This window comes from Agathobaculum ammoniilyticum (assembly GCF_025567315.1).
GTDB classification, from domain to species: Bacteria; Bacillota; Clostridia; order Oscillospirales; family Butyricicoccaceae; genus Agathobaculum; species Agathobaculum ammoniilyticum.
In genome coordinates this window covers 21,093-72,029 of record NZ_JAOQJE010000004.1, presented here as the reverse complement: position 1 = coordinate 72,029, position 50,937 = coordinate 21,093, and the positions used below count along the sequence as shown (strand labels likewise).

The following is a 50,937-nucleotide window of genomic DNA, read 5'->3' as shown; positions in this document are numbered from 1 at the left end:
GAGTTTGCGGACAAGTTCAACCGCTTCTTTTGCCCGTTCTTCTCCGCATACAGGGGTAAAATTACAGAGGATGCCAAAGCATACTGCGTTTATGTCCAGCTTCTCAATGTCCATCAGGTGTCCTCCCCTTTATTCATACCATAAAGCGCAGCGTTTACAAAGCCGGAAACCTCGCCAGGGTCAAACACCTGTTTGCATTCAGGGCAAACAGGCCACATGCCTTGCCGGTATTTGCGGGTAATGTCCTGCACCCCACGCAACCGAATGATTTTCCGTTCTTCTTCCCTCCAGAATTTCAGCCGTTCTTTCTCCCGAGCTGTGTCCTTTGCGATTTGCTCCCACCGCTGGGCAATTTCGAACAGCACTGCCCATGGGTCTAAGATTGCGCCGCACTCTTCACAGGAAACAATGTGATTTGTTTCGTCTATGACGTAGGTAGGATTTTTGCACTGGCATATTTTCTGACGGTTTCGCTCGATAATCGCGGGAAAAATATTGATAATTTTCTGTTCATTATCTTCTATCATTCGGCGACCTCCTTTCCCTCCGTCGGGCATATACCGCCCCACTGTTCGGCCATAGCACGGGCGATGCCTGGAAATGTTTTTGCACGTAGTTTTGGATCCCGTTTTGACCTCAGTAAATACCTGTCTTTTAATGTAGGGGCTCTTCTTGCTGATGTGCTGCCCACCCACAATCCTTCCGGAATAACAATATCCGTTGCCATCAACGGCGGTAATCCCTTCAGCCAGAGACATGTTCGTTTTCTCCATGCATGTCCGAACATATACGGCTCTATTATCTGCGAATACGGCGGCAGCCCATATCTTTTCAGGGGTACGGGGTTCTCCACTGCGATCTTGGAACAATCCGCATTAAGGAAAGCGAGGAAAAATTCTTTTGCAACTCTTCCTTTTGCGTCTCTGTCCTCGTCTTTTATCGTGTGGTCTGCGGCATACAGACGCACTGCTCCGGCCGCTGTCAAATAAGTACAGGGCGGGAAAGCCAGAATCATATCCCACTGCATTTTCAGCAGTTCCAGCGCATCGCATTGGAGATGCCACTCCGGATGCCCGCCGCTGCACGGCTCAATATCGCAGCTGTACGCCTCATGCCCCAGCGCCCGAAACGCCTTGCAGACCTCCTGCGATTCTTCGCAGGCTACCAGTACTTTCATGCCTCTCCCTCTGGCGGGCGGCGGTAGTAATCTTCGTTTACTTTCGACCGAATGCACCATGCGCACGGCGGATAGTCGTCATTTTTGATGTAATAGCATCCCTCGCACGTCAACGGCTCGTTCGGCGGGGTGGTTTCGGCCAAACTCGCTATCTCTTCAAATGATTTTGAGTAATCCGGCTTTTCCAGCGTGTATCCGGCGGCGAATATTTCTATCAGTTGCTCCACTGTAAAGCCTGTTATGATCTGGAGTTTTGTGTAAAGCTCATCAAGCGCTCTCGCTCGATTTACCCACTCGTTCGGCGGGGTGAGGGTGGGCGCTTGAACCACTCTCTGCATCACCCGCCGCAGAACCGATTTTTCCGTCTCGTCCTCGGTGTCGTTGTACCAGGACACGAGATCATTGTTTAGTGTATATGCATCAATCGGTCTTGCCATCTTTCAGCCCCTCCCTGTTTTCGGCGGCAGTGCGGCAGACCACCACGGGCTGCGGCATAACTTTCGGTAGCCAACCACAACGGCCGTTACAATCCTTTGGACAGGCGATGCAGCACGCGTAAGGCTCATCGCAGCACTGCGCTGCTCCGCATACGCCGTATTTGCTCAGCCCCGTCACGCACACATGGCTGTTTACATTGACCTGCGGCGGCTCGGCCGCCGCCTGCTCCATCCCCTGCGCCAGCTCCCGCAGCGGCGCGCCCTCTGGATTGCCGAACAGCAGTTCCTGCGGATCAATGCCGATCTGCTCAGCAAGGGCAAACGTATCAGCCAGGTCCAGCGCTCGATACGCAAATGGATCATCTGTAAAAACCCAACCGACGCGATAGCAGAGCGGCTCGTCCAGCTCGTTCGGCGCCGTGACGCCGTACTGCGCCAGCATTGCACGCATATGCTGCCGCACCGCAGCCAGCGGCGACGCCTCAAACGCGTCGATCTCACGCTCGTGCTCCTCCTGCCGCGCCTCGGCCTCGGCATGCGCGCGGTTCGCCTTGCTTACTTTGCCGCATACCCACTCGCAGCTCTCAGACCGCTCGCAGTCGTGACAGCAGCCAGGGCATTCGCCGCGCTTTACCGCCGCCGCGCGTTTATCCGTGCTCACACATGGTTCAGGGGATCTCTCGGCCGGACAGGTCAGCGGGGCGAAGCCCGCTGCGTCTGCCTTTTTGTGCGCCCTGACCTTTTTTGCGTCGAGGCGCCACAATCTGTCCTGATATACCCCGCGCAGTTGTTCCTGCAGTCGCTCGTCGCAGCCCTGCAGCTCATACGCCACAGCCTCGTTGATGTGCGCCTTTTTGTAGTCAGCTTTCCAGGCAGCGATCAGGTGGTTATCAATCGCCTTTGCCCGCGCAAGCGCGGCCTCACTCACCTGCAGCACGCCCGCGACATATTCCCGCAGTTTGCCGGGCAGTTCCACCACCCCGCGCTGTTTGAGATCAACCAGCGCCGCCTCGATCTCCCTTGCCGCGCCTGCGACCTCGCTGCCGGTCAGGCCCGCGCCGCCGCGCGCCATTGTATTGGTCCAGTGCAGGATCAGCGTGCGCCGCGACGGGTCGAGGTCTGCGGCCAGCACGATGCAGGGCGCGGTTTTGCGGCCCAGCAGGGCCAGCGCATTCCGGCGGCGATGCCCTGCAATCAGCAGATACCGCTCGCCATTTGCCTGCACGACCAGCGGCTGCTGCAGGCCGACCACCTGGATGCTCTCTGCCAGCTCGTCAATGTTCCGCTGGTCGTAGCGGTTATCCTCATTCTCATCAATCGCGGCCAGCGGGATGTCATGCACCTGCATGGGGTTCGAATCGGACACCGCCGCGCCCAGCAGCGCGCCTACGTCAAGCCGTTTCGCCATCGTCCACACCTCCCAGGTACTCCCGCACCCATGCGCGGTAATCCCGTGCCGCGCCCGAGGTGGGCGACCATTGGCAGATCGGCTCGCCTCCCAAAACCGACTTATCTACCGGCCGCGACAGCCGGATATGGCTGTTAAACACACGCTGCCCGCTGTTTTTCCGCAGCCAGTCCTCCACCCCGATTATGTCCGGATCGTTGTACCACATGGTCAGCAGCACGCCCGCGATCCGCACCGACGGGCTGACGCGCCGCACGCTTTCTACCTGCCGCGTCAGCTCGGCCATGCCGTCGATCTCAAAGCCGCCCGGCTTGAGCGGGATCACAATATCCGTGCTCGCCGCGATCGCTGAGATGGACGCGAGCGAGAACGCGGGCGGGCAGTCTATAATGATATAATCATATGCGTCGTCCTCGATCACCGCGTCGCGCAGATCGGTGAGCGCACGCAGCGCACGCTCGCGCGGCGTCCCGCCATGCACGTCGTCCGGCAGGCTGCCGTCGAGGTCGAGCGCCGCCAGCGACATGTCCGCGGGGATCACATCCAGCCCGCGGTAAATCGTGTGCTGGATCAGGTCTGTGTAACAGGCCGCCATGCCCTCAAACAGGTCCGCGAGGCTGCCTGGCTCGGCCGGTATCCGGTAAAATTTCGACGCGTTGCCCTGATGGTCCGCGTCGATCAGCAGCACCCGCCCGCCGTATTCGGTCGCCAGGATCGCCGCCAGATTCACGGCGGTAACGGTCTTGCCGACGCCGCCTTTCAGATTGACAACGGAAATTGTTTTCATTCCCCGAACGCCTCCTCAGACCATTCCTGTATTTTGCCTTGTTGTATGGCGCGTCCGATAATATCAAGCAATTCGTCGCCCGCCCCTTTTTCGGTCGATTCATATGCCTCATAGATGCGTGCAAGTATGGACAGCACCTCGGTCAGCATATTTACCCCTTGCCCGTATATTTCCAACGCTACTGTACCATCGTTGACTTCCACTCTGATCATTTCATTTGTCCTTTCTTCGGTGCATTCCCGCGAACTTCTCGACGATCTCCGCCGCGATGCCGAGCGCGCGGGCGGTGCGCAGGTAGTCCCCTGCAAATTCCGGCTCGCATACCCTGCTCATTGCCAGCACGCGGCGGCGCTCAAAGCGCAGGATTTTGATTACTTCACGCAGGTTCATCGTCGTCCTCCTCCGGCGCGTCCGCGATCATGCGGGCGCAGCTCGGGCAGGTGTTCCAGCCGTTTTCATGCGGTCCGGCCGCCTCAAACCGCGCGATATGCCCGCATTCCCCGCACTGGTAAACATTGTGCTCCCTGTCAATCAGCCTGTACTGCACCGGCCCGAGATCGCCGTCCAGATACGATGCCGCCACACGCGGCGAATCGCATACATCCTCGTAGTCCTTGAGCTTGCACAGCGGGCCGTACAGTGCCTGCGGCACCTCGCCCCATTCTACGCCCTTAACGCCCCATACCCCGTCTGGGGTTTTCCATGTCAGTCGTCCCATTTTGCTCCTCCGTTTCCTATGCGCTTTCTATTTCCTGCTGCCCGCGGTGGCTTTTCTCCACGCGCGCCACATGGCGCGCGGCGGCGAGCTGCCCGTCCATATACTCGGCAAAAAGCTGGTGCTGGCCGTCAAACGACAGCGAAAACTCGCCCAGCCGCCCCTCTTTGTTTTTCAGCACACGCAGTTTGCGGTCGTCCGCAGGCGCGTCCTCGTCCGGATCGAGATACAGCGCCAGCACTGCGTCCGCGTCCTGCTCGATCTGGCCGGATTCGCGCAGGTCGGTCAGCGTGGGCGCGGCATCCGCGCGGCTGGCCGCGGCGCGGGAAAACTGGCTGAGCGCCACAACCAGGATGCCGTGCTCCTGCGCCATCGTGTGCAGGTCGAGCGAAATATTGGTCACCTGCTCGAACCGGTCGCGCCCGCGCCCGCGCAGCTCCTGCAGGTAATCGATGAACACGATCCGCTGCCGCCGCGCCAGCGCGGTGGTCAGGATATCCTGCACGCCCCAGCCCGGCGCATGGACCAGCTCCAGATCGGTCGCGGTGACCTCCTTTTTCCACGTCGCCGCCCGCTGCCATTCCTCGTCGGTCATTTCGCGCCGGTTGATGCGCGCAAAATCGATGATGCAGCGGTTCGCCACCAGGCGGTTGGTCAGCTTTGCGGGGCTGGTCTCCAGACTGTAAAAGCCGACCCGCTCCTGCTGCCCCATGTGCGCCGCCATCTGCAGCGCCAGCGCGGTTTTGCCCGCCGAGGGCCGCCCCGCCAGCACCACAAAATCCCCGTGATCCGAGTACAGCCGCCGGTCCAGCTTGTCCAGCCCGTAGCTGATAAATTTCCGCTTTTCCCCCTGCTCGGTGAAAAACTGCAGCAGCGCCTGGTCCATCGTCACGACCCGCGTCCGGTTTTTCTCGCTGAGTATTTCGCCCGCCTGCCCGATCAGCTCGCGCGCCTGCGTGCTTGTCCGCACCCCTGCAAGCTGCTCTGCGAGCGCCCGCAGCCGCCGCACCCGCGTCTGCTCCTGCATAGCGGCTATATACGTTTTCCAGCCGAACGCCGTCGGCGTGATATCCATGCACTGCAGCAGCAGGTTGTTATACTCCGCGCCGCAGACGCCGCGAATGGTTACCGCGTCCACCGGCCGTCCCGCCGTAAACAACCGCACCGCCGCCTGATACACCGTGCGCAGCTCGGGGATGCTGAAATCCTCCGCCCGTGTCAGGCTGATCAGCTCGCCCACGATCGACGGGTCCACCAGCAGGCAGCCGATCACGCTGTATTCCGCGTCCAGCGTTGCCTTTTCTACCATTGCTCGTATCCTCCGTTCTGACGGTGCGGTGCAGGCGCGGCGCTGCCGCCGTACTTGCCCTCCAGCACCTTGACCAGGTTATTTTCGCTCATGAGCCAGTCGAAATCTGCCCGCCAGCCCCGGTCGTTGCTGCCCGTGCAAAAGCTGCTTGCCTGCGCGCGGTAAAATACATCGATCAGCTGCTCGGACGTATAGCCGGTTGCGTAAAGACGGCGCACCGCTTTCGCCCGTTTCTCCGTCAGCTTGACCGCCTGCGGCATACCGGTGCAGATCGTGTTATACCGCTCCATCAGTTCCAGCGGTTTGATATTTCCGTCCGGCTTTTCCTCTTCTTCTTTTAACTGTGTATTTAACTGTTCCTTATACATTTCACCGTTTGGTGCCAAGTCGTCACCGTTTGGGGACGGGGTGCTGTCACCGTTTGGGGACAGCTCGCGACAAAACGGGGAAATGGGCAATTTACTCTCATCGAGCGAATAAAACAGCGTCCGGTCATGGCTGTCTCGGTTGTAATTTGCCGTCAGCACGACCCCGGTGTCTTTCAGTTTTTTGACGATGCGCTCGATCTGCCGCTTGCTCCACCAGGGAAACAGCCTTTCCATTGCACGGATGCTGTTATATGTCCAGTACCGGCCGTCATGGAAATGGCGGTCGTTGGCTTCGTTTTTTGCGATCCAAAATTGAAGCATGGCGATAAAGACCGCCTCATCCACGCCATACATGGCAGCGATCCGGCCGTCGAAATGATAAGTCATCCTTTACCGCCCCCTCCCCCTGTCAGCACGCGCAGCGCCTGCACGATCGCAGCGGCGCGCGTAAGCAGAGCCTCCAGCTCGGCCAGCGCTGCATTTGCGTCCGGCAACGCAGGCGGCTCCGCTTTATCCGCTGTGGCCTCGGAGGCATGCGGAGACAGGGCCGGACTGCTCCGGTCCTTATCCCCCGCGCGCGGCGGCAGACGGCCCGCCGCGACCAGGTTGTCGATTTTGCGGCGGGTACGCTCGACCGTTGCACCGACTGCATCGGCAAGCTGCACATAATCGCGGGTCCCCTCTGTCCATAGCTCAATCAGCCGCGCGGTCTGCTCGGCCGTCCAGCGCTCCCTTTTTCCCTCCCGTCCGTGCGGGACAGAGGCGGGAGCCGCCGCTTGCACAGCGCGCCGCGCTGTCAGTCGTTCGGCCAGCAGGGCCTCGGTGACTTTCACCGCCGCCCCCTCCTCTCCAGCGCACGGCCGAGCAGCCGGTCCATACAAATCCCGAGCGCCAGATACAGGCACCCTATCCCCAGCATCATCAACAGCCAATTTGTAACCATCGTTTATTCCTCCGTTTCCCCTGCGCCGCCTCTTGACAGCGCAGGGTTTTTGTTTTATCCTGTAAGTAGCTTTTATTTCTTTGCGCTCAGTCGCGGTTGCCGCCGCCCTGGGCGCTTTCCTTTTGCTGCTTTGCCAATTCAGCCCGCATAAATATGTTCGCAGCCACCTCTTTCATGCGGTCAACACACCTCTGGTGTTCTTCTGCGTTGGACTTGGGTACCGTATTCTCGTCGTCATAGATCCGGCACACTGCCTTACGGCCGCTGGCGAGCGTGAACGCCTGCTCCATAACCAGCCTGCGGTTTTTGCTTTCCATAGGCACACCTCCTCGGGGTATTGTATTCATCAGTGCTTGTTCATCTTTCCACCTGCGTTTCCCCCGCTATTGAGGCCATCTCTGCCAGATACGCACGGCGCAGCATGCGCCGCTGTATCGCCTGATAGCGTGGGTATTCCGCATCATCGATTTTCCGGTCCAACGCGATCCGCGCCAGATCATGCGCGTCGCGCCGCTCCTGCTCGTAGTCCTCGGCCTCCAGCCCTACCTCCAGCGCAAGCTGCTGCAGCTCAACGTTGCTTTCCGGCCTGTGCCATACGCAGCCCAGCGGGCAGCGGTTGCAATAGTACCCCCGCAGCCAGGGCGCGCGGTAGGCCGCCGCCATCTGCGCCGCCTTTTCCGGTGACGGCTCACGACTGGCCTGCTCAATGTCCTGCAGGCAGCGCACCGACCAGCCTAACCGCTCCGCTGCGGCTTCCTGCGTCAAACCCGCACCCTCACGGGCAGTTTGGTAAATATTCTGGTAGTTTTGCATCGTGGTGCTTCCCTCCTTTTCGTGGTATAATGCAAGGCATAAAGTCACCCCGCCTTATTTTCAAAACCGCCGAAGTCGGGCGGCGTTTCCAGCCGGAGACGGATATAGTCCACCAGCGCGATCGTCTGCAGGTGCGTCAGCCCCGCGGTTCTCGCCTGCTCCAGCAACGCGCCCGCAGCAGATGCTATCTTGTCGCGCCCTGCCGCGTCCAGCAGCGCATTGCGTTCTGCGTGGGATAGCTCCAGTTTCATGCCGCGCACCTGCCTCTCCAGAAAGAGAGTTCCTCCTCCATGAGATCTGGTTTATCCGTGATCAAAGACACCATTTTCAACATAACCAGCGCTTCTTCATCAGGTATATTCTCAAGAATATCGGCTATTCCCTGCATGATTTCAAACATATCTTTCGAGGGATATGTGTCCCCGCCAAACCGTTCGACTATCTCCATCTCGACTGCTCTCTCTGCGATTTCCCAGCCGCACAGCAGGTCATAAAGGTCGTACATTTCCTTGGGATGCGCGTAGCAAACGCCCAGCGCGTATTCTTTCATTGCACTCATAATTCCTATCCTTTCTTTTCCAGCAGATATGCGAGGATATCAGGCAGGACCGCTAAAGACTGCGGTTCTCGGTTTTTCATCGTTTCGATGGTAAATTGATGTAATTCGTCGATAAGTTGTTTCTTCTGCGTGTCAGATAGCAACGGCCTGTAATAATACTCCATTTTGTATGGGGGTGTTAGAATATTTCCGTACTCAAGCTTGCTTACACGCTCCTCCAGTTCGTTGATTCGTCGCATTTACCCCGCCTCCTTTTCCGGCTCGGCTGCATACAGGTCATCGATAGTACAGCCGAACACATACGCGAGTCGTTTTGCCTTTTCAAGAGAGGGTGTAACAACGCCACGTTCCCACTGACTAATTGCTGTCTGATTTACATTCACCCTCTCCGCTAACTCTGCTTGTGAAATCCCCAAGCTCTTTCTTTTTTCTTTGATGCAAAGCATATTCCCCCTCCTTTCTGTAGTAGTTTTCTACTGTACGCACACTATAACATTAGTTTTCTATTTTGTCAAGCAGTTTTCTACTATTTTTTTGCAAGTATTGATTTTTAGTAGTATTACTGTTAATATTGATACATCAGGACAAGGAGGCCACCCCGTGAATCGAATAAAAGAATTGCGGCAAAATGCCAAATTGTCGCAAAAAGAGTTGGCAGATCTAATTGGTGTTAATCAAACGGCAGTAAGCCAATGGGAACGTGGTATTACCTCGCCAAAATATTCTCAAGTTCAGAATTTATGCGAGGTGTTTGATGTTTCAGACGCCTATTTGTTAGGTATGATCAATAAAAAAAAGCCGCTCACCTCTGAGGTGAGCGACCTAACGCAGAAGCAGATTAAGATTTTGGAAATGATGGATCAGATGACACCGGAACAGCAAGACGAGATGATTCGGCAGGCAGAATACCAATTATGGATGCAGCAACACAGAAAAGGCGATCAATAGTCTCTGAATCAGCTACTCGCATTATTTCCAGCATGCGCTGTTGTTGTAGTGTCATTAGATCGCCCTCCCAAAATCGAACAACCGTTTGTATTTAGAATAATACACCGTATCTTGTTCGATTGCAAGAGGGGTTTCAATATATTGTATTATTTTCACAAATTTTAGGTGTCCAATTTGGACATTGAAAAAAATAGTCAGGGGGATAACTACAATGGATTTTATTGATCAGGTAAAGCAGTTTTCTAAGCGTGTTGATTCTCTCAAAGATGCAGTTGCTACTGAGGAGGCCACAAAAACCTCTCTGATCATGCCATTCTTTTCTATGTTGGGATATGATATTTTCAATCCACAAGAATTTGTCCCTGAATACACAGCGGATGTCGGCATTAAAAAAGGCGAAAAAGTAGACTATGCAATTATTATGAATGCTGAGCCTGTTATTTTGATTGAGTGCAAGTCTGCGTCTGAAAATTTAGAAAAGCACGATTCACAGTTGTTCCGCTATTTTGGTACGACTTCGGCTAAATTCGCTATTCTTACAAATGGCATTATTTATCGTTTTTATACTGACCTTGAAGATGCCAACCGTATGGATGAAACTCCGTTTCTCGAAGTCAATATGCTGGATGTAAAGGATAATCAAGTCCCTGAGTTAAAAAAGTTCTGCAAATCAGTATTTGATATCGATACTATTTTTGATACTGCATCTCGTCTTAAATACGCGAATGAATTTCGTGGTATCCTTAATGCCCAGCTTGATTCCCCATCAGATGATTTTGTTCGTCTGTTCTTACAGGATGTTTACGCTGGGCCTAAGACGCAGGCCGTTATTGAAAAGTTCCGGCCTATCGTAAAAAAATCTCTCAATGATTTCATTAGTGAAATGCTGAACGAAAAACTAAAGACCGCGCTCGGTTCCTCTGAACTCAGCCTCCCCGCCGAGCAGCAAAAGGACCATGACATGGAAAATACTGAAGATGCTCCCGTGGTAAAAAAGCCTGCTATTGTGACCACTGAGGAAGAACTTGAGGCATATTTTATTGTCAAAAATATGTTGAGTGACATTGTTTCCCATACTGATATCACCTATAAAGATACAGAATCGTATATCAATATTCTTTACAAGGGTAATACCCGTAAATGGATTTGCCGTTTACGTCTGACGGATAATCAGAAAACGTTGATTATCCCTGACGAAAGCAAAAAGGATATCAAATATCCCATGCAAGATATTTATGATCTAAATAACTATAAGGAGCAACTGTCAGAAGTCTTAAACCGCTACCTATAAGGAAGTACGCTATTACATATTCTCCATCCCAAGGAGGCCTCCCCATGACCAACGAAGAAAAGATTTTATCCCTGCTCGAAAAGCTCGACAACCGTGTGGATCAGCTTGACGCGCGTCAGGCACGCACCGAGACATTGCTCGAAAAGCATAGTGAAATGCTCGAAAAGCACGGCGAAATGCTTGACAGGCTCGACCGCCGTATGGACCAGCTCGACGAGCGGCAGACAAAAACCGAGATCATACTGGAAAACACCCTCGTCCCCCGCCTTGATGCGCTGGCCGAGGGACAGAAAGCGCTGATGGAAGCCCTCGCGCCGAAGTCCCGCGTGGAAGCGCTGGAGGAAGAAGTCGACCTGCTCAAAACCGTCGTCCGCTCGCTGTCCCGCGATATGGCCGAACTGAAAAAAGCGCAGTAACCCCATGCAGACCATAACCGAACACTGTTCCGTCGTGGTCTGCTGTTTTTTTAACCACCTAAACCGAACAAATGTTTCTTTTCTTTTTATTTTCCGTTTTCCATATACTGAAATCAGGTGATTCTATGGCATATTTAATCTATCTGCGCAAATCACGCATGGACATGGAAGCTGAAGCCCGCGGCGAGGGCGAAACGCTTGCCCGCCACCGTACCGCCCTGCTCGCGCTGGCGCGGCGTATGGGATTGGAGATCGGCGCAATATATGAGGAAATCGTCTCCGGTGAAACCATTGCCGCCCGTCCACAGATGCAGCGTCTGCTCTCCGAGGTCGAGGCTGGACAGTGGGAGGGCGTGCTGGTCATGGAAGTTGAGCGTCTCGCCCGCGGCGACAGCATCGACCAGGGCATTGTCTCGCAGGCGTTCAAATACTCCGGCACCAAGATTATCACCCCCGCCAAAACCTACGATCCGGCAAACGAGTTTGACGAGGAATATTTCGAGTTCGGACTGTTCATGTCCCGCCGCGAGTATAAGACGATCAAGCGCCGCATGGTGGCCGGACGCATTGCCTCGGTCAAAGAGGGCAAGTACATGGGCAAAACAGACCCTTATGGCTACTTTCGCGTCAAGGTGCCAAACGGTAAGGGCTACACGCTCAAACTAAACCCGCCGCAGGCCGCCATCGTCCGCGAGGTCTTCAACCTGCGTCTGCAGGGCGTGGGCTGCTATATGATTGCCCGTCGGCTGAATGCCCGTGGCGAACGCACCAGCGCGGGAATCGCATGGAGCGCGCAGTCGGTCCGCAACGTGCTGCGCAACTGCCTGTATGCGGGCTTTGTTACATGGGGCCATAAAGCGGCGCAGCCGGTCGTGCGGTCTGGCGTACTCACCAAGCCGCGCCGCTATGTCGCGGATTATGTCAAAGTCAAGGGGATGCACCCTGCGCTGGTCAGCGAGGCAGACTTCGACGCCGTACAACATCTGCTGGACAGCACACCAGGGCTGCCCCTGAAGAAAGGGCATGAGATCAAAAACCCGTTTGTCGGGCTGCTGTACTGCGGAAAATGCGGTCATGTGATTACCTATGGCGCAGCGGCGGCTGCCCCGCCCTGCACCGGCCGTTTGGACTGCCGCTGGGCAGCATGTGACAACGTCAGTTCGTTCTGTGCAGACGTTGAAGATGCCGTATTGCACGCCCTCCAGCTCTGGCTGGCCGAGTACGAGGTAGACACCGACCAGCAGAACAGCGTCGGGCGCGAGCTGGACGACCGAGCCGCGCAGGCTCAAGACGAAATCCGTAGCATCCACACAGCCCAACGCAAACTGCGCACGCAGCTCGACCGAGCCGCCGAGCTGGTGGAACAGGAAATCTACACGCCGGAATATTTTGTTTCGCGGCGCAACCAGATCAATGCCCAGCTCACCGAGCTGGATCGGGCGCTGGCCAAGGCCAGTGAACGCGCACTGTGCATCGACCGCGAACGCCGAGCCTCCCCCTCCATGCTTCCCAAATTGCAGCACGTCCTGGAGGCATACCCCACCGCTCAGTCCGCACAGGAAAAAAACGACCTGCTCCGCACGGTTATTAGCCGTATCGTCTATCTGAAAAATGCCCCCGAGCGTAGCTTGGGTGATTCCACAATTTATGTCGAGATATCTCGAAAATTCGAATAAGATTTATATGTATCATAAATAAACTTATGAATGGGGATACGCCCTTTCCGAGCCTATGGCGGTCGCCCCCATCAACAAGATAGAGCCAGTCGTCCGGTTCGCCACCTCGGTCATCCCGCCCGCGAAAATCTTTATGGGCATTCCAAATTATGGTTACGACTGGTCTCTCCCCTATATAAAAGGACAGACGCGCGCACGGAGCCTCGGCAATGTTCAGGCGGTCGAGCAGGCGATCCAAGTCGGCGCGCCCATCCAATTCGACGAAACCGCCCAGTCGCCGCATTATAATTACTGGCGCGACCGTGCCGAGCACGAGGTCTGGTTCGAGGACGCCCGTTCGATCCGCACCAAGCTTGCGCTGGCCGGCGAATACCAGCTGCACGGCATCAGCATCTGGAATATCATGCGGTACTTTCCCCAGCTTTGGCTGGTGCTCAACAACCTCTATGAAATTGAAAAACTCCCATAAAATACGGGAAATCCGGCCGGAAAATTCCTTTTCCGGCCGGATTCTGCTGTATATATCCGTGGGCGGCAGCTATTTCCATTGCAAAACGGTTACAAAATGCGCTATACTTTGCCCCAGAGAGTAAAACAATCCAGTTTACTCTACGAAAACCAAGGAGGTATCCAAATATGCAGTTCAAGAAAATCGTACCGTTGGCGTTAGCGCTGACCATTTCGACTACCGCTGCGGCCGGCGCGGCCAATCTCGATATGAGCAAATTCTACAACCCCACCATATTCGCTTCCCAGTCCCAGCGCCAGCTGCTCCAGCGGTTGTGCGACCGCTTTGATATTTCGTTCTGCGGCCAGCAGGTCAACTGTCCGGTCGTAAAGCCTGACAACAAGCCGGAGCAGACGCCGGACGAAACGCCCGACCAACAGCCGGAGGAAACGCCGGAGCAGACACCGGAGGATACGCCGGGCGAAGAGCTTCCCGACCAGACACCGGACGACGAGCCGGAGAACCAGCCGGACGACCAGCCCGGCCAGCTTCCAGACAACAACCGTCCCGAGGGTACGCCGGACAATGATACCGAGCAGACGCCGGACGGCGATACCGGCTCCTCCCAGGGCAGCTTCGCCTCCCAGGTCGTCGCGCTGGTAAATGCGGAACGCGCCAAGGAGGGCCTGTCTCCCCTGACGATCGACGCCCGCGTGCAGCAGGCGGCGCAGGTGCGCGCACAGGAATCCGCGCAGTCCTTCTCGCACACCCGTCCCAACGGCTCCTCTTTTTCGACTGCGCTGACCGAGGCCGGCGTTTCCTACCGCGGCGCGGGTGAAAACATCGCCTACGGCCAGAGTACGCCGCAGGCGGTCGTCACCGCGTGGATGAACTCGTCCGGACACCGCGCGAATATCATGAGCAAGAACTTCACCACCATCGGCGTCGGCTACTCCGTGGTAGGCGGCACGCCGTACTGGGCTCAGTTGTTTACCTATTAATTTTATTTTTGCGCTTCCGGCACCGCCGGGTGAAAAAACAGGCCGCAAAGGGTGGCTATCAATAAGACAGTATGAGAACATTACTGGCATAGGGTAGCTGCCGTACAGGGTGCGACAAGAAAAATTGGTGATGCTTGGTTTTCACAACCAGGTATCGCCTTTTTCTGTCTTTAAAGAATTTTCATACTATGATTGGAGGAACAAACAATGCAGGAACTTACTTATATTCGTTGCGGTGATTACTATATTCCAAATATTCGCTTACCAGAGGAAAACAGACCTATTGGTTGTTGGGGACGTATGCACAGGGATTACATCAAGGAACATAATCCCATACGCTTCAATGATTTGTGCCTTAGCGGTGAACTGTGGACGTATCTGGCTGATTTGAACGAGCAGGCACAGAACCGTCTTGAACTTATCATCGAGCAGATGAAAGCTGCTGAGGGTGTGACAGAGAACATGAAGGCAACTGACCAAATGGCATGGGTTGGAGCTATGAACAGTATCCGCAACCGTGCAGAAGAAATTGTGAAACACGAATTGAGTTATAACTGATACCGCAGAGGATCTTGTGTTCAAGGTGGCACAAGTCCCTCTTTTTCTTTCAGAGTGGACGAAAAAACAAATTCATGCAAACCTATTGAAAAATTCACACTTTCGTGATATAATATTTATTAATGTAAGGAGGGATTCGCTATGGCTGTAACCTATAAAAAATTATTTCACTTATTGATTGATAAGGGTATGACTAATGCCGAGCTAATGGAGAAAGCAGGATTTAGTGCCAATATCATTACCCGTATCAAGCGTGATAATTATATTTCTCTCGATAGCATTGAGAAGATTTGCAAAACCCTCCACTGTGGAGTCGATGATATTTTGGAATTCAATTCAATTGGAGAGGAGGAAGAAAAACATGATTGATATTAACTCTCCACTTTATCCTATGGTCAATACCCTTTTTGAAGAAGATTGTCTTGAGTGCATGAAACGTATTCCTGACGCTTCTGTCGACATGATCCTTTGCGATCTTCCATATGGAATGACACAGAACAAATGGGATAGCTATATTCCCCTTGATTTGCTATGGGAACAATATTTACGAATTATTAAGCCTAATGGTGCCATTGTACTTACATCACAAGGTCTATTTACCGCAAAACTCATTCTCAGCCAGCCAAAGTATTATAAGTATAAATGGATCTGGGAAAAGTCTAAACCGACTAATTTCCTTAATGTTAAGAAGCAACCGTTGAGAAAACATGAGGATGTATGCGTATTCTATAAAAAACAACCAACGTACCATCCACAAATGACCAAGGGCGAACCTTATGATAAAGGCGTGAGAAAAAACCAGTTAAGCGGGAGCTATGGAGATTTCCAACCAGTCCATGTTGCAAGTGATGGGGAACGCTACCCGACCGATATCGTTTATATTAAGACTGCTGAATGTGAAGGCGAGGTCGTTCATCCTACCCAAAAGCCTATTGAATTAGGTCGATATTTCATTCGTACATACACCAATCCAGGCGATGTGATTCTTGATAACACTTTTGGTAGCGGATCATTTTTAGTTGCAGCTCTTATGGAAGGGCGTAATTTTATTGGTATAGAAAAAAATGAAGATGTAGCTTTGTTTAAAAAAGATGCTATTAACTATATAGATGTGGCAAAAAGGCGTTTGTTCTTGGCGTGGGAAAGTTTGGACAAAAAGACACGTCAACACATTGCCGTGACTAATCTTATAAAGGATTTCACAGAAAGGTAGGTATCATTGTGGCAACAATTATTCGCAGAAATGAACGTAGTTGGGCAATAGATCTTATCTCTAAGATTAATGCAATCGCAACGGCAAATGACTTAATTATTAAACGTGCCGGTGGAGAAAGTACAATTTCAACAGGTCGAGGAAATACAATGTTTCCAGATGTTGTTCTCTATGGCAACAAGGAGCAAAGTATTATTTTACAAGGTTGGGAACTCAAAATGCCGGATGTCCCGATTGAGGACGAAACCTTTATTAAAGATGCACAGCAAAAGGCTATAGCGCTAAATTTAAATAGTTGCTTGATTTGGAATTTTACATACGCAGTTCTCTATATCAGAGGAGAGAAAAATACTTTCTCAAAACTTAAGCAATGGGATGCAACGAGCCATATTCGCACAAGGGCGGATGTGGAAACCTATCGCACAGATTGGGAAAAACTTTTAGAAGAAATAGTCCTTGACGTCAACAGTTATTTTGTATCTGGAGATTTCCGCAACGCTACGCTTGGTGACATTATTTCTGAAAGCACCATAACAACACTCATTCAGCGAAATAAAGAAATTATTGCAGAAAAATTAAAGACAGCTGCTTTCCGAGATGCTGTAATGGCAGCCTATATCGACAATTGGTGGCTTGGTGTAAAATCTGAATATGAACATGATGAAACTGATAAGTATAAAGCCTATGCTAAGACAATAATTCTTAATTGGGCAAACAGAATTATTTTTGCTCATATTATAAAGAATAGGCAGAATGGTGCACTTGTAATCAATGAACTTGACTATGATACTACCCCAAGCGAAGCAAATCAGATTTTCCAGAAGATTACTGCCAAATGCGACTTTTATAATGTTTTTTCCGCAGTAAGATATAATGACATTTTGCCAGAACTGACATGGCAAGATTTTGCTGAGTATTCAAATTTCTTGAAGAGCAATGGAATTGAGAATCTCAATCAAGAAGCGTTACAGAACATTTTGGAGGGTTCTGTTGCTACCAGTAAAAGAGCAATTAACGGACAGTACACAACGCCTCCGGAATTAGCAAAACTATTGGTTCGTCTATCTGTAAAAGATTGGACCGATACAATACTGGATTGTTGTTGTGGTACAGGAACAATCCCCAAAGCAGCCATTGAAATCAAAAGGACACAATTATCACCTAAAGACGCAGTTGAATCTGTATGGGCGTGCGATAAGTACAAATATCCGCTGCAGGTTGCCAATATTAGTATGACAGACTCCGATACTATCAATCTGGCAAATCGTTTGTTCCAGCACAATGCATTATCTTTGACTATTGGAGATGATATTTCCATAGTCAATCCGGAAACAGGTGAAGAAATGCATCTGTCTCTGCCTGCGTTTGGTACGGTGGTATCCAACCTTCCTTTCGTCCCATTTGAGATTATTCCTGATGACGACAAGGATGAAATTTCTAAAATGCCGTTGGCTTCTGAATTAGATGGCAGATCAGATTTGTATTGCTATATTGCAACGAAGATTGCCGATGTAATAAAGCCCGGTGGAACACTCGGAATCATTGTTTCCAACTCTTGGCTCGGTACAAACGCAGGCACCAAACTTATCGAGGTATTAAGACAGAAGTATTATTTAAAACAAGTACACCTTAGTGGTAAAGGGCGCTGGTTCAAAAATGCCGATGTAGTGACAACCATCATTGTGTTGGAAAAGAAAGGTTCCAGCCAAAAAGCTACTACTGATTTTTGGCTGTGGAAACAGACCTTGGAACAGCTGACTACAGATAGTGATAATGAGAACATTTTGGTTAACTCGGCATTGTTGGGAACAGAGCTGGATAAAACCGTATCAAGACTGTCGAAGTATGCACAGAGCCAGATTGATGACCTGTTAGAACTGAACGTATGTTACAATGCTCTGTTCCACGATATTGATTGGCTGCTAAATGTAAAAGATAAAATTATTCCGATCAACGAGGTTTACCATGTTTTTAGAGGTAATCGTAGAGGTTGGGATGCGCTGTTTTATCCGCAAGCGGGCGAACATAGGATTGAAAAGCAATATCTGAAAAAGGTTCTTATAAACGCCCGAAATGTAAATCGACTTACTGCAACAGCGGACAGAGATGCTTTCTGCTGTGGTGTATCAACAGCGGATTTGGAAAAGCAAGGTCATATTGGTGCACTGGAGTGGATAACAAAATTTGTTGACCAAAGAAATGGTGTTGGAAAGCCACTGCCAACAGTTCTTAAAAGAACTGGTATGGAATGGTACGAGTTGCAAGACAACGAAATTGCTGAGGTCTTCACGATGATGAATCCGGATCAGCGTCTTTTCTTTGCAAAATTTGAAACTCCGTCATTCGTGAATCAGAGGCTCATTGGATTAACCCATAAAGCGAGTTATTCGGATGAGGAACTCAATCATGCGTTGCTTAATTCGATGTTCACAATGTTCTATATAGAAGCTTCTGGCTTTGGGCGAGGACTCGGTGTTTTGGATGTGAACAAGGACAGCATTGCAAATTGTTATATGCTTAATCCAAAACTGGTTTCCCAAAATGACAGAACAAAAATTATTGCGGCATTTGAGAAGTTAAAATCCAGGCAAATCATGAGGGTTTCTGAAGAATTGTCGGATGACATTCGTTTGGAGTTTGAGCATACAGTTCTGAAAAGTTTCGGCATTGATGATTATTTTGATAAAATCAAATCGTCGTTACTCTCTATGCAAGAAACAAGAGCTACTGTTCGAGAATAATCCAGCAGCAAGGCACTAACTTTTACGGTTGGTGCCTTGCTTTTTCAATTTGCGTAATTTATCTTACCTTATAGGGAGAGAATTTTTCTGCATCGAGTAGCAGAGCCGACCGTCCATGTCAACGGTCGAGATGAACGGGCTTCGCCCACCGTTGACAAGTTCGCCCGTCTCTGCTGTAAGGCAATCAAGGGGCAACAGCAAAAAGTGCTGCCGCCCCTGTTCATAAAAAAGATACAACTGCAATGGCAAGTATTTCCTGTTCAAATCTTGACAACTGAGGTCGCTGTTTGTATAATAATATTATAGAAAGTTTATCCACACAAAACTGAATATTAAAATGTTCAAACATATTTTATAAGAGTCGGTTTTATCCGACACGGTATCGGTACACCGGAAGTGCCGAACTGCTCCACCACGCCATTGGTTCTGTTGGCAGGAGCTGTACGAAGCAGAACCCGACTTTGATTTTTCAGAGCCGATTACATAGAACATCACTTTGAAGCGAGAGCCATGCTCCCTCCGATTTCTGATGTTTTGTGTAATCGGCTCTTTTTGCTTTGTCATTTTTTCAAAATACTGTTCAGCGCCAAATGCGTGAACTTGAAAAATCGACGAACACGAAAAGGCTGGGTAGTGAAGAGCAAGATTCTACCATGGCTCCAAATTTCGCCTATCACTCATTTTCCCCATCATGGAATCTTGTTGGGGAGTGCCTTCCCCAAACCCTGCTCTATTCCGCAAAGCGGAAGCGACGGCATACGCCGACCACCATTTTCACAAATGAAGGAGGAACCGAATGACAAAAAACTACAATACACCGAAACGAACCCATATCGTAAAAACCCGCCTGGACGATGAAGAACATGCCGACTTTCTCCGCCGATTGGAGATTTACGACATGACCCAATCGGAGTTTATTCGTGAAGCAAGCTTCGGCGCAACCATCAAACCGACCATTGTGGCAACATTGGTCAGTGATGATCTGCTGGCTGCTGTCGGCAAGCTAATCGCTGAGTACGGAAGAATCGGCAACAACCTCAATCAGATTGCCCGACACCTCAATGAATGGCACAGTCCCTATCCTACCATGGCGAAGGAATTGCAAGATTCTGCCGCTGATCTCGCCACTCTGAAATTGGAAGTGATGAAAAAGGTAGGTGATGCTGTTGGCAACGTTCAAGCATATAAGCTCTAAAAATGCCGACTATTCTGCCGCCGAAGCCTACCTCACTTTTGAACACGACGAGTTCACCATGAAGCCCACCCTGGACGAAAACGGCAGACTTGTTCCAAGACAGAATTATTGCATTTCTACGCTGAACTGCGGTGACGAAGATTTTGCGATTGCCTGTCTCCGTGCCAATCTCCGCTACAGCAAAAATCAAAAACGGGAAGATATTAAAAGCCATCACTATATCATCAGCTTTGACCCCAAGGATGTTCCCGACCACGGATTGACCGTTGACCGGGCGCAGCAGTTAGGCGAGGAATACTGCAAAAGGCATTTTCCCGGACATCAAGCTATCGTTTGCACTCATCCCGACGGACATAACGGCAGTGGCAATGTTCATGTACACATCGTTATCAACTCTCTGCGAATTATGGAAGTTCCGTTCATGCCATATATGGACAGACCGTGCCATACTCAACCGGACATGAAGCACCGATGCACCAACGTAGCTATGGAATACTTTTGTTCCGAAGTCATGGAAATGTGCCACGATGCGGGTCTGTATCAGATTGATCTGCTGAATGGGAGCCGAACTCATATCACCGAGCATGAGTATTGGGCGAAGAAGAAAGGACAGATTGCGCTGGATGAAGAAAACGCTGTTCTTGCAGAACAGGGCTTGCCCATTAAGCAGACCAAGTTTGAAACCGATAAAGACAAGCTCCGTGAAGAAATCCGTATGGCACTTTCAGAAGCAATTAGCTTTGATGACTTTGCAGAAAAACTTCTCCGCCGTGGTATCGCTGTCAAAGAAAGCCGAGGGCGTTTGTCCTATCTCACACCCGACCGCACCAAACCCATCACGGCACGAAAGCTGGGCAATGATTTTGATAAAGCTGTTGTATTCGCTGTCTTTGTCAGAAACGCAAAACAAGTGAGGGCGAAAGCTGCACCCGTCCATTCCGCACCGACCATCCAAGACCGTGTTAATCAGCAGAACACCGTCAGCCGTATGGTGGATGTAACTGCCGCAAAGGAAAAGGGCAAAGGGTACGAGCATTGGGCAAAGAAGCACAATCTCAAAAATGCAAGCCGCACCTATCTTCTGTATCAGGAAATGGGATTCGAATCTCCAGAAGCATTAGCTGCCGCCTGTGATGCCGCCCATGAGAAGCTAAGTGATATTCGCATCGAAATGAAAACCGTAGAAGCTGCAATCTCAGAAAAGAAAGAGTTCCGGAATAATATTCTGAACTATCACAAGACCCGATATGTAATCGACGAATTGAAAGCCTGCAAAAACGAAAAAGCCCGACAGAAATATCGTGATGAGCATGATAGCGACTTCATCATTCTGAACGCCGCTAAACGCTATTTTGATTCTAAGGGATTGAAGAAACTGCCAAGCTACAAGGCGTTGCAGACGGAAGTGGAGCAGCTCATCAAGGAGAAAAACGAGCTTTACAACCAATATCAGATTGCCAAGGAAGAAGCACAGCGGCTCGATACCATTCGGCACAATCTGGAGCAGACCCTTGGCAGAAAAATTGAACACAAGAAAGAACAGGAGCGATAATCATTCCATTCGAATCCATTCCCATCCGTCCAGTTCCCAATTTGGGAACTGGATACCACCAAGTAGAAAGGACAATTTTTATGAATGAGCAGAACAATAAAAATTACACTATCAATGAAAACGGCAATATTGTTGCCCACAATTACTGTGCAGCAGAGTTGCCGAAGATCACTGTAACCATCCATTCCGGTCAAACCACTTATCGCTTTAATGGAAGCTATGACGGAAATCGTAGTTTGCCCGCAAAGCTGCTCGACCACATGGTTAAAGACAACGAAAACTAAGAAAAACACTATAACGAAATGGTAGATTTATTCACAAATGTGTGATATGATATATACAAGCAATCCTGTATTGGCAGACTGCCCGCCGATTAAGGAGGAACAAGATATAAATAGGCAGTCTGACAAAATTACCGCTATCTACTGTAGATTAAGTCGTGACGATGAACTGACAGGCGATAGCAACAGCATTGTCAATCAAAAGGCGATTCTCAATAGGTACGCTAAAGAACAAGGTTTCAAAAATATCCAGTTTTTTGTGGATGACGGGTACTCCGGTGCAAACTTTAATAGACCCGATTGGCAACGCATGATCGAACTGGTGGAGAATGATAAAGTTGGTATCATCCTCGCCAAAGATATGAGCCGTATCGGTAGAAACTATCTGGAGGTTGGCATCTATACCGAGATGCTTTTCCCCGAACACAATGTCCGTTTCATCGCCGTAAACAGCGGTGTGGACAGCGCCAATCAGCAGGACAACGATTTTACGCCGTTTTTGAATATCATCAACGAATTTTACGTCAAGGACAGCAGTAAGAAAGTCCGTGCCGTTATGAGGCAAAAAGGCGAAGCTGGCGAGTATCTGACCACCAACCCGCCCTACGGCTACATGAAAGACCCCGACAATCCAAAGAAGCATTGGATTGTGGATGATGAAGCCGCAGCCGTTGTCCGTCAGATTTTCGCATGGTGCATGGAGGGCTATGGCCCATCTCAGATTGCTAAGAAGCTGAAGGACGCAAAGGTAGAATGTCCTACTGTTCATTGGATGAAGTTAGGCCGCAATGCTCCCGCCAAAACACCCGATGACCCGTATGGTTGGGTGCCTGACACTGTTTCAGGCATACTGGAGAAGCAGGAATACCTTGGACACACAGTTAATTTCAAAACTCGCAGGTTATCGTACAAGAGCAAAAAGAAACTCGAAACCCCTCCCAACCAATGGAAGATTTTCGAGAACACCCACGAAGCAATTATTGACAAAATACCTTTGACCGTGTGCAGGAACTTCGCAAGAACAAACGCAGACCTACCAAAACAGGCAAAACCAATATGTTCTCCGGTCTCGCTCGCTGTGCCGATTGCGGTGAGAAATTGTACTACTGCACCAGCAAGAGTTTTGAAACCCGACAAGACCACTTCATTTGCTCCACCTCCCGCAAGCGTGGCAAAGATGTGTGCGAAACACATTTCATCCGTGCGGTCGTGTTAGAGGAAGGAACTTTGCAGCATATGCGTTTGCTTTTCCTCTGCATCGCAAACTATGAGGATGAGTTCCGCAAGGCATTGGGTGCAAAGCGAACAGCCGAATCAAAGAAAGAGCTTTCTGCTAAAAAGAGAGCCTTGCAGAAGTCTGAAAATCGCATGTCTGAACTGGACAGATTGTTCAAACGTATTTACGAGGATATGGTCAACGGAAAGCTCTCCGAAGCTCGTTTCCAGATGTTATCTGATGATTATGAGCAGGAACAGGATGAACTGAGAGCCAAGATTGAAATGCTTGAAAACGAAATACAGAACCAAGAAAATCATGTGGAGAGTGTCGATACCTTCATTCGCTTGGCGAAGAAGCACTTGTATCTGGAGAAGCTGACACCCGAGGTTCTAAACGATATGGTGAAAGCCGTGTATGTTCATGCACCGGACAAGTCCAGTGGACACAGGGTGCAGGATGTAGACATCAGCTACAATCACATCGGCATACTCCCCGCCAATTTACTCTATGACATTATGAACGGAAAAGCGGCATGATTTACTCATGCCGCCTCCCCGAAAACAATATGATACTGTTTTATTGAGCCGCCCCTAACCGCGGCCTGTTTTGCTTTTCCCTCTAGGTCAGGCGGAAAGCGGATACTCGGTATCGTTTATAACGACCGCCTGCACATCCGCAAGGTCAAAGGTCCGCGCAAGCACATACACGGCGGCTTCGTAGTCAAAGCCGGCATCCGCGCCAAAGCCAAGCGCATACAGGGTGCGGTCGATATGGTTTGCCTGGTCGGTGATAACTACTACAGAGCCATCCCGCATCTTCACCGCAATGTATCCCACCGCGTCCACGATTATATCCCCCGTCTGCTGCGAGGTGATGCGCAGGCCGATCTGAGACAGCGTGACGGCCCTGTCCGCGCTCGTGTAGCTGGGCATCCGCTGGAATTCCGGCAGAGGCACCTCCAGCGCGACCAGGCCGATGCTTGCACCGTTGGAAACCACCTGCTCCCTGCCCTGTTCCTGCATAACAAGGCGCAGGGGCGTACCCGCCGAGTAGTCGCCGCTGGGAATGAAAGCGCCTTCCAAATAGTAATCGTTTTCGGTCGAACGGCTCTTATCCAGATAGAAGCGGCTGCCGCAGAAGCCATATTCGCCGTACATCACGCTGAAATTGTACTGCCCATCCTGCACGGCGCAGCATTCGGACAGATTGCTCCAAACCAGATCGGGCTGGTTTTGATACTCTGGCAGCAGCTCGATCACGGCGAACGGCATCACCCCATCGCCCGACTTATTCTGCAGGTGCAGGCTGACGATGCCCACGCCCGCGCTCTCGTCAAACAGAACCGATTCCACCGACAGGCGGTATTGGTCGTTCTCATCCGTCAGCGTACCCGGCTCGGAGGCGGCGACATAGTCCGTGAGGGGCGCGTCCGTGCCGTTGGGGAAAAGCAGCGGAAAGCCGCCGCTGACGCCCGCCGCAAACGCTGTGCCGCCGATGCACAGCGCGGCGGCACAGCCGATCGATACCACGCGCTTCCATGGGAAACGCCGCGTCCGGCACAGACGCTCGGGCAGGCTCTCCAGCGCCGCGCGGACGCGCTGGTCAAACTGCGGGGTCATCTGGGGAAAATCATTCGGGTGCATCATGCAAAACACGCTCCTTCCAAATCCTTGCGGAGCAGCTCGCGCGCTGTCCGCAGCCTGCTTTTGACCGTACCCTCCGGCACACCGAGCAGTCCAGCGATCTCGCGCGTTTTGAAGCCCTCCAGGTAAAACAGCACCACCGGCAGGCGGTATTTTTCATCCAGCGACAGCAGCGCTTCATACAGGTCGCTGTGGTCGTCCGCCGCCGGTGCGGGGATACACTCGGCCTGCTCCTGCTTATAGGGCGCGAGCCGCTGCCGCAGGCGCAGGATCGCGCGGCATTCATTAATCAGGATGCGCGTCAACCAGGTTTTGAAATATTTCGGCCGGCGCAGCGTATCCAACTGCTCCCACGCGCGCAGGATAGCCTGCTGCGCTGCGTCCGCGCAGTCCTGCTCGCTGCGGAGCATGGCCTTTGCGACGCGGTATAGCGCCGGCTCTGCTTCCAGCACTGCGGCGGTGAATTCTGCTTTGTCCATCATAGACGGGTCGTTCCTTTCCGAAAGCGTTTGGCGGCCGCCTCAACCTGCTTTCGCTTCATTAGATGGAACAGGCGGGGCTTTGGTTCGGCCTTTCAAAAATTTTTCTTTCCCCGCCCTTTTGTGGGCGTAAAAAGCGGCGGAGCATATGCTCCGCCGCTTGCTGTATCGAATGGAAGAGCCGCAGGCTCAATCGCTGACCAGCGGGGTGGACAGATACCGGTCGCCCGTATCGGGCAGGAGCGCGACAATGGTCTTGCCTGCGTTCTCCGGTCGCTTGGAAAGCTCGACCGCCGCCCACAGCGCCGCGCCGGACGAAATACCGACGAACAGACCCTCGCTGTGCGTGAACACCCGCGCGGTCGCGAACGCGTCCTCGCCCTTGACGCGCATGACCTCGTCATACACCTTGGTATCCAGCACCTGCGGCACAAAGCCCGCGCCAATGCCCTGTATCTTATGCGGACCGCCCTTTCCAGTGGACAGCACGGGGGATTCATCCGGCTCCACCGCCACGACCTTGACGTTCGGGTCCTGCTCCTTGAGATACTGGCCGACGCCGGTAACCGTGCCGCCCGTGCCGACGCCCGCGACAAAAATATCCACCTTGCCGCCCGACTGGCTCCAGATCTCCGGTCCCGTACTCGCACGGTGCGCCGCCGGGTTGGCCGCGTTGACAAACTGGCCGGGAATAAAGCTGTTCGGGATGTTCTTTGCCAGCTCATCCGCACGCGCGATCGCGCCGGACATACCCTTCGCCCCCTCGGTCAGTACCAGCTCCGCGCCGTATGCTTTCAGCATATTGCGACGCTCGACGCTCATGGTTTCCGGCATAGTGAGGATGATCCGGTAGCCACGCGCCGCCGCGACCGCCGCCAGGCCGATGCCAGTGTTACCGCTCGTCGGCTCGATGATGGTCGCGCCGGGCTTTAACGCGCCGCTCGCCTCTGCGTCGTCGATCATCGCGTTGGCGATGCGGTCCTTGACCGAGCCCGCAGGATTGAAATACTCCAGCTTTGCCAGGATCTCGGCGCCCGCGCCGGACTTCTGAGCAAATTTATCCGCCGCGTACAGCGGGGTGTTGCCGATCAGTTCGGCAAAGCTTCTTTTAATATCAGACATGGTGAATTACCGCCTTTCCGTTATGTGAATATTTATCGAACCAGGGCCTGTCTATGTTACAGCCCGCCGGTACATCGTTTCCCTCGCGGAAGCATCATGGACTGCCGCCTCCCTTTATTTCCACTATTCATAGGTGTTTTATATGAATTAGGATACAGGGGTTTGCAGCATTTGTCAAGTAGTATTTGCAAAAAAACAGGAAAAGCCGCTCAGCTACAGACTGGTAATAAAAAATCTCCCCGAGGGGAGATTTTTTATCAAACCGCCAGCAGGCCGAGATCGATTTTCCACTGGATCACGCGGATCGCGGATTCCCGTATCCGGTCAGCGCTGATCGTACCGTCCTGCACCGCCGCCAGCACCGCGTTATACTGCGTAACGAAATCCGAGGAAACCAGCATATCGTTGCCCGCCTGCACCGCCAGCACCGCCGCGTCCGCGCCGCCCGTATAGTCCGTGATCGCCTCCATGATAAGGTCGTCGGTCATGACCACGCCGTCAAAGCCCAGTTCGTCCCGCAGCACCTGATGCACCGCGGGGGAGAGCGAGGCGGGCAGCTCGGCGTCCATGCAGGTCACGATATTATGGCTGACCAGGACCGATTGCGCGCCCGCGTCGATCCCCGCTCGGAACGGCAGGAAATCGCTTTCCCGAAATGATTCGATGGGCCGCTCGTCGATGGCGATGCCGGTATGCGTGTCCAAATTATTGCCATAGCCTGGGAAATGCTTGAGCACCATGCCGATCTGGTCGGACAGCATCTGCGCGACGACCGTGCGGACGTATTCGCTGGTCTGCGCTGCGTCCCTGCCGAAAGCGCGGGCGTTGATGAAGTCCGCGGGGTCGGTGGATACATCGCACACAGGCGCAAAGTTGACGTTTACACCGATCGAGGCGAGCAGCTCGTCCTTTTCCTTGGCATCGCTCGTGATCAGCGCAAAGCCGCCCTCGTTATACAGCGCCTGCGGCGACCAGAACCTGTCCGCGCGGAAATTGGGGTTGGAGCTAATACGGACGACCGTTCCGCCCTCCTCGTCCACGCCGATCAGCATGGGGGTCGCCGCCGCATCCTGATAGGATTGGATGACCGCGGCCACGCTCTCCTTGGTCTGCCCCTCAAAGTCGCGGCCGAACAGGATATAGCCGCCGATATCGTACTGACCGGCGAGTACCGCCGCGTCGGCCTCCGGACAGCGCGCAAAAAACATCTGCGCGACCTGGGATTCGAGCGGCAGGTTATTGACATAATGCTCGGCCGCGGAGATATCCTCTTCCGCAACGCCCGCCGCTGCTTCCACGCTGTCTTCCGCCGCTTCGCCGCCGGTTCCCGTCTCTACCTGCGCAGGCGCGTCCGGCGGCGCCGTATCCGCCGGCGTATCCCCCTTGCACGCTGCCAGCCCGCACAGGCACAGCACGGCGAGCAATAGGGAAAGCCATTTCTTTTTCATTTTTCCACCTCCTGAATATTGTTTCTATTATACCGAAAAAAACCGCCGTTGCAAAGCCCATTCCATTTATGGTAAGATAGGGAGGCGAAAGGGGGCTTTGCCCATGCATACCATCGGACGCTTTGCGCCCAGCCCGAGCGGGCGCATGCACCTGGGGAACGTGCTGTGCGCGCTGCTGGCATGGCTGAGCGCGCGGCGTCAAAACGGGCGCTATCTGCTGCGCATTGAGGATCTGGACGCAATGCGCTGCCCGCGCCGCTATGCGGACCTGATCCTGGACGACCTGCGCTGGCTCGGTTTGGATTGGGACGGCGAGGTTCCCTATCAATCCGAGCGCGCCGCTGTTTACGAAACATACGAGACTATGTTGCGCGGCAAGGGGCTGCTCTACCCCTGCTTCTGCTCGCGCGCCGCGCTGCACGCCGCCAGCGCCCCGCATCTTTCCGATGGGCGCGTGGTCTATGCCGGCACCTGCCGCGGGCTGACGGCTGAGCAGGCTGCGGAAAAGTGGAAAACACGCGCCCCGGCAACACGGGTGCGCGTGCCGGACGAAACCGTTTCGTTCACGGACGGGGTGTTCGGCGCATACAGCGAAAACCTCGCGCGGGAGTGCGGGGACTTTATTATCCGCCGGTCGGACGGTGTGTTCGCCTACCAGCTTGCGGTCGTTGTGGACGACGCGCTCTCGGGCGTGACCGAGGTAGTGCGCGGGGCTGACCTGCTCTCCTCCACGCCGCGCCAGATCTGGCTGCACCGGCTATTCGGCTTTCCGCCGCCCGCGTTCTTCCACATCCCGCTGCTCTGCGACCATGACGGGCGCAGGCTGAGCAAGCGGGACGAAGACCTTGACCTCGGTCGGCTGCGCCAGCGGTTCTCCCCCGAGCAGGTCGTCGGCGCGCTGGCTTATGCCGCCGGCCTGACCGAACGGCCAGAGCCGGCCGCCGCGCGCGAACTGATCCCCCACTTTTCCTGGGCGCGTATCCCCCGGCGCGACCTGTTCCTGCCCGACCTGTTCCGTTGACATGATAAAACGCCCATCCGGCACTGCCGGATGGGCGTTTCTTTACTTTTTCGGCTCGCAGTGGCAGCTTCCACCGCTGCATTTGCCGCAGCCGCCCGAACAACCGGAACAGCCGCCGGATTGGAATTGGCGGTAAACACTGCGCGCTGCGAAGAATATGGCGGCGGCAACGAGCGCGCCGACCACAAGGTTAGAAACGATAGATAACATAGTCACGCTTCCTTTCCAGGGTGCCGCGCGGCGTTACGCCTGCACGCTCATTTTGCGAAGCCCCTCGGCACCGTCGGCCTTGGCCGGCTTACGGACCAGCAGGTAGATCATCAGCGCCAGGACGATAACCGCCGCAATGGTACCCACGCCGAACGAAAGCTCGCCCGTGAGCAGGCCGCCGAACTGGTAAACCATCAGGGCAACCGCATACGCAAACACCATCATATAGCCAATCGCAAAGCAGGTCCACTTGGCGTTGTTCATCTCACGCTTGATTGCGCCCATCGCCGCGAAGCACGGCGCGCAAAGCAGGTTGAAGCACATGAACGAATACGCGCTGACCGCGGTGAAGGAAGCCTGCAGGTTGGCCCAGATTTCCACGCCATCTTCCGCGACCTCGGCAAAGCCATAGGTCTGTCCAAAGGTGGCGACGACGTTCTCCTTGGCGATCCAGCCGGTGACGGTTGCCACCACGTTCTGCCAGCTTGCCCAGCCAAGCGGCGCAAAGATCGGTGCAAGCGCGTTGCCGATGCCGGCCAGAATGCAGTTGTCGATATTCTCGACCGCGCCGAACGCGCCGTTCTCCCAGCCATAGCTCTGGAGGAACCAGAGGACGATGGTGGAGAGCAGAATGATCGTACCGGCCTTTTTAATGAACGACCAGCCGCGCTCCCACATCGAGCGGAGCACGTTGACCAGAGTGGGCGTATGGTAGGCAGGCAGCTCCATAACAAACGGCGCCGGTTCGCCCGCGAACATCCTGAACTTTTTGAGCATGATGCCCGAAACAATAATGGCCAGCACGCCGATCACATAGGCGGAGAACGCAACCCAGCCCGCGTTGTCGAACAGCGCGCCCGCGATCAGCGCGATGATTGGCAGCTTCGCGCCGCAGGGTACAAACGTAGTCGTCATGATCGTCATGCGCCGGTCGCGCTCCTGCTCGATCGTGCGCGACGCCATGACGCCGGGTACGCCGCAGCCCGTGCCGATCAGCATGGGGATAAAGGACTTGCCCGAAAGGCCGAACTTGCGGAAAATACGGTCCATGATGAACGCGACGCGCGCCATGTAGCCGCAGTCCTCCAGCAACGCCAGGAAGATGAACAGCACCAGGATCTGCGGGACAAAGCCCAGCACCGCGCCGACGCCGGCAATAATGCCATCCATAATCAGGCTGTACAGCCAGTCAGCGATGCCAAGGCCGCCCAGCGCGCCTTCCAGCAACACGGGAATGCCAGGCACCCAAATGCCATAGTTCGCCGGATCCGGCTCCTCGGCCGCCATCGCGGTTTCAAACATACCGAAGTCAACCGCTTCCTCGGTGACCGTGCCGGTCTCCTCGTCCTCAAACGCCGCGGTGCCTACGATATCGGCTGCGGAAGCGTCCGCAGCCAGCGCGGCGGTTGCGCCCGCAAGCACGTCGGCATCAGGCTCCTCGGCCTCCAACTGCTCGGTAATGGCCGAAACATCCACGCCGCCCTCTTCCGCGGCCGCCAGCCATGCGTCGCGGTAAGCGGTCTGCGTTTCGTATTCCGATCCGGCTTCCTCATACGCGCCCGCGCCATAGCCGGCCAGATGCCAGCCGTCGCCGAACACGCCGTCGTTGGCCCAGTCGGTCAGGATGGTGCCGACCGTGGTCACCGATACATAATACACAATGAACATGACCAGCGCAAAGATCGGTAGCGCCAGGATGCGGTTGGTCACGATATGGTCGATCTTGTCCGACACGGTCATGCCGGTCTTTTTCTTTTTGACGCAGGCCTTGACAATGCCGCCGATATACTGGTAGCGCGCATCCGTAATGATGGATTCCGCGTCATCGTCCAGTTCCTCCTCGACGGCGCTGATGATGGCTTCTAGCTTTGCCTGCGTATCCACGCTGAACTGGAAACGGGCCATCACCTTCTGATCGCGCTCGAACAGCTTGACCGCATACCAGCGGCGCTGGCTTTCCTCGGTCACGCCCGCGATCATGTCCGTGATCTGCTGCAGCGCCTTTTCAATATTCTCCGGAAATTCATGCTGGGGCGGGAGCTTGCCGGCAGACACCGCCTTCTTCGCGGCCTCCACCAGTTCCTTTGTCCCTTTGCCCTTGACCGCCGCGGTTTCCACGACCGGCACGCCCAGCAGGCTGGACAGCTTCTTCACGTCGATCACATCGCCGCGCTTCTCCACAATGTCCATCATGTTCAGGGCCACGACGACCGGAATACCCATTTCGAGCAGCTGGGTGGTTAAGTACAGGTTGCGCTCTATGTTGGACGCATCCACCAGATCCATGATGGCATCCGGCTTTTCCCCCACCAGATAGTCGCGCGCGACCACTTCCTCCAGCGTATACGGCGAAAGCGAGTAAATACCCGGCAGGTCGGTGATGCGGATCTCCTTGTCCGCTTTCCAGCGGCCCTCTTTCTTTTCCACGGTAACGCCCGGCCAGTTGCCGACATACTGCGTCGCGCCGGTCAGGTCGTTGAACATCGTGGTCTTGCCGCAGTTCGGGTTGCCGGCAAGCGCCAAACGAATAGACATGTTGCTTCCCCTTCCTTTCAATTAGCTTCCGCTAACCTATGTGCAAAATTTTTTAGTCAACCAGTACTTTTTCCGCATCCGCCTTGCGCAGCGAAAGCTCGTAGCCGCGCACCGTAACTTCGATCGGATCGCCCAGCGGCGCCACCTTGCGAACATATACCTCAGCCCCGCGCGTCAGGCCCATATCCATGATGCGGCGGCGGGTCGCGCCCTCGCCCTCGATCTTACGCACGGTAACAGTTGCGCCGCACGGCGTAGTTCTCAGATTGCCCATTGTTTTTCCCCCTTCAGACATAGATACGAGACGCCATCTGCTGCGAAATCGCAACGCGGACGTCTTTTACGGATACGATCAGGTTGCCCTGCAAAGAAGAGACGACCCTCACCTTCGCCCCCTCGACAAAACCAAGGTTCTGCAGGAACCGGCGTGTCTGATCCCGACCGTGGATCTGTTTTACCGTAGTCTCCACACCGGCGTCTATCATCGTAAGCGGCATAATAGCAATCCTCTCCTTTTCTTTGTTAGTAGGAGCTAACCCAAACCCTGTAAAGCAGGGGTTAGCTCTTTCTAACCCCTTAACCGTGCTAAGTTTACCATCGCTAACTTTATTTGTCAAGCGGACCGGAACAGGTTTGTCAATTCTCACCAAGAACAGCAGGGTTTGCGGCAGCTAATTTGTACAGTGCTTCCCATTCCTGCCAGTCGGGCAGGAGGAAGCCCGCAGCCGTTGTTCCGGACAGCCGCGGGCTCATGTTATGTTGGGCATACCGGGCAGTATACCCTGGGGTTTCCCCCGGGACAAGAAAGGATATTTGTATCATAACCACCGCCGTCGCGGCGGGTATGACCGGTTTATTTTCGATGGAAGCCGACGGCTTCCATCGAGGGACGCACCGCGCTGCGCGCGGATGCGCCTGCTGCTTCGAAACGCTCCGGCACGCGAAGCCTTTCTCCGCACGGGTATTCAAACACACGCTGTGTGTTTCCGCGGCTTTCCGCGGAAAACCGCGGAAAGCCAATCGAATACGCGCTTCGCGCGAAAAGGCGCGCCGGCGCGGGAAATTGTCTTAGTAAGCGGCGAAGCCTTTGCCGAACTCCCTGCACTTGGCCAGCCCGTCTTCGTCGGGCGTCTCGTTGATCATCAGGCCTTCGTCCGTGTAAATATTGGCGTTTGCATCGTTGGTGCGCTGCACCCAGTCGCGCATCCACTGTCCGTCGCCCCAGCCGTAGGAGCCGAACAGCGCGACCTTGCGGCCCGCGAGCCTGTTCTCCAGCTCGGTGAAGAACGGATCGAACTCCGCTTCCTCGAGCACCTCCGCGCCCATCGCCGGACAGCCAAGCGCAATCTTATCGTATCCTGCCGCAGCGCCGGCGTTGGTATCCGCCACGTTCAGCAGATCGCATTCCATGCCGCCCTCGCGGATTCCTTCCGCGATCGCGGTTGCCATTTGCTCGGTATTGCCGGTCTGGCTCCAATAAATTACTGCAGCTTTGCTCATTTCTGTCAAATCCTCCTGTTGATTATTGTTGATTATTTTAGATGCATTATGAAACGCTTTGCGCCTATGCCGCGGCAAACACCTCGAGCAGCGTTTCCCCTTGCTCGATCCGTTTTGTCACCGCGCGGCACACCCGCGAAAGGCGGTCAAACAACCGCGACGCAGCCTGCGCGTCGCCATATACTTTCCAGTAGCCGCTGAGCTTGCAGCCCCGTCCGGCATTCCGGATAAACCCCACGACATCTTCGATCGGATATCCCAGGAACAGACCGATTTCATGCGGGAAGGTTTCGGAAAGCGCGATCCTGCGCTTCAGCTCCCGCAAGAGGTCCTGCAACGGCTGGCCGGCTGGGTAGCCGAACGACGCCAGCACATGCTGCACACAAGGCTCCGCCATATGCCGCTCGAGCGCCTGCTTTTGGTAGACCATCAGCAGATACCGCCCGCGGCAGGCACAGACGATCTCAAAGCACATGCCGCGCGGGGCAAACGCCTCGCGGTAAGTTTTCAGACGCTGTGGCAGATCGGGATACAGCGCGCGGTCGAACGATACCAGGCTTGCTGGTTTAATCCCCGCCAGCGTCGGCGAGCAATACGCCGCGAGCTGTCGGTCCAGTTGGTTCATCATCTTGTCACGCACCTCCTGCCCTGTATTTTTACCGGATCAGTTTCCTTTATCCGCAACGTTCCGAACAGCGCGGCCGCGGTTAGCCATACGGCCGCGCAGTCTTAACGGTCTGTTTTGTTCGGATAGATGCGCAAAATACAGAGGAAGCTGTGTATGTATGGTGCGCCGCTCCGTTCCGCGAAAGCGGCACCGGTCATCGAGCATATCAGTAAGCCTCGGCTAACCTGAATATAAGTTAGCATAAGCTAACCAAAATGTCAAGTACTTTTTTCAAATTTCTCTGAGAATTTTCCGCAGGAGTGATTCTTTGTTTTTTCTCACCCAAAACCATATTTTTATTCTGTGCATTTTTCTGACAGTCCTGCTTGTATCCGCAGCACAAAGACCGGCCGGATACGGCCGGTCTGCAGCATGCTTCCCGTTTCCTATCCGTCAGCGGTATCCCCTCTGCGGAACAGGCTCATCCGACGGCGCTATCCCCCAGCACCTTTACCTGAAAGCGTCTGGTGCGCGGGCCGTCGAACTCACAGAAATACACACCCTGCCAAGTCCCCAGCAGCAGGCATCCGTCCTCGACCAGCACCAGTTGGCTCGTGCCAACGCAACTCGACTTCAAATGCGCGGCGGAGTTCCCCTCCGCATGCCGGAACGCGCGCCGGTCGGGAAAGGCTTCGCGCAACCCCAGCAGCAAGTCGTGCCGCACGTCCGGATCAGCGTTTTCATTGATCGTGATGCCGGCGGTCGTGTGCGGACAGTATATGACCGCAGCACCGCTCTGCACGCCACTTTCCCGCACTGCTTCGCGCACCTGCGCGGTCACGTCGTACAGGCCCTCCCGTTCGGTATGCAGGGTATATTCCTTTGTTTTCATGCCTTACTCGCTCCTATTCTCATGCAGATAAGTAGCTTCCAGATCGGACAGATGCAGCTTGACCGCGAGCGGATACTTTTCGAATGCGTGCGCAAGCGAAAAGCTGCCGCCGCGCACGGAATCGTCAAACCCGCCCATATGCCAGCGGATCGCCATTGCCTCCTCGGTTTTCAGGCGCATGAAGCGCTCGATCAGGTACACCGATTTCTCGCCGTGTCCATAGGGAAACTGGTCGTCGATCGCGTAAACCGGCACCTTTTCCCACTCGCCGCGGTCGTTCTTGCGGTTGCGCAGCTCGGTCTTGTAAAAGCCCGCCTTGCACAGATCATGCAGCAGCGAGGCGATCGTAAAGCTCTCGATATCATCGCCCGCCGGATCGTAGTGCTTGGAGATCAGCACATTGTATACGTTAAGCGAGTGGTCGAGCAGGCCGCCCTCATACGCGGCGTGAAAGCGCGTGGACGCGGGAGCGGTGAAAAAGTCCGTGCTTTCCATCCACGCCAGCAGCTTTTCCGCGCCCGGGCGGCGGATATTCTTGTTATAAGTCTCGATAAACAGTTCTTTGCTCGTCATGTCGTTCCTCCATTCGGGCGCGGGCGAGCGCGAGGAGCGCCTCCCGCGTGTTTGCGGCCTGTTCCTCGATCACCGCGTCGAGCAATGCGCGCAGCATCTCCCCGACCGCAGGGCCGGACAGGCCGAGCGTCTTGATGTCGTTTCCATCCACCGCGAGCCGGCGCAGAGAAAAGCAATCCTCCGCCGCCAGCACGCCGTTCAGCCGTTTTTCGATCGCATGCAGCCAAGCGATATCCTCCGGATGCGTTCCCTGTCCGACCGCGTCCCCTTTTTTGATGGCCAGCAGGTCGCGGAACCTGGCCTCCCCGATCTGCGACAGACGGCGGCGCACCTGCCGACCATTATCGCCCAGAGGGAGGTCGTGCTGTTCGACCAGCAGCAGGATGCGGGCCGTATCCTCTCCCGAAAAACGCAGGCGGCGCAAGATACCAGCCGCGATTTCACGGCTGGCCTTGGGGTGGCCGTAAAAATGGCCGACGCCATTTGCATCCACGGTTTTGCAGGCGGGCTTGCCGCAGTCGTGCAACAGCATGGACCAGCGCAGCACAGGTTCTGCCGGCACCTGCCCGACCGCGCGGACGCTGTGCTCCCACACATCGTACCGATGGTGCGGGTTTTGCTGGGCGCAGCCGAGCATCGGCCGCAGTTCGGGCAGCGCCGCGGCAAAAATATCGGAAAAGCCCATCAGCGCGCGCTGCGCGAACCGTCCGCACAGCGTGTCGGTCAGCTCCGCGCGCACGCGCTCGGCGGCAATGCATTCCAGTCGCCCTGTCTGGCGGCGCATGGCGGCTGCGGTCCGCGGCTCCACTGTAAAGCCGAGCTGGGCGGCAAACCGCACCGCGCGCAGAATGCGCAGCGCATCCTCTTGGAAGCGTGCATCCGGATCGCCGACCGCGCGCAGGATACCATTTTTCAGGTCGTCCCGCCCGCCGAACGGGTCGCACAGCCCGCGCTGCGGGTGCCATGCCATTGCTCCTACCGTGAAATCGCGCCGCGCCAGATCAGCGCGCACCTCCGGCACGAACAACACGGTGTCTGGATGCCGCGCGTCCGAATAACCGGCATCCGCGCGGAAGGTCGTGATTTCCAGCGGACCTTCTTCCGTCAGCAGGGTCAGCGTGCCATGCTTCAGGCCGGTTTCCAACACGCGCGCACCCGCAAACACCGCCCGCATCTCCTCCGGCCGCGCGGCGGTACACAAATCCCAATCATGCGGCGGAGCACCTCGCAGGCTGTCGCGCACACAGCCGCCGACCGCCCAGGTTTCAAACCCCGCCGCCTCCAGGCGCATGATCGCGGCGGCAACATGCTCCGGCAGGCGCATCAATGCCCGCCTTTTTTCTGCCGCAGCTTGTAGGAGGTGCCGTCCGGATTGAGGACGACCGTCCGGTCCAGTTGTGCCTTCAAGCTTTTGCGGAAGCCCGCTATATATTCCTCGCGCAGGGCTTTCTGCTCGGCCTTTTCCGCCTCGCTCAGCCCTTCGGCCTTGGCTTTTTTCGCCAGCTCGTTGATGCGCGCGATTTTTTCATCGGTCATTGCCGTATTCCTCCATAGATTTTTCTATGCCCCTATTATAGCAAAGCGGGCGGGCAAAGTCCACGGAAATCCTTGCGCGGCTATGCTCCGTCGAGCGCCCGCGCGTCCGCCATCAGCAGCAGGCCGCAGCGCAGCCCGAGCAGGAAGCAATCCTCGCCATGCTCTGCGGCCGCGGCAACCGCCTGGTCGCACACCCGACGGAAGCTGCGGTGGAGGACGCGCGGCAGAAGCGCGTCAAATTCATCCTGCGCCTGGTTCAGGTTTTGCCATGCTGGGCCGTCCTTGCTGACGCATACACGCTCGGCGGCGGCCTGTAATTCCTGATAAATGGATCGGTTCATACAAATCACCTCGCTTATATTTTAATTCTTTTCGAATTAAAAATCAATAGCTCATTTTGAGTTAAGCTATAATAATTGCCAGGTGGTGATATTGATGTACTTATGCAGGCTGCGGGATTTGCGTGAGGAAGCCGGATTAACGCAAACCGAGCTTTCCACGCAATTGCGTATTGCCCAAACCACATACAGTGGTTACGAACGAGGCTTTCGCGACGTATCTTTAGAAATGCTATGCCGAATTGCAGACTTCTATCATACCAGTACTGATTTTATTCTTGAGCGCACCAACGATCCCGCGCCGCCGCGCAAGCGGTAACGTCTCCGCTTTGGCCAAGCAGGGAACGCTGCGCCTGCGCGGCGCGGGCGGACAAGAGGGGAGAAACCAACGGTTTCTCCCCTCTTGCCAATCACCCCTTTTCCCTGATGCACAGGCCGGAGGCCGGAACGGCTGCGCCGTTCCTATTTCTGACCAGGACCGCTCCGAAAAAATACGGGGGCTGTTGCGGGAGCTCTATTCGCGCAGAGGTTAGAGCGGGATAGCGGGAAAACGGGTGCCGCCTGTCCGAAACGGTCTATGCGCGCGTAACAGCGCGCGCGGAAGGGAGGAGACGCTGCCTGGGTTTCCCTGCACCCCCTAGGGTGGAAGCCGTTGCGCTTACCGTGATAAGGAAAGCAGGGAAATTCAAAAGGGGAGGAAACCCCATGCGGGTTGTCCTCCCCTTTTGCCCCCGCACCGGGCGGCGCGTCGTTCCCACGTCAAGGGGCGCAATTCCCTTGACCCTCCCTCCCCCGCGTGTTAAAATACCCTTGTGCAAAAAATTCCTGCAAAGGAGCTATAATAAATATGAAGATCGAAACAAAATGCCTGCATGAGGGCTACAAGCCCGAAAACGGCGGCCCAGGCGTCATGCCCATCGTTCAGTCTACCACCTACCGGTTCGATTCGACCGAAAAGATCGCATCCCTGTTCGATATGCCGACCGAGTACATGTACTCGCGCTTTGCCAATCCGACCTGCGACGCGGTGGAAAAGAAAATCGCCGCGCTGGAGGGCGGCGTGGGCGCGATGCTCACCAGCTCCGGCCAGGCGGCGAGCCTGCTCGCCATCCTCAACCTCTGTTCCGCGGGGGACAGCTTCATCGCGGCTTCCACGATCTATGGCGGCACGATCAACCTGTTCGGCGTGACGCTCAAAAAGCTCGGCATCGAGTGTATCTGGGCGGATGCGGAAGCAGACGCGAAAGAAATCCAGAAGCTGTTCAAGCCCAACACCAAGGCTGTGTTTGGTGAAACGCTCGCCAATCCGGCGCTGACCGTGTTCGATATCCAAAAGTGGGCGGATATCGCGCACAAAAACGGCGTGCCGCTAATCATCGATAATACGTTTGCCACGCCCATCCTGTGCCGCCCGATCGAATGGGGCGCGGATATCGTCATCCATTCCACCACAAAATATATGGACGGCCACGCGGTCCAGGGCGGCGGCGTCATCGTGGACGGCGGCCGGTTCGATTGGGCCGCCTCAGGCAAATTCCCCGACTTCACCGAGCCGGACGAGAGCTATCACGGCGTTGTCTATACCCGTGAATTCGGCAGCATGGCTTATATCATTAAGGCGCGCATGCAGCTTATGCGTGATTTCGGCTGTTATCCGGCGGCGCACTCCGCATTCCTTTTGAACCTCGGCCTGGAAACCCTGCCCGTGCGCATGAAGCGGTACTGTGAAAATGCGCTCACGGTCGCCGAGTACCTACAGGCGTCGGACAGGATCGCTTCCGTGCGCTACCCCGCCCTGCCCGGCAACGAACATTACGAACGCGCGCAGAAGTATCTGCCGCTCGGCACCTCGGGCGTGATGTCGGTCGATATCAAGGGCGGCCGCGGCGCGGCCATGCAGTTCATGGACAGCCTGCAGCTTGCCTGCAACGAGGTCCATGTGGCGGATATCCGTACCTGCGTGCTGCATCCGGCCAGCGAAACCCACCGCCAGCTCACGGACGAGCAGCTCGTCGCCGCAGGTATCGAGCCGGGCCTTGTGCGGGTTTCGGTCGGCCTGGAAAATGTGGAGGACATTATCGCGGACCTTGACCAGGCTCTCGCTCAGCTCGGCTGAAGCCGCTGTCTGGGAGCAAAGGCACGCGAAACACCGTTTTTTGTCAAACAGGAGGTTTTCCTATGCATATCCGATCGATCGAGCCGCGCGACCGCGACTTTTTCCTCAGCCGCAACGCGGCGTTCTACCGCTCTTCCGCCTGCGACCATGCAATCCCGCCGCAGAACGCCGAGCGCACGTTCGAACTGCTGCTGCACGGCACGCCCTACGCGGACTGCCTGATCGCGGAGGACGACGACGGCGCGCCCTGCGCCTACCTGCTGCTCGCGCTCACCTGGTCGAATGAGGCGGGCGGGCTGTGCGTATGGCTGGACGAACTGATGGTGGACGAGACCGTGCGCGGCACGGGCATCGGCCGCAAAATGATCGCTGCCGCACACGAAAAATACAACAGCGCCGCGCGCTACCGGCTGGAGGTGACCGAAAGCAATGTGCGCGCCGCCGCGCTGTACCGGATGCTCGGCTTCGAGGAGCTGGCCTACCGCCAGATGATTATGGACACGCCGGTCGGCCTGTGAGCCGAACAGAGCCGCAGTTTAAAGCTGCGGCTTTTTCTTTGCCGGTTTATCTGTTATAATAGTAAAAACGGGGTGAAGCATATGGCCGGTGAAAATAAAATGGGGACCATGCCCGAAGGGCGGCTGATCGTTACCATGTCGTTTCCGATCATGCTGTCCATGCTCGTGCAGGCGCTGTACAACATTGTGGACAGCGCTTTTGTCGCGCGCATCAGTGAGGACGCCCTGACCGCCGTTTCCCTTGCGTTTCCGGTGCAGCTTTTAATGATCGCGGTTGCGACCGGCGCGGGCGTGGGCGTCAACGCGCTGCTGTCGCGCCGGCTGGGACAGAAAAAGCAGGCGGAAGCGGACGCGGTCGCGGTCAACGGCATTTTTCTTTCCATTTGCTTCTGGCTGGTGTTCGCTGTGCTGGGGCTGCTGTTCGGGCGCGACTTTATCGCGCTGTTCACCGATGTACCCGCTGTCGTCGATATGGGCGCCGGCTATGTGACGGTGGTGACTACCGCGTCCTGCGGCGTTTTCCTGCTGTTTGTCGCGGAACGGCTCATGCAGGCGACCGGCAACACGGTCTACCACATGGTCACGCAGCTCATCGGCGCGCTGCTCAACTGCGTCCTCGACCCGATCCTGATTTTCGGGCTGTTCGGCTGTCCCGCGCTCGGTACCACGGGCGCGGCGCTCGCGACCGTCCTCTCCCAGATCACCGCCATGTCAATCGGTTTTTTCATCAATGTGCGCTTCAATCGGGATGTCCGCATCCATGTACGCGGCTTCCGGCCAGATGTCCGTATCCTTGCGGAGATCGTGCGCATCGGCCTGCCCGCTGCCTTGCAGCAATCCCTGCTGAGCGTGCTCACGGTCGGCCTCAACCGCATCCTGATGCCGTTCTCCCAGACCGCGGTCGGCTTTTACGGCGTGTACTACAAGCTGCAGAACTTCCTGTTCATGCCGGTCTACGGTCTCAACAACGCGCTCATCCCCATGATTGGCTTCAACTATGGTGCGAAAAACCGCCGCCGCATCGAGCGGATCACCCGATATGCGCTGCTGCTCGCGCTCGGCATCATGGCGGCGGGTACGCTGCTGTTCGAAGCTCTGCCCGTACCGCTTCTGCGGCTGTTCGACGCCTCGGATGCCATGCTCGCCCTCGGCGTCCCCGCCATCCGCATCATCTCCGCTTCGTTCTGCCTTGCCGGCATTTCCGTCATCCTGTCCGGCTGCATGCAGGGATTGGGCCGCGGGAGCGAGTCGCTTATCGTGGCGTTGCTGCGTCAGCTTGTCCTCCTCCTGCCCGCCGCCGTGCTGCTCTCGCACGTCAGCCTTTCGGCCCTCTGGCTGGCGTTCCCGCTTGCGGAGGCCTGCGGCCTTGCCGCGGCGGTACTGCTCCACCGGCGGGTATGCCGCCGGCTTTTATCAGGCTTGTCCGAATAAACGTCACAAAAATGTAACAAACGCCCTCTTGTTTTTGTGCATTCTGCGGCATATAATAAAGACAGAAAACTGGAAAGGGGTGAGTCCCATGGAGAGTGAGATACAGCGGCTTGGAGGGGATATCCTGAAGCATCCCCGCTATCTGCAGCTTCTGCAGTTCCAGCACCACGGCGCGGAAAATTCCGTGTACGACCATTCGGTCGCCGTGGCTCAGGCGGCGTATGCCATCGCCCGCCGGATGCGTCTGTCCGGGGACGAAACCGCCTCTGTAATCCGCGCGGCGTTGCTGCACGATTTCTTCGGTTACGACTGGCACGGCGAGCGTTTCCGCCGTTACCTGCGCCGGTATTCCGGCCTGCGGCGTGTGATGCGCATGCACGCGTTTGTACACGGCCATATCGCGGCCGACCGCGCGAAGCATACGTTCGGCCTGACCGAGCGCGAATGCGAGGCAATCGCGCGGCACATGTTCCCGCTCGCGGCCATGCCGCGCACGCGGATCGCATGGATCGTGACGCTGGCGGACAAAGCCGTTGCTTCCAGAGAGATGGCCGCTGCGCTTGGCGGCTATATATCCCTTGCCTGCCGCAAGCTGTTTGCTTATAACTGAAAACGCCGTCCGGATGCGTCTGTCTGGAACGGCGTTTTTCTGTTTTACAGATCCTGTATGTTCATCTTTTCCAGCAGCCTTTCCCGCCGGAGCTTTTCCCGCCCGATATAATACGCCCCCAACAGCACGAAGGTTGGGATGTTGCTTACCAGCAGGATAATCCCGACCTGCACGGTATCGCCCAGTGTCCAGTCCGACGTTTGTTCCACCCGCCGCTCCTCATAGAGTACCTCGCCGGTCTCTTCATCGACCACCTGCAGCCCGCTCGCCGCGCCGCCTATGGAGGTAAACACCACGCCGCCCAGCACCAGCAGCAACGACAGCATAAGCGACAGAGCAGGCATAATCAGCCCCGGCCACCGGCTTTTGCGGCGCGACAGCCAGACCTCAAGCACGATCACGCCCGCCAGCACCGCCACCAGCACCAGCGTGTTCAGCACGGTCACCACGATTGACATTGTCATTATTCCCGCCAAAACGATTCCCCCTTACAAATCCTGTATCTTTATCTTTTCCACCTGCTCGCGGTGTTTCCCGCTGCGGCGGCAGTGCCAGTAAATCGCCAGCAAAACGAGCGCCGGCGCGAAAAAGAGCAGCCCCATGAGCAGCGACAGCACCTTTTGCAGCGAATTTTCCGCCACACCGAGCGCGTTCAGCACCACGTTCGGCAGGACAAACAGTACAGGCGGCAGCAGGCACAGGGGCAGCACCAGCCCGGGCCACCACGCCCGCCGCTTGGACAGAAACACCTCCAACGCGCAGACCGCCGCGAACAGCGCCAAACAGAAAACCAACTTAATTGGATTTATCATGCTAACCCTCCTCGTTCTTCTGCTTCTTATACTCGTTAATCAGGATTTTCGCCGTGTCGAAATCCAGCTTGTCGTTGACCGCCAGCCGTTTGATGAGCGCGATATACGGCTCCTCCCCTTCGCGCTCGCCGATCTCGATTTTCTGGATCAGCCGGTCAAGCCGCAGGCGCACGGTCGGATAGGTCACGCCATACACGCCCGCGACCTCTTTGAGCGAGCCCGAGGCCAAAATAAATTTTTTGATGAAAGAGACGTCCTCATCGTCAAGCTGCGCCATCCACTCCGGTACGACCTCGATCGCCACGCCATCACTTCCTTTCCTGTGGCCTTAGTATAATATTTAATTTTATAAAAGTCAATCTTTAATTTTATTTATATCGAAGAAAAATCCTGTCTATAAAAGACAGGATTTTTTTATCGACTCCGTTTCTGATAGGCCAATCGCTCGCCGCGCCCGTTTTTCAGGTCGATCAGGCCGCAGAACGTGTATCCCAGCCGCGCCAGCAGGCGCTGCATAGGCTGGTTGTCGCGGTGGGTGTCGATACGGATGTTGCCGCACCGCGCCAGGCACCATTCCAGGCAGAACGCCGCCGCACCGCGCCCGTGCTCCGCCGCCGCAATCCGGTGTACCACGCCGTAGGGGGCGTCGTCCAGCCAGGCGCCCTCCCGAATCACCCGATAGGTCGGCTCCTCCTCCGTGGTAAAGCAGAACGCCGCCGCGAGCCGCCCCTCGTCCTCGCAGATGTAGCTGCGCTGCGCGCTGATATCCGCTTCGAGCATCTCTTTCGTGGGGAAGCGTCTGCCCCATTGATGCGGGTTGCCGTTTTGCGCCATAAACCGACGCGCCGCGTCGAACAGCGCGAGCAGGTCGGGCAGGTCGGCCGGCGCCGCATGCCGTATTTCCATGTTTTACAGCTCCTTTATCCATTCCGCGCAGAGCGCCTGCCAGCGGTTCACATGCCGATCCGGCCGGCGCCCTCTTGCCGGGTCACAGGTTTCCAAATCCGCCAGCGCCAGCCCATGCACGCCATGCGGGAACAGGTGTACCTCATGTGGCACACCCGCTTTCCGCAGCGCCGCTTCGAGCAGCAGCGTGTTCTCGACCCGTGCGGTCTGATCCTCCAGCGTGTGCCACAGGAACACCGGCGGCGTTCGCGCGTCCACCAGCATTTCCAGCGAAAACGCACGCTGTTTTTCCGGATCCGTGCCGGCCAGACGAGCAAAGCTGCCGCGATGGCCGTATTCCCCCGCCGTCACCACCGGATAGCACAGCACCGCCGCGTTCGGCCGGTGGCACTGCAGGTCGGTATCGGGCTCAAACCATTCCGGCCGGTGCCAGACCGCCGCCAGCATCCCCGCCAGGTGCGCGCCCGCGGAAAAGCCCCCGACCGCGATGCGGTCTGGAGCGATCCTGAGTTGCGCGGCATTCCGCCGCACCCACGCGACCGCCGCGGCCAGCGTATGCAGCGGCATCGTGTCCAGCGGCACGGGCGCACAGTCGTATTCTAGCACGAACGACTCGACGCCGTCCCGCGCAAAGGCGCGCGCTGCAGGCGCGCCCTCCCGAATCGAGCAGAATTCGTACCCGCCGCCCGGACACAAAATGAGCGCGGGCTTGGGACCGTGCTGCGCGGCGGCATAGCGGGTCAGCTTGCCGTGCGGCAGCGTGAGTACCTGTGGCATCTTACCTTCTCCCTTTCCGCGATTACCGCTTTCCGTACATGCCGCCGCCGATCGCCTCCGCGATCTCGTCCCGCGTTTCAAGCAGCGGCACACGCAGCGCGGCGATGCGCTCGTCCGACATGCGCGTCAGCGGCGCGGAAACCGAGATCGCATACGAGGCGCGCCCCCGATAATCCGGAATCGCCGCCGCGATGCAGCGCACGCCCAGCTCGTTTTCTTCGTTATCCATCGCGTAGCCCAGCCGCCGGACCTGCGCCAGCTCCTGAAAAAACGCGGCTTCATCCACGATCGTATAGGGTGTCCACGGACGGACGTCGCTGGCGCGCCAGAGCGCGCGCGCTTCCTCGTCCGGCCAGGTGGCCAGGATGGCCTTGCCCACGCCCGTGCAGTACAGCGGGCGGCGCATGCCGATACGCGAAAACATGCGGATCGCGCCGCTCACGCTTTCTACCTTATGAATATAAACAATATCGCGCTCTTCCTGTAGGACCAGGTGGACAGTCTCTCCAGTTTCATGCCCCAGACGCTCCAACGGCGCGCGGGCGCGCTCGATCACATCCATGTTCTCCACAATATAGCTGCTCAGCTCGCACAGGCGCATGCCCGCGCGATAAACGCTGGTTTCCGCGTCCCGCTGCACATAGCCACGCGTACACATCGTTGCCAGCAGCCGGTGTACCGTGCTTTTATGCAGGCCGGTTTCCGCCGACAGCGTGCCGATCGTCATGCCGTTCCGGCTGCGGCACAGCTTTTCCAGCAGGTCAAACGCCCGCTCCAACGACTGGACCGACGAGGATTCTGCCATGGAATTTCCTCCCTTTTGTTCCGCATTATAAAACCTTGTTTCATTTTAATAGATTTTACACAAAAACACAAGAGAAACTTTGCACAGATTGTTAGCAGAAAACTCTTGCAATCTGACGGTAAAGTAATATAATTAAATCAGCAAGTGAATTCGTGAAACAATATTCCACAATATGAAACACGGAGGATGATCGCAATGAATGAAATCGAGAAAAAGGTCCAGTCCATCGGTGTCGTACCGGTAATCAAGCTCAACAACCCTGACCGTGACGCGGTTCCGCTGGCAAAGGCGCTGATCGACGGCGGCGTACCGGTTGCCGAGGTCACGTTCCGTGCGGCGGGCGCCGCCAAGGCCATCAAGGCCATGCACGACGCCTATCCGGAAATGCTCGTGGGCGCGGGTACTGTCCTGACCACCGACCAGGTAGACGAGGCGATGGCCGCTGGCGCGCAGTTCATCGTCACCCCTGGCATGGATCCCGAAATCGTCGCCTACTGCAAGAAAGTCGGCGTGCAGATCTTCCCCGGTTGCACCACCCCGACCGATTATCACACCGCCTATAAGTTCGGCCTCGAGGTCCTCAAGTTCTTCCCCGCCGAGCAGTCCGGCGGCATCGCCAAGATCAAGGCTATGAGCGCCCCGTTCCCGATGTTCAAGGTTATGCCGACCGGCGGCATCTCGCTGAAGAACCTGGCGGACTATGCCAAAAATCCTGTCATCGCTGCCTGCGGCGGCTCCTACATGGTCACCGCCGACCTGATCGAGGGCGGCAAGTGGGATGAGATCACCGACCTGTGCAAGAAGTCGGTCGAGATCGTGAAAGAGGCGCGCAATGGCTGAGTATTCTCTGGCGCACATCGGCATCAACGCCGCGAATGAGCAGGAAGCCCTCAAGACCGCTGAAATGTTTTCCGCCCTGTTTGGCTTTGCGGTAAAGCCGGGCAACAGCTCGGTCTTCGCCGGAACAGGCATCGAGGTGATGAAGGAGCCCTATAAGGGCCGGAACGGACACATCGCCATCGGGACGCCGGACGTCGCCGCCGCCAAAGCGGATCTGGAGGGGCGCGGCTTTACATTCGACGACGCGACCGCCAAGTTCAAGGCTGATGGCACGCTCAACGCAATTTACCTGACCGACGAAATCTGCGGCTTCGCCGTACACCTGGTCGGCAAGAAATAATCACAACCTATCTTTACGGAGGGAAAATCATGAAAATCGTAACCTTTGGCGAGCTTATGATCCGTCTGCAGCCGTACAATTACGAACGCTTCGTACAGGCTGACCATCTCGAATTCACCTTTGGCGGCGGCGAGGCCAACGTTGCTGTTTCGCTGGCGAACTACGGCATGGACGCCGCGTTCGTCACCAAACTGCCGGCGCACACCATCGGCCAGTGCGCGGTCAACTCCCTGCGCCGCTACGGTGTGGATACCAGCAAGATCGTCCGCGGCGGCGACCGTGTCGGCATCTACTTCAACGAGAAGGGCGCTTCCCAGCGCGGCTCGGTCTGCATCTACGACCGCGCGCATTCCGCGATCCAGGAAGCGACCACCGCTGATTTTGACTGGAACAAAATCTTTGAGGGCGTGGACTGGTTCCACTTCACCGGCATCACTCCGGCGCTCGGCCCGAATGTTGTCGATATCTGCCGCGAGGCCTGCCAGGCGGCCAAGGCGCACGGCGTCAAGATCTCCTGCGACCTGAACTACCGAGGCAAGCTCTGGACCCGCGAGCAGGCGCGCGAGGCCATGACCGATCTGTGCCAGTATGTGGACGTGTGCATCTCCAACGAGGAGGATGCCAAGGACGTGTTCGGTATTGAGGCTGAATCCACCGATATCTACGCGGGTGAGATCAACCACGAGGGCTACAAGTCTGTCGCCAAGCAGCTGGCGGACAAGTTCGGTTTTGAAAAGGTTGCCATCACCCTGCGCGAGTCCCACTCCGCTTCCGACAACGGCTGGAGCGCGATGCTGTTCGACGCGAAGACCGGCGAGTACTGCTTCTCCAAGAAGTATGAGCTGCGCATCATCGACCGCGTCGGCGGCGGCGACAGCTTCGGCGGTGGCCTGATCTACGCGCTGCTGAACGGGAAGTCCACCCAGGACGCGGTGGAGTTTGCTGTCGCGGCTTCCGCGCTCAAGCACACCATCGAGGGCGACTACAACATGGTTACGGTCGCCGAAGTCGAGAAGCTCGCCGGCGGCGACGGCTCCGGCCGCATCCAGCGCTAAACCTTACCCATAGCAACGGCATTTGCCGTTTTCCTCATCATTTTGATACCTCCCCTATCCTAACAAAGCGGAAAGCCCGCACTCCGAATGGAGTGCGGGCTTTCCGTATTCATGCGAGTCTGCCGCGCCGGAAAATCCGCATGCCCAGCAGCAGGATTCCGGCCAGCAGCAAAAGCCCCTGCGCCACCCACACCGCGGCCGGCAGCGTGAAAGGCGGGTCAGCCGGCAGGGTGAGCGGATAGCTCCGCAGCAGCGTGCCGTTCCACAGGCCGAGCGCCTCGGGCAGCGGCAGCGCGGACAGGATAAACGGCGCGGGCATCCACCCGTATACCAGCCACGGGCATGCGCCGCCCAGCAGCCAACCGCTCCCCGCCGCAAACACAAGCGGCGGCACCGCGACTGCCAGCAGAGGAAGCAGCAGGCTCCCCCAATCGTGCCAGTGCAGCGTATAGGCAAAGAATACCGCGGCCAGCAGCACGGCGGCGCCAAGCAGCAGAAGCATCCCTAGCAGCAGCGCCATGCAGCGCACGCCCGCAAAGCGGCGCGGGTCCACCGCAGTCGCGCCGGTCAGCACCGCGGTCCGCCGTTCGCCCTCCGAGGTGAAGAAGGTCAGGAAAAACAGCGTACCCACCCACAAAAGGGGCAGCAGCCGCGCCAGATAATATCCAAAGCTCCACGGCGAGAACGGCGCGGTGTACGCAACGCCCAGTATCACCTCTCCGGAAAGTAGCAGCCAGCCGTAGAGAAGCACCGCCGCCAATATGCCGAAGAAAAATTTATTCAGCAGGAGCCGGCGCAGCTCGCACACAAACACCTTACGCACGTCCGATCTCTCCTTCCTCCAAGTCGCAGGCGTTCAGAAAATCGCCCAGCGTGATATACGGCGGCAACTCGCCGCCCCCCTGCGTATACAGCCGCGCCAGCGCCGCGTCCAGCCTTTCCCGCCCGATCTTCTGCTCCGCGCGGTAGATCATCAGCGCCGTGCCGTCGTACCAGTTGACCGAATCGGCTGCAGCCTTTACCTCTGCCGCATATGCTTCAGGCAGGATCGCCAGATATTCCGGATGCCGCATATAAAACGACTGCGCGTTCTGCGACGTGGTGCGCTCCCACTTTTCGACATAATTTGCGCGGGCATACTCCTCTCCTTTCAGTTCAGCCATCAGCCGGTAGGTCGAGTAGGTCGTCATGCCCTCGTCCGTCCAGTTCGCGTCCTCCATATCGGCCAGGGAAACGCCCAGCCCCCACCACTGATGGATGATCTCATGCGCCAGCACCTCGGCGCTGTCCGCGCCCTTGTCCGGAGAGGCCAGGTTTTGATCGCTGAAATAGCTCTCCCCCATTTGGCTGATGTTCCCACTCGCGCTCCCGCCAAACTGGAACACCGTGCTCTGCACAATCTTGAACGGCTTGTCCTGCGTAAAGGTACGCGGGCCATAGTGTTCGGTGCAATAGTCAATCGCCTCCTGCATGATGTCAATCCCCTCGCCCGCAAGGCGCGGCTCGTATTTAGCGCTGTACCAGAATTCGATTGGGAAGCCGCCGCCCTCCAGCGTCCGGCACATATAGTCGCCCGCGAAAACGCGTAGTTCGCCTGCGCCTGCGTCCTCGGCATGCCAGTTGGTCGTCCCGTCGCCATTCGGCGCCCCCCTGCGCGTCGTTCCGGAGGACACCAGCGTCATCGAATCCCGCAGCGCGATATCCAGCGTGACCGGCGTTTCCTCCCCCGCCAGCTGCAGGAGCAGGGACGGGGCGAGATGCGACCCGAACAGCTCGATCCCTTTTCCGCTGATGAATCCGGCGCTGCTCATCAGTTCTTCCTGTGCGTTCCACATTTTCGGCATGCCGCCGTACTCCACGACCAGCGTGATCTGTTCCTCTGCGGGGAGTACACAGCGCACCTCGCGCGCGGCGATATAATCGTTGCACATATCCTCCCATTCCACAGGGTTGCCATTGGCCGTGACCTCCCGCACCCGATAGCCGGAATCCAGCTCGAAATACAGCTCCTGCGACTCCCCCGACGTATTGGTAATCCGATAGGAGGCTGTGCCGGACAGCGTACCCAGCAGGTAGCTTTCAATACGCGCTTCGATCTCCGTGCCGGCCAACGTCAGAGCCGTGTTGCTGCGGTCCTCCGGCTGGTAGCTCATCCAATCCGCCGGGCTGTGGTCGATAAACGGCTGCCGCGCCCACAGGATGCCGCCTCCGGCCGCCAACGTGGCCGCCAGCAGCGGCAGGGCGGCAAACCGCAGATGGCGTGCAAACGATCCTATCAGCCCGCGGCCATATTGCCGCACCCCCAGCAGCGACAGCAAGTACAGGCTGGTCAGCAGACACAGCCAGACGATACGGCTGTACAGTGCGGTGCGCCAAATCACCGCGCTGCCGAACGCATCCGACAAGGCGGTAACAAGCGGCACGCACCACTGGGCGAGGAAAAAGCGGCTGCACCACGCGCCCTGTGAGAAAACGATGCATGCCAGCACAACAGCCAGGCTGATATCCAGCCGGTACGCGAACTGATCGACCGCCGCCGCCAGCAGCGTTCCCATGACCGGACCGGACAGCAGGATCAGCGCAGTCGCGAGCCAGTAATCCCCCAGGGAAAAGACAATGTCGAGCTTGTACCAGGTATAGGGCAGGTACAGCAGGCCGGTTGCCAGCACGGTCAACACGGCCATAGCCAGCACGGAGAACAGCCGCACGGCTGCGAGCCGGAGCGGTGACAGCGCCGCGTCGGTGATTGCGGCGATCCGGCTGCGGCGCGGCTTTTCCAGGCTCGCCAGCATCAGCAGCGCGAAAGCCGCCGCCCCGATCAGCCCGCCGGTCAGCATGGGGTTGGCCAGATACAGGGACGCCATGGAATCCCCATACGCCGGTCGGTACAGCCCGTATCCCGCCAGCGGCCCCAGCAGGGTCGCCGCGACCGCCAGCCAAGTCAACCGCCCGCACAACAGCCGACCCAGCTCAACGCGGAACAATGCACGCAGGCTCATGTTTCCGCCTCCTCGATCAGGTAGAGGTAGGCGTCCTCCAGCGTCGGCTCAGCCGGCTGGGCGTAGGCGGGCAGCGTGCGCGCCACCGCGCGGCACTGGACCCCGTCCGCGGTATTGACGCGCGCGGTGATATGCAGCGCCGCGTCCTCCTCCGGCCGTTCGGAAAAGGTGCAGACATGTCCCCGCGTCATGCGGATCAGCTCCTGCGGCGTACCCGAAAAGCGAATACGGCCATGATGGATGACGATAAGCCGGTTGCATACGGACTGCACATCCTCGATGATATGAGTGGACAGCAGCACCAGCTTATCCTGCGCCGCGCGCGAAAACAGGTTGCGGAAATGGATGCGCTCCTCCGGATCCAGCCCGACGGTCGGCTCGTCAAAGATCAGGAACCGCGGCTCCCCCAGCAGGGCCTGCGCGATGCCGACCCGCTGCCGCTGCCCGCCGGACAGCGTGCGTATCCGCGCGCGCCGTTTTTCCTCCAAATTGACATCCGACAGCACGGCCTGCACCGCCTTTTTCTGGTCGTGCAGTCCCTTGAGGGCGGCCATGTACTCCAGAAACCGTTCGACCGTCAGTTCGTCATACAGGCCGAAGCTCTGCGGCAGATAGCCCAGTCGCCGCTTATAGGCGGTTTCGTTTTTCCGCAGCGGCGCGCCGTCGGCCAGAATCGTCCCTGCCGATTCGGTCAGCCCTGCCACGAGCAGCTTCATGAGGGTGGATTTTCCCGCGCCGTTCGGCCCCAGCAGGCCGACCAGGCTGGGAC

General features: G+C 56.2%; 65 protein-coding genes. 24 read left to right on the top strand and 41 right to left on the bottom strand.

Annotation, left to right across the window (positions count from 1 at the left end; translation table 11 throughout):
• Nucleotides 1-113: 113 nt before the first annotated feature.
• The 17 genes from OCV66_RS05645 to OCV66_RS05565 form a co-directional block, all read right to left on the bottom strand.
• Nucleotides 114-527, bottom strand: coding sequence for a hypothetical protein (locus OCV66_RS05645; RefSeq protein WP_147573903.1), 414 nt, complete (start codon nucleotides 525-527; stop codon nucleotides 114-116).
• Nucleotides 524-1,177, bottom strand: coding sequence for a DNA cytosine methyltransferase (locus OCV66_RS05640; protein WP_147573901.1), 654 nt, complete (start codon nucleotides 1,175-1,177; stop codon nucleotides 524-526). Before OCV66_RS05640 ends, OCV66_RS05645 begins: the two co-directional genes overlap by 4 nt.
• Complete coding sequence (locus OCV66_RS05635; protein WP_147573899.1) at nucleotides 1,174-1,614, bottom strand: hypothetical protein; 441 nt, start codon at nucleotides 1,612-1,614, stop codon at nucleotides 1,174-1,176. Before OCV66_RS05635 ends, OCV66_RS05640 begins: the two co-directional genes overlap by 4 nt.
• Nucleotides 1,598-3,022 carry a ParB N-terminal domain-containing protein gene (locus tag OCV66_RS05630; protein WP_147573897.1) on the bottom strand — a complete coding sequence of 475 codons (1,425 nt, stop codon included), beginning with the start codon at nucleotides 3,020-3,022 and terminating at the stop codon, nucleotides 1,598-1,600. The genes OCV66_RS05635 and OCV66_RS05630 overlap by 17 nt, the downstream gene beginning before the upstream one ends.
• Nucleotides 3,006-3,809: a ParA family protein gene (locus tag OCV66_RS05625; RefSeq protein WP_147573896.1), complete on the bottom strand. Its 804-nt coding sequence runs from the start codon at nucleotides 3,807-3,809 to the stop codon at nucleotides 3,006-3,008. The genes OCV66_RS05630 and OCV66_RS05625 overlap by 17 nt, the downstream gene beginning before the upstream one ends.
• A complete protein-coding gene (locus tag OCV66_RS05620) occupies nucleotides 3,806-4,021 on the bottom strand; it encodes a hypothetical protein (protein WP_147573894.1) in 216 nt (71 codons plus the stop codon). Before OCV66_RS05620 ends, OCV66_RS05625 begins: the two co-directional genes overlap by 4 nt.
• 1 nt (nucleotide 4,022) lies before the next feature.
• Nucleotides 4,023-4,199 (bottom strand): hypothetical protein, encoded by a 177-nt coding sequence (locus tag OCV66_RS05615; RefSeq protein ID WP_262563937.1) that lies wholly within the window; start codon nucleotides 4,197-4,199, stop codon nucleotides 4,023-4,025.
• On the bottom strand, nucleotides 4,186-4,527 hold the full coding sequence (locus OCV66_RS05610; protein WP_147573892.1) for a hypothetical protein: 342 nt from the start codon (nucleotides 4,525-4,527) through the stop codon (nucleotides 4,186-4,188). The genes OCV66_RS05615 and OCV66_RS05610 overlap by 14 nt, the downstream gene beginning before the upstream one ends.
• 16 nt (nucleotides 4,528-4,543) lie before the next feature.
• Nucleotides 4,544-5,833: a replicative DNA helicase gene (locus OCV66_RS05605; RefSeq protein WP_147573891.1), complete on the bottom strand. Its 1,290-nt coding sequence runs from the start codon at nucleotides 5,831-5,833 to the stop codon at nucleotides 4,544-4,546.
• Nucleotides 5,827-6,588: a hypothetical protein gene (locus OCV66_RS05600; protein WP_147573889.1), complete on the bottom strand. Its 762-nt coding sequence runs from the start codon at nucleotides 6,586-6,588 to the stop codon at nucleotides 5,827-5,829. Before OCV66_RS05600 ends, OCV66_RS05605 begins: the two co-directional genes overlap by 7 nt.
• Nucleotides 6,585-7,034, bottom strand: a complete 450-nt coding sequence (locus OCV66_RS05595; RefSeq protein ID WP_054327766.1) for a hypothetical protein — start codon at nucleotides 7,032-7,034, stop codon at nucleotides 6,585-6,587. The genes OCV66_RS05600 and OCV66_RS05595 overlap by 4 nt, the downstream gene beginning before the upstream one ends.
• A 196-nt stretch (nucleotides 7,035-7,230) precedes the next feature.
• Nucleotides 7,231-7,461, bottom strand: a complete 231-nt coding sequence (locus OCV66_RS05590) for a hypothetical protein (RefSeq protein ID WP_054327765.1) — start codon at nucleotides 7,459-7,461, stop codon at nucleotides 7,231-7,233.
• Nucleotides 7,462-7,501: 40 nt separating this feature from the next.
• Nucleotides 7,502-7,957, bottom strand: coding sequence for a helix-turn-helix domain-containing protein (locus OCV66_RS05585; protein ID WP_054327764.1), 456 nt, complete (start codon nucleotides 7,955-7,957; stop codon nucleotides 7,502-7,504).
• A 44-nt stretch (nucleotides 7,958-8,001) separates the two neighbouring features.
• Nucleotides 8,002-8,208: a hypothetical protein gene (locus OCV66_RS05580; RefSeq protein WP_147573888.1), complete on the bottom strand. Its 207-nt coding sequence runs from the start codon at nucleotides 8,206-8,208 to the stop codon at nucleotides 8,002-8,004.
• A complete protein-coding gene (locus OCV66_RS05575) occupies nucleotides 8,205-8,516 on the bottom strand; it encodes a hypothetical protein (protein ID WP_147573886.1) in 312 nt (103 codons plus the stop codon). Before OCV66_RS05575 ends, OCV66_RS05580 begins: the two co-directional genes overlap by 4 nt.
• Nucleotides 8,517-8,521: 5 nt before the next feature.
• A complete protein-coding gene (locus OCV66_RS05570) occupies nucleotides 8,522-8,755 on the bottom strand; it encodes a hypothetical protein (protein WP_147573885.1) in 234 nt (77 codons plus the stop codon).
• Complete coding sequence (locus OCV66_RS05565) at nucleotides 8,756-8,962, bottom strand: helix-turn-helix transcriptional regulator (RefSeq protein ID WP_147573883.1); 207 nt, start codon at nucleotides 8,960-8,962, stop codon at nucleotides 8,756-8,758.
• 154 nt (nucleotides 8,963-9,116) lie between these two features.
• On the opposite strand from OCV66_RS05565, the gene OCV66_RS05560 reads away from it, so the two are divergent.
• From OCV66_RS05560 to OCV66_RS05490, 15 genes are all read left to right on the top strand, one after another.
• Entirely contained in the window at nucleotides 9,117-9,464 is a 348-nt protein-coding gene (locus OCV66_RS05560) for a helix-turn-helix domain-containing protein (protein ID WP_186949712.1), read from the top strand.
• Nucleotides 9,465-9,675: 211 nt separating this feature from the next.
• Nucleotides 9,676-10,755 carry a type I restriction endonuclease gene (locus OCV66_RS05555; protein ID WP_147573881.1) on the top strand — a complete coding sequence of 360 codons (1,080 nt, stop codon included), beginning with the start codon at nucleotides 9,676-9,678 and terminating at the stop codon, nucleotides 10,753-10,755.
• A 44-nt stretch (nucleotides 10,756-10,799) separates the two neighbouring features.
• Nucleotides 10,800-11,171 (top strand): hypothetical protein, encoded by a 372-nt coding sequence (locus OCV66_RS05550; protein ID WP_147573880.1) that lies wholly within the window; start codon nucleotides 10,800-10,802, stop codon nucleotides 11,169-11,171.
• 125 nt (nucleotides 11,172-11,296) lie between these two features.
• A complete protein-coding gene (locus tag OCV66_RS05545) occupies nucleotides 11,297-12,847 on the top strand; it encodes a recombinase family protein (RefSeq protein WP_262563931.1) in 1,551 nt (516 codons plus the stop codon).
• A 55-nt stretch (nucleotides 12,848-12,902) separates the two neighbouring features.
• The gene (locus OCV66_RS05540) at nucleotides 12,903-13,316 is read left to right on the top strand and encodes a glycosyl hydrolase family 18 protein (RefSeq protein WP_054327756.1); all 414 of its coding nucleotides are present in this window, start codon (nucleotides 12,903-12,905) and stop codon (nucleotides 13,314-13,316) included.
• Nucleotides 13,317-13,483: 167 nt separating this feature from the next.
• A complete protein-coding gene (locus tag OCV66_RS05535) occupies nucleotides 13,484-14,296 on the top strand; it encodes a CAP domain-containing protein (RefSeq protein WP_147573877.1) in 813 nt (270 codons plus the stop codon).
• 207 nt (nucleotides 14,297-14,503) lie between these two features.
• Nucleotides 14,504-14,854 carry a TnpV protein gene (locus OCV66_RS05530; protein ID WP_054327754.1) on the top strand — a complete coding sequence of 117 codons (351 nt, stop codon included), beginning with the start codon at nucleotides 14,504-14,506 and terminating at the stop codon, nucleotides 14,852-14,854.
• Between the two features lie 141 nt (nucleotides 14,855-14,995).
• Nucleotides 14,996-15,223, top strand: a complete 228-nt coding sequence (locus tag OCV66_RS05525) for a helix-turn-helix domain-containing protein (protein WP_054327753.1) — start codon at nucleotides 14,996-14,998, stop codon at nucleotides 15,221-15,223.
• The gene (locus OCV66_RS05520; protein WP_207724444.1) at nucleotides 15,216-16,067 is read left to right on the top strand and encodes a DNA-methyltransferase; all 852 of its coding nucleotides are present in this window, start codon (nucleotides 15,216-15,218) and stop codon (nucleotides 16,065-16,067) included. Before OCV66_RS05525 ends, OCV66_RS05520 begins: the two co-directional genes overlap by 8 nt.
• An 8-nt stretch (nucleotides 16,068-16,075) precedes the next feature.
• Complete coding sequence (locus OCV66_RS05515) at nucleotides 16,076-18,808, top strand: N-6 DNA methylase (RefSeq protein WP_147573876.1); 2,733 nt, start codon at nucleotides 16,076-16,078, stop codon at nucleotides 18,806-18,808.
• A gap of 796 nt (nucleotides 18,809-19,604) precedes the next feature.
• Nucleotides 19,605-20,003: a plasmid mobilization protein gene (locus OCV66_RS05510; protein ID WP_054327750.1), complete on the top strand. Its 399-nt coding sequence runs from the start codon at nucleotides 19,605-19,607 to the stop codon at nucleotides 20,001-20,003.
• Nucleotides 19,975-21,555 (top strand): relaxase/mobilization nuclease domain-containing protein, encoded by a 1,581-nt coding sequence (locus OCV66_RS05505; RefSeq protein ID WP_054327814.1) that lies wholly within the window; start codon nucleotides 19,975-19,977, stop codon nucleotides 21,553-21,555. Before OCV66_RS05510 ends, OCV66_RS05505 begins: the two co-directional genes overlap by 29 nt.
• Nucleotides 21,556-21,635: 80 nt before the next feature.
• Nucleotides 21,636-21,839 carry a hypothetical protein gene (locus OCV66_RS05500; RefSeq protein WP_054327749.1) on the top strand — a complete coding sequence of 68 codons (204 nt, stop codon included), beginning with the start codon at nucleotides 21,636-21,638 and terminating at the stop codon, nucleotides 21,837-21,839.
• Between the two features lie 37 nt (nucleotides 21,840-21,876).
• Nucleotides 21,877-23,052, top strand: a complete 1,176-nt coding sequence (locus tag OCV66_RS05495) for a recombinase family protein (protein ID WP_243182376.1) — start codon at nucleotides 21,877-21,879, stop codon at nucleotides 23,050-23,052.
• Nucleotides 22,935-23,591 (top strand): DUF4368 domain-containing protein, encoded by a 657-nt coding sequence (locus OCV66_RS05490; protein WP_243182377.1) that lies wholly within the window; start codon nucleotides 22,935-22,937, stop codon nucleotides 23,589-23,591. Before OCV66_RS05495 ends, OCV66_RS05490 begins: the two co-directional genes overlap by 118 nt.
• Before the next feature lie 87 nt (nucleotides 23,592-23,678).
• Here OCV66_RS05490 and OCV66_RS05485 read toward each other — a convergent pair whose 3' ends face one another.
• The 4 genes from OCV66_RS05485 to OCV66_RS05470 all read right to left on the bottom strand — a co-directional run bounded on the left by OCV66_RS05485 (nucleotide 23,679) and on the right by OCV66_RS05470 (nucleotide 27,747).
• Nucleotides 23,679-24,701, bottom strand: a complete 1,023-nt coding sequence (locus tag OCV66_RS05485) for a hypothetical protein (protein ID WP_147573874.1) — start codon at nucleotides 24,699-24,701, stop codon at nucleotides 23,679-23,681.
• Entirely contained in the window at nucleotides 24,698-25,180 is a 483-nt protein-coding gene (locus OCV66_RS05480) for a sigma-70 family RNA polymerase sigma factor (RefSeq protein WP_243182378.1), read from the bottom strand. The genes OCV66_RS05485 and OCV66_RS05480 overlap by 4 nt, the downstream gene beginning before the upstream one ends.
• Nucleotides 25,181-25,366: 186 nt before the next feature.
• Complete coding sequence (gene cysK, locus OCV66_RS05475) at nucleotides 25,367-26,299, bottom strand: cysteine synthase A (protein ID WP_054327746.1); 933 nt, start codon at nucleotides 26,297-26,299, stop codon at nucleotides 25,367-25,369.
• Nucleotides 26,300-26,556: 257 nt separating this feature from the next.
• Nucleotides 26,557-27,747 carry a glycoside hydrolase family 3 N-terminal domain-containing protein gene (locus tag OCV66_RS05470; RefSeq protein WP_107630901.1) on the bottom strand — a complete coding sequence of 397 codons (1,191 nt, stop codon included), beginning with the start codon at nucleotides 27,745-27,747 and terminating at the stop codon, nucleotides 26,557-26,559.
• Between the two features lie 103 nt (nucleotides 27,748-27,850).
• Between OCV66_RS05470 and gluQRS the strand changes: the two genes are divergently transcribed.
• A complete protein-coding gene (gene gluQRS, locus OCV66_RS05465) occupies nucleotides 27,851-28,768 on the top strand; it encodes a tRNA glutamyl-Q(34) synthetase GluQRS (RefSeq protein ID WP_054327743.1) in 918 nt (305 codons plus the stop codon).
• Between the two features lie 42 nt (nucleotides 28,769-28,810).
• Here gluQRS and OCV66_RS05460 read toward each other — a convergent pair whose 3' ends face one another.
• The 11 genes from OCV66_RS05460 to OCV66_RS05410 all read right to left on the bottom strand — a co-directional run bounded on the left by OCV66_RS05460 (nucleotide 28,811) and on the right by OCV66_RS05410 (nucleotide 36,962).
• On the bottom strand, nucleotides 28,811-28,978 hold the full coding sequence (locus tag OCV66_RS05460) for a FeoB-associated Cys-rich membrane protein (protein ID WP_082397256.1): 168 nt from the start codon (nucleotides 28,976-28,978) through the stop codon (nucleotides 28,811-28,813).
• Nucleotides 28,979-29,011: 33 nt separating this feature from the next.
• Entirely contained in the window at nucleotides 29,012-31,513 is a 2,502-nt protein-coding gene (gene feoB, locus OCV66_RS05455) for a ferrous iron transport protein B (protein ID WP_147573873.1), read from the bottom strand.
• Nucleotides 31,514-31,565: 52 nt separating this feature from the next.
• Entirely contained in the window at nucleotides 31,566-31,787 is a 222-nt protein-coding gene (locus OCV66_RS05450; RefSeq protein WP_054327742.1) for a FeoA family protein, read from the bottom strand.
• Nucleotides 31,788-31,800: 13 nt separating this feature from the next.
• Nucleotides 31,801-32,010, bottom strand: a complete 210-nt coding sequence (locus OCV66_RS05445) for a FeoA family protein (protein WP_207724445.1) — start codon at nucleotides 32,008-32,010, stop codon at nucleotides 31,801-31,803.
• A 571-nt stretch (nucleotides 32,011-32,581) separates the two neighbouring features.
• The gene (locus tag OCV66_RS05440) at nucleotides 32,582-33,013 is read right to left on the bottom strand and encodes a flavodoxin (protein WP_054327740.1); all 432 of its coding nucleotides are present in this window, start codon (nucleotides 33,011-33,013) and stop codon (nucleotides 32,582-32,584) included.
• Between the two features lie 64 nt (nucleotides 33,014-33,077).
• Nucleotides 33,078-33,641 (bottom strand): DUF3793 family protein, encoded by a 564-nt coding sequence (locus OCV66_RS05435; RefSeq protein WP_054327739.1) that lies wholly within the window; start codon nucleotides 33,639-33,641, stop codon nucleotides 33,078-33,080.
• A gap of 460 nt (nucleotides 33,642-34,101) precedes the next feature.
• Nucleotides 34,102-34,512 carry a secondary thiamine-phosphate synthase enzyme YjbQ gene (locus OCV66_RS05430; RefSeq protein ID WP_054327738.1) on the bottom strand — a complete coding sequence of 137 codons (411 nt, stop codon included), beginning with the start codon at nucleotides 34,510-34,512 and terminating at the stop codon, nucleotides 34,102-34,104.
• Nucleotides 34,513-34,515: 3 nt separating this feature from the next.
• Entirely contained in the window at nucleotides 34,516-35,085 is a 570-nt protein-coding gene (locus OCV66_RS05425) for an HD domain-containing protein (protein WP_054327737.1), read from the bottom strand.
• Entirely contained in the window at nucleotides 35,051-36,409 is a 1,359-nt protein-coding gene (locus OCV66_RS05420) for a CCA tRNA nucleotidyltransferase (RefSeq protein ID WP_147573871.1), read from the bottom strand. The genes OCV66_RS05425 and OCV66_RS05420 overlap by 35 nt, the downstream gene beginning before the upstream one ends.
• On the bottom strand, nucleotides 36,409-36,621 hold the full coding sequence (locus tag OCV66_RS05415; protein ID WP_054327735.1) for a DUF896 domain-containing protein: 213 nt from the start codon (nucleotides 36,619-36,621) through the stop codon (nucleotides 36,409-36,411). The genes OCV66_RS05420 and OCV66_RS05415 overlap by 1 nt, the downstream gene beginning before the upstream one ends.
• An 80-nt stretch (nucleotides 36,622-36,701) precedes the next feature.
• A complete protein-coding gene (locus OCV66_RS05410; protein ID WP_054327734.1) occupies nucleotides 36,702-36,962 on the bottom strand; it encodes a hypothetical protein in 261 nt (86 codons plus the stop codon).
• Between the two features lie 94 nt (nucleotides 36,963-37,056).
• Between OCV66_RS05410 and OCV66_RS05405 the strand changes: the two genes are divergently transcribed.
• The 5 genes from OCV66_RS05405 to OCV66_RS05385 all read left to right on the top strand — a co-directional run bounded on the left by OCV66_RS05405 (nucleotide 37,057) and on the right by OCV66_RS05385 (nucleotide 41,634).
• Nucleotides 37,057-37,278 carry a helix-turn-helix domain-containing protein gene (locus OCV66_RS05405; protein WP_082397252.1) on the top strand — a complete coding sequence of 74 codons (222 nt, stop codon included), beginning with the start codon at nucleotides 37,057-37,059 and terminating at the stop codon, nucleotides 37,276-37,278.
• Between the two features lie 528 nt (nucleotides 37,279-37,806).
• Nucleotides 37,807-39,075, top strand: a complete 1,269-nt coding sequence (locus tag OCV66_RS05400; RefSeq protein WP_054327733.1) for an O-acetylhomoserine aminocarboxypropyltransferase/cysteine synthase family protein — start codon at nucleotides 37,807-37,809, stop codon at nucleotides 39,073-39,075.
• A 62-nt stretch (nucleotides 39,076-39,137) separates the two neighbouring features.
• Nucleotides 39,138-39,593 carry a GNAT family N-acetyltransferase gene (locus tag OCV66_RS05395; protein WP_054327732.1) on the top strand — a complete coding sequence of 152 codons (456 nt, stop codon included), beginning with the start codon at nucleotides 39,138-39,140 and terminating at the stop codon, nucleotides 39,591-39,593.
• An 81-nt stretch (nucleotides 39,594-39,674) separates the two neighbouring features.
• Nucleotides 39,675-41,024: an MATE family efflux transporter gene (locus OCV66_RS05390; RefSeq protein WP_054327731.1), complete on the top strand. Its 1,350-nt coding sequence runs from the start codon at nucleotides 39,675-39,677 to the stop codon at nucleotides 41,022-41,024.
• A gap of 88 nt (nucleotides 41,025-41,112) precedes the next feature.
• A complete protein-coding gene (locus OCV66_RS05385) occupies nucleotides 41,113-41,634 on the top strand; it encodes an HD domain-containing protein (protein WP_054327730.1) in 522 nt (173 codons plus the stop codon).
• Nucleotides 41,635-41,678: 44 nt separating this feature from the next.
• Here OCV66_RS05385 and OCV66_RS05380 read toward each other — a convergent pair whose 3' ends face one another.
• From OCV66_RS05380 to OCV66_RS05355, 6 genes are all read right to left on the bottom strand, one after another.
• Entirely contained in the window at nucleotides 41,679-42,110 is a 432-nt protein-coding gene (locus tag OCV66_RS05380) for a hypothetical protein (RefSeq protein WP_147573870.1), read from the bottom strand.
• Nucleotides 42,111-42,122: 12 nt separating this feature from the next.
• The gene (locus tag OCV66_RS05375) at nucleotides 42,123-42,446 is read right to left on the bottom strand and encodes a hypothetical protein (RefSeq protein WP_054327728.1); all 324 of its coding nucleotides are present in this window, start codon (nucleotides 42,444-42,446) and stop codon (nucleotides 42,123-42,125) included.
• A gap of 1 nt (nucleotide 42,447) precedes the next feature.
• Complete coding sequence (locus OCV66_RS05370) at nucleotides 42,448-42,750, bottom strand: DUF2089 family protein (RefSeq protein WP_054327727.1); 303 nt, start codon at nucleotides 42,748-42,750, stop codon at nucleotides 42,448-42,450.
• 110 nt (nucleotides 42,751-42,860) lie between these two features.
• Complete coding sequence (locus OCV66_RS05365; RefSeq protein WP_054327726.1) at nucleotides 42,861-43,352, bottom strand: GNAT family N-acetyltransferase; 492 nt, start codon at nucleotides 43,350-43,352, stop codon at nucleotides 42,861-42,863.
• Nucleotides 43,353-43,355: 3 nt separating this feature from the next.
• A complete protein-coding gene (locus OCV66_RS05360; RefSeq protein WP_054327725.1) occupies nucleotides 43,356-44,129 on the bottom strand; it encodes an alpha/beta hydrolase in 774 nt (257 codons plus the stop codon).
• Between the two features lie 22 nt (nucleotides 44,130-44,151).
• On the bottom strand, nucleotides 44,152-44,934 hold the full coding sequence (locus tag OCV66_RS05355) for an IclR family transcriptional regulator (RefSeq protein WP_054327724.1): 783 nt from the start codon (nucleotides 44,932-44,934) through the stop codon (nucleotides 44,152-44,154).
• A 195-nt stretch (nucleotides 44,935-45,129) separates the two neighbouring features.
• On the opposite strand from OCV66_RS05355, the gene eda reads away from it, so the two are divergent.
• The 3 genes from eda to OCV66_RS05340 are packed head-to-tail and all read left to right on the top strand — an operon-like array spanning nucleotide 45,130 to nucleotide 47,169.
• A complete protein-coding gene (gene eda / locus OCV66_RS05350; RefSeq protein WP_054327723.1) occupies nucleotides 45,130-45,774 on the top strand; it encodes a bifunctional 4-hydroxy-2-oxoglutarate aldolase/2-dehydro-3-deoxy-phosphogluconate aldolase in 645 nt (214 codons plus the stop codon).
• A complete protein-coding gene (locus OCV66_RS05345) occupies nucleotides 45,767-46,114 on the top strand; it encodes a VOC family protein (RefSeq protein ID WP_054327722.1) in 348 nt (115 codons plus the stop codon). Before eda ends, OCV66_RS05345 begins: the two co-directional genes overlap by 8 nt.
• 29 nt (nucleotides 46,115-46,143) lie before the next feature.
• Nucleotides 46,144-47,169 carry a sugar kinase gene (locus OCV66_RS05340; RefSeq protein ID WP_107630912.1) on the top strand — a complete coding sequence of 342 codons (1,026 nt, stop codon included), beginning with the start codon at nucleotides 46,144-46,146 and terminating at the stop codon, nucleotides 47,167-47,169.
• Nucleotides 47,170-47,278: 109 nt separating this feature from the next.
• On the opposite strand, the gene OCV66_RS05335 is transcribed toward OCV66_RS05340, so the two are convergent.
• From OCV66_RS05335 to OCV66_RS05325, 3 genes are all read right to left on the bottom strand, one after another.
• Nucleotides 47,279-47,992: a hypothetical protein gene (locus OCV66_RS05335; RefSeq protein WP_054327721.1), complete on the bottom strand. Its 714-nt coding sequence runs from the start codon at nucleotides 47,990-47,992 to the stop codon at nucleotides 47,279-47,281.
• Nucleotides 47,985-50,168 carry a M1 family aminopeptidase gene (locus OCV66_RS05330; RefSeq protein WP_054327720.1) on the bottom strand — a complete coding sequence of 728 codons (2,184 nt, stop codon included), beginning with the start codon at nucleotides 50,166-50,168 and terminating at the stop codon, nucleotides 47,985-47,987. The genes OCV66_RS05335 and OCV66_RS05330 overlap by 8 nt, the downstream gene beginning before the upstream one ends.
• On the bottom strand, nucleotides 50,165-50,937 hold a 773-nt coding region (locus OCV66_RS05325; protein ID WP_147573973.1), incomplete at its 5' end, for an ATP-binding cassette domain-containing protein. The genes OCV66_RS05325 and OCV66_RS05330, both read right to left, overlap by 4 nt.

Excerpts from the sequence above, each read along its gene's own strand:
- OCV66_RS05385 (WP_054327730.1), top strand. The coding sequence starts at position 41,113 with ATGGAGAGTGAGATACAGCGGCTTGGAGGGGATATCCTGAAGCATCCC.
- OCV66_RS05445 (WP_207724445.1), bottom strand. The coding sequence starts at position 32,010 with ATGCCGCTTACGATGATAGACGCCGGTGTGGAGACTACGGTAAAACAG.
- OCV66_RS05460 (WP_082397256.1), bottom strand. The coding sequence starts at position 28,978 with ATGTTATCTATCGTTTCTAACCTTGTGGTCGGCGCGCTCGTTGCCGCC.
- OCV66_RS05570 (WP_147573885.1), bottom strand. The coding sequence starts at position 8,755 with ATGCGACGAATCAACGAACTGGAGGAGCGTGTAAGCAAGCTTGAGTAC.
- OCV66_RS05410 (WP_054327734.1), bottom strand. The coding sequence starts at position 36,962 with ATGAACCGATCCATTTATCAGGAATTACAGGCCGCCGCCGAGCGTGTA.
- OCV66_RS05375 (WP_054327728.1), bottom strand. The coding sequence starts at position 42,446 with ATGATAAATCCAATTAAGTTGGTTTTCTGTTTGGCGCTGTTCGCGGCG.
- OCV66_RS05430 (WP_054327738.1), bottom strand. The coding sequence starts at position 34,512 with ATGAAAACAAAGGAATATACCCTGCATACCGAACGGGAGGGCCTGTAC.
- OCV66_RS05340 (WP_107630912.1), top strand. The coding sequence starts at position 46,144 with ATGAAAATCGTAACCTTTGGCGAGCTTATGATCCGTCTGCAGCCGTAC.
- OCV66_RS05555 (WP_147573881.1), top strand. The coding sequence starts at position 9,676 with ATGGATTTTATTGATCAGGTAAAGCAGTTTTCTAAGCGTGTTGATTCT.
- gluQRS (WP_054327743.1), top strand. The coding sequence starts at position 27,851 with ATGCATACCATCGGACGCTTTGCGCCCAGCCCGAGCGGGCGCATGCAC.
- OCV66_RS05600 (WP_147573889.1), bottom strand. The coding sequence starts at position 6,588 with ATGACTTATCATTTCGACGGCCGGATCGCTGCCATGTATGGCGTGGAT.
- OCV66_RS05590 (WP_054327765.1), bottom strand. The coding sequence starts at position 7,461 with ATGGAAAGCAAAAACCGCAGGCTGGTTATGGAGCAGGCGTTCACGCTC.
- OCV66_RS05635 (WP_147573899.1), bottom strand. The coding sequence starts at position 1,614 with ATGGCAAGACCGATTGATGCATATACACTAAACAATGATCTCGTGTCC.
- OCV66_RS05495 (WP_243182376.1), top strand. The coding sequence starts at position 21,877 with ATGTGTGATATGATATATACAAGCAATCCTGTATTGGCAGACTGCCCG.
- OCV66_RS05540 (WP_054327756.1), top strand. The coding sequence starts at position 12,903 with ATGGCGGTCGCCCCCATCAACAAGATAGAGCCAGTCGTCCGGTTCGCC.
- feoB (WP_147573873.1), bottom strand. The coding sequence starts at position 31,513 with ATGTCTATTCGTTTGGCGCTTGCCGGCAACCCGAACTGCGGCAAGACC.
- OCV66_RS05550 (WP_147573880.1), top strand. The coding sequence starts at position 10,800 with ATGACCAACGAAGAAAAGATTTTATCCCTGCTCGAAAAGCTCGACAAC.
- OCV66_RS05395 (WP_054327732.1), top strand. The coding sequence starts at position 39,138 with ATGCATATCCGATCGATCGAGCCGCGCGACCGCGACTTTTTCCTCAGC.
- OCV66_RS05500 (WP_054327749.1), top strand. The coding sequence starts at position 21,636 with ATGAATGAGCAGAACAATAAAAATTACACTATCAATGAAAACGGCAAT.
- OCV66_RS05405 (WP_082397252.1), top strand. The coding sequence starts at position 37,057 with ATGTACTTATGCAGGCTGCGGGATTTGCGTGAGGAAGCCGGATTAACG.
- OCV66_RS05345 (WP_054327722.1), top strand. The coding sequence starts at position 45,767 with ATGGCTGAGTATTCTCTGGCGCACATCGGCATCAACGCCGCGAATGAG.
- OCV66_RS05440 (WP_054327740.1), bottom strand. The coding sequence starts at position 33,013 with ATGAGCAAAGCTGCAGTAATTTATTGGAGCCAGACCGGCAATACCGAG.
- OCV66_RS05470 (WP_107630901.1), bottom strand. The coding sequence starts at position 27,747 with ATGAAAAAGAAATGGCTTTCCCTATTGCTCGCCGTGCTGTGCCTGTGC.
- OCV66_RS05615 (WP_262563937.1), bottom strand. The coding sequence starts at position 4,199 with ATGAACCTGCGTGAAGTAATCAAAATCCTGCGCTTTGAGCGCCGCCGC.
- OCV66_RS05645 (WP_147573903.1), bottom strand. The coding sequence starts at position 527 with ATGATAGAAGATAATGAACAGAAAATTATCAATATTTTTCCCGCGATT.
- OCV66_RS05520 (WP_207724444.1), top strand. The coding sequence starts at position 15,216 with ATGATTGATATTAACTCTCCACTTTATCCTATGGTCAATACCCTTTTT.
- OCV66_RS05425 (WP_054327737.1), bottom strand. The coding sequence starts at position 35,085 with ATGACGAGCAAAGAACTGTTTATCGAGACTTATAACAAGAATATCCGC.
- OCV66_RS05575 (WP_147573886.1), bottom strand. The coding sequence starts at position 8,516 with ATGAGTGCAATGAAAGAATACGCGCTGGGCGTTTGCTACGCGCATCCC.
- OCV66_RS05580 (WP_147573888.1), bottom strand. The coding sequence starts at position 8,208 with ATGAAACTGGAGCTATCCCACGCAGAACGCAATGCGCTGCTGGACGCG.
- OCV66_RS05525 (WP_054327753.1), top strand. The coding sequence starts at position 14,996 with ATGGCTGTAACCTATAAAAAATTATTTCACTTATTGATTGATAAGGGT.
- OCV66_RS05330 (WP_054327720.1), bottom strand. The coding sequence starts at position 50,168 with ATGAGCCTGCGTGCATTGTTCCGCGTTGAGCTGGGTCGGCTGTTGTGC.
- OCV66_RS05485 (WP_147573874.1), bottom strand. The coding sequence starts at position 24,701 with ATGATGCACCCGAATGATTTTCCCCAGATGACCCCGCAGTTTGACCAG.
- OCV66_RS05420 (WP_147573871.1), bottom strand. The coding sequence starts at position 36,409 with ATGCGCCTGCCGGAGCATGTTGCCGCCGCGATCATGCGCCTGGAGGCG.
- OCV66_RS05435 (WP_054327739.1), bottom strand. The coding sequence starts at position 33,641 with ATGATGAACCAACTGGACCGACAGCTCGCGGCGTATTGCTCGCCGACG.
- OCV66_RS05530 (WP_054327754.1), top strand. The coding sequence starts at position 14,504 with ATGCAGGAACTTACTTATATTCGTTGCGGTGATTACTATATTCCAAAT.
- OCV66_RS05610 (WP_147573892.1), bottom strand. The coding sequence starts at position 4,527 with ATGGGACGACTGACATGGAAAACCCCAGACGGGGTATGGGGCGTTAAG.
- OCV66_RS05360 (WP_054327725.1), bottom strand. The coding sequence starts at position 44,129 with ATGCCACAGGTACTCACGCTGCCGCACGGCAAGCTGACCCGCTATGCC.
- OCV66_RS05585 (WP_054327764.1), bottom strand. The coding sequence starts at position 7,957 with ATGCAAAACTACCAGAATATTTACCAAACTGCCCGTGAGGGTGCGGGT.
- OCV66_RS05480 (WP_243182378.1), bottom strand. The coding sequence starts at position 25,180 with ATGATGGACAAAGCAGAATTCACCGCCGCAGTGCTGGAAGCAGAGCCG.
- OCV66_RS05545 (WP_262563931.1), top strand. The coding sequence starts at position 11,297 with ATGGCATATTTAATCTATCTGCGCAAATCACGCATGGACATGGAAGCT.
- OCV66_RS05415 (WP_054327735.1), bottom strand. The coding sequence starts at position 36,621 with ATGACCGATGAAAAAATCGCGCGCATCAACGAGCTGGCGAAAAAAGCC.
- OCV66_RS05565 (WP_147573883.1), bottom strand. The coding sequence starts at position 8,962 with ATGCTTTGCATCAAAGAAAAAAGAAAGAGCTTGGGGATTTCACAAGCA.
- eda (WP_054327723.1), top strand. The coding sequence starts at position 45,130 with ATGAATGAAATCGAGAAAAAGGTCCAGTCCATCGGTGTCGTACCGGTA.
- OCV66_RS05630 (WP_147573897.1), bottom strand. The coding sequence starts at position 3,022 with ATGGCGAAACGGCTTGACGTAGGCGCGCTGCTGGGCGCGGCGGTGTCC.
- OCV66_RS05510 (WP_054327750.1), top strand. The coding sequence starts at position 19,605 with ATGACAAAAAACTACAATACACCGAAACGAACCCATATCGTAAAAACC.
- OCV66_RS05620 (WP_147573894.1), bottom strand. The coding sequence starts at position 4,021 with ATGATCAGAGTGGAAGTCAACGATGGTACAGTAGCGTTGGAAATATAC.
- OCV66_RS05355 (WP_054327724.1), bottom strand. The coding sequence starts at position 44,934 with ATGGCAGAATCCTCGTCGGTCCAGTCGTTGGAGCGGGCGTTTGACCTG.
- OCV66_RS05400 (WP_054327733.1), top strand. The coding sequence starts at position 37,807 with ATGAAGATCGAAACAAAATGCCTGCATGAGGGCTACAAGCCCGAAAAC.
- OCV66_RS05535 (WP_147573877.1), top strand. The coding sequence starts at position 13,484 with ATGCAGTTCAAGAAAATCGTACCGTTGGCGTTAGCGCTGACCATTTCG.
- OCV66_RS05605 (WP_147573891.1), bottom strand. The coding sequence starts at position 5,833 with ATGGTAGAAAAGGCAACGCTGGACGCGGAATACAGCGTGATCGGCTGC.
- OCV66_RS05390 (WP_054327731.1), top strand. The coding sequence starts at position 39,675 with ATGGCCGGTGAAAATAAAATGGGGACCATGCCCGAAGGGCGGCTGATC.
- OCV66_RS05450 (WP_054327742.1), bottom strand. The coding sequence starts at position 31,787 with ATGGGCAATCTGAGAACTACGCCGTGCGGCGCAACTGTTACCGTGCGT.
- OCV66_RS05625 (WP_147573896.1), bottom strand. The coding sequence starts at position 3,809 with ATGAAAACAATTTCCGTTGTCAATCTGAAAGGCGGCGTCGGCAAGACC.
- OCV66_RS05640 (WP_147573901.1), bottom strand. The coding sequence starts at position 1,177 with ATGAAAGTACTGGTAGCCTGCGAAGAATCGCAGGAGGTCTGCAAGGCG.
- OCV66_RS05365 (WP_054327726.1), bottom strand. The coding sequence starts at position 43,352 with ATGGAAATACGGCATGCGGCGCCGGCCGACCTGCCCGACCTGCTCGCG.
- cysK (WP_054327746.1), bottom strand. The coding sequence starts at position 26,299 with ATGTCTGATATTAAAAGAAGCTTTGCCGAACTGATCGGCAACACCCCG.